The organism is Nocardia sp. NPDC060259 (assembly GCF_042728775.1).
Lineage (GTDB): Bacteria > Actinomycetota > Actinomycetes > Mycobacteriales > Mycobacteriaceae > Nocardia.
In genome coordinates, this window is sequence record NZ_JBHXAY010000015.1 from 1 (window position 1) to 57343 (window position 57343).

55 protein-coding genes (1 of these 55 cut by a window edge) are annotated in these 57343 nt (G+C 70.3%); 29 read left to right on the forward strand and 26 right to left on the reverse strand.

Going from position 1 to position 57343, the window contains the following annotated elements; all coding sequences use genetic code 11:
• Positions 1-45: 45 nt before the first annotated feature.
• Together hemQ and ACFWF2_RS08940 are read right to left on the reverse strand one after the other, a co-directional pair.
• Positions 46-741: a hydrogen peroxide-dependent heme synthase gene (hemQ, locus tag ACFWF2_RS08935; RefSeq protein ID WP_379083343.1), complete on the reverse strand. Its 696-nt coding sequence runs from the start codon at positions 739-741 to the stop codon at positions 46-48.
• A 60-nt stretch (positions 742-801) separates the two neighbouring features.
• Positions 802-963, reverse strand: coding sequence for a hypothetical protein (locus ACFWF2_RS08940; protein WP_189023941.1), 162 nt, complete (start codon positions 961-963; stop codon positions 802-804).
• On the opposite strand from ACFWF2_RS08940, the gene ACFWF2_RS08945 reads away from it, so the two are divergent.
• Positions 956-1144 carry a hypothetical protein gene (locus tag ACFWF2_RS08945; protein WP_379306149.1) on the forward strand — a complete coding sequence of 63 codons (189 nt, stop codon included), beginning with the start codon at positions 956-958 and terminating at the stop codon, positions 1142-1144. The genes ACFWF2_RS08940 and ACFWF2_RS08945 overlap by 8 nt on opposite strands.
• Positions 1145-1328: 184 nt before the next feature.
• Here the strand turns inward: ACFWF2_RS08945 and ACFWF2_RS08950 are convergent, their stop codons facing one another.
• Both ACFWF2_RS08950 and hemE read right to left on the reverse strand, forming a co-directional pair.
• Positions 1329-2687, reverse strand: coding sequence for a protoporphyrinogen oxidase (locus ACFWF2_RS08950; RefSeq protein WP_379306151.1), 1359 nt, complete (start codon positions 2685-2687; stop codon positions 1329-1331).
• 32 nt (positions 2688-2719) lie between these two features.
• Positions 2720-3775: a uroporphyrinogen decarboxylase gene (gene hemE / locus ACFWF2_RS08955; RefSeq protein ID WP_379306153.1), complete on the reverse strand. Its 1056-nt coding sequence runs from the start codon at positions 3773-3775 to the stop codon at positions 2720-2722.
• 362 nt (positions 3776-4137) lie between these two features.
• Between hemE and ACFWF2_RS08960 the strand changes: the two genes are divergently transcribed.
• The 4 genes from ACFWF2_RS08960 to ACFWF2_RS08975 all read left to right on the forward strand — a co-directional run bounded on the left by ACFWF2_RS08960 (position 4138) and on the right by ACFWF2_RS08975 (position 7498).
• On the forward strand, positions 4138-4689 hold the full coding sequence (locus ACFWF2_RS08960; protein ID WP_374104913.1) for a DUF3000 domain-containing protein: 552 nt from the start codon (positions 4138-4140) through the stop codon (positions 4687-4689).
• A gap of 22 nt (positions 4690-4711) precedes the next feature.
• Entirely contained in the window at positions 4712-5962 is a 1251-nt protein-coding gene (locus ACFWF2_RS08965; RefSeq protein ID WP_379306155.1) for an HRDC domain-containing protein, read from the forward strand.
• Between the two features lie 102 nt (positions 5963-6064).
• Positions 6065-6583: a hypothetical protein gene (locus tag ACFWF2_RS08970; RefSeq protein ID WP_379306157.1), complete on the forward strand. Its 519-nt coding sequence runs from the start codon at positions 6065-6067 to the stop codon at positions 6581-6583.
• 78 nt (positions 6584-6661) lie between these two features.
• Positions 6662-7498, forward strand: coding sequence for a class I SAM-dependent methyltransferase (locus ACFWF2_RS08975; protein ID WP_379306158.1), 837 nt, complete (start codon positions 6662-6664; stop codon positions 7496-7498).
• 55 nt (positions 7499-7553) lie between these two features.
• Here the strand turns inward: ACFWF2_RS08975 and dxs are convergent, their stop codons facing one another.
• The gene (gene dxs, locus ACFWF2_RS08980) at positions 7554-9452 is read right to left on the reverse strand and encodes a 1-deoxy-D-xylulose-5-phosphate synthase (protein WP_379306159.1); all 1899 of its coding nucleotides are present in this window, start codon (positions 9450-9452) and stop codon (positions 7554-7556) included.
• Positions 9453-9758: 306 nt separating this feature from the next.
• Here dxs and glsA point away from each other — a divergent pair, with 306 nt between their 5' ends.
• Both glsA and ACFWF2_RS08990 read left to right on the forward strand, forming a co-directional pair.
• Positions 9759-11567, forward strand: a complete 1809-nt coding sequence (gene glsA, locus ACFWF2_RS08985; RefSeq protein WP_379306279.1) for a glutaminase A — start codon at positions 9759-9761, stop codon at positions 11565-11567.
• Positions 11568-11644: 77 nt separating this feature from the next.
• Complete coding sequence (locus ACFWF2_RS08990; RefSeq protein WP_379306161.1) at positions 11645-12313, forward strand: SIMPL domain-containing protein; 669 nt, start codon at positions 11645-11647, stop codon at positions 12311-12313.
• A gap of 149 nt (positions 12314-12462) precedes the next feature.
• Here the strand turns inward: ACFWF2_RS08990 and ACFWF2_RS08995 are convergent, their stop codons facing one another.
• Both ACFWF2_RS08995 and ACFWF2_RS09000 read right to left on the reverse strand, forming a co-directional pair.
• Positions 12463-13833: a class I SAM-dependent RNA methyltransferase gene (locus ACFWF2_RS08995; protein ID WP_379306163.1), complete on the reverse strand. Its 1371-nt coding sequence runs from the start codon at positions 13831-13833 to the stop codon at positions 12463-12465.
• Entirely contained in the window at positions 13830-15827 is a 1998-nt protein-coding gene (locus ACFWF2_RS09000) for an APC family permease (RefSeq protein WP_379306165.1), read from the reverse strand. Before ACFWF2_RS09000 ends, ACFWF2_RS08995 begins: the two co-directional genes overlap by 4 nt.
• Before the next feature lie 173 nt (positions 15828-16000).
• Between ACFWF2_RS09000 and ACFWF2_RS09005 the strand changes: the two genes are divergently transcribed.
• Positions 16001-16666 carry a potassium channel family protein gene (locus ACFWF2_RS09005; RefSeq protein WP_379306167.1) on the forward strand — a complete coding sequence of 222 codons (666 nt, stop codon included), beginning with the start codon at positions 16001-16003 and terminating at the stop codon, positions 16664-16666.
• Positions 16667-16671: 5 nt separating this feature from the next.
• The gene (locus ACFWF2_RS09010; protein ID WP_189023973.1) at positions 16672-17343 is read left to right on the forward strand and encodes a TrkA family potassium uptake protein; all 672 of its coding nucleotides are present in this window, start codon (positions 16672-16674) and stop codon (positions 17341-17343) included.
• 6 nt (positions 17344-17349) lie between these two features.
• Here the strand turns inward: ACFWF2_RS09010 and ACFWF2_RS09015 are convergent, their stop codons facing one another.
• The 3 genes from ACFWF2_RS09015 to ACFWF2_RS09025 form a co-directional block, all read right to left on the reverse strand.
• The gene (locus ACFWF2_RS09015) at positions 17350-17970 is read right to left on the reverse strand and encodes a sigma-70 family RNA polymerase sigma factor (RefSeq protein ID WP_379306281.1); all 621 of its coding nucleotides are present in this window, start codon (positions 17968-17970) and stop codon (positions 17350-17352) included.
• A 128-nt stretch (positions 17971-18098) separates the two neighbouring features.
• Positions 18099-18842 carry a DUF3159 domain-containing protein gene (locus ACFWF2_RS09020; RefSeq protein ID WP_379306169.1) on the reverse strand — a complete coding sequence of 248 codons (744 nt, stop codon included), beginning with the start codon at positions 18840-18842 and terminating at the stop codon, positions 18099-18101.
• A 3-nt stretch (positions 18843-18845) separates the two neighbouring features.
• On the reverse strand, positions 18846-19253 hold the full coding sequence (locus ACFWF2_RS09025; protein ID WP_189023975.1) for an OB-fold nucleic acid binding domain-containing protein: 408 nt from the start codon (positions 19251-19253) through the stop codon (positions 18846-18848).
• 74 nt (positions 19254-19327) lie between these two features.
• Between ACFWF2_RS09025 and ACFWF2_RS09030 the strand changes: the two genes are divergently transcribed.
• Positions 19328-20065 carry an alpha/beta fold hydrolase gene (locus ACFWF2_RS09030; protein ID WP_379306171.1) on the forward strand — a complete coding sequence of 246 codons (738 nt, stop codon included), beginning with the start codon at positions 19328-19330 and terminating at the stop codon, positions 20063-20065.
• Positions 20066-20199: 134 nt separating this feature from the next.
• On the opposite strand, the gene ACFWF2_RS09035 is transcribed toward ACFWF2_RS09030, so the two are convergent.
• Both ACFWF2_RS09035 and dut read right to left on the reverse strand, forming a co-directional pair.
• Positions 20200-21099: a DUF3710 domain-containing protein gene (locus ACFWF2_RS09035; RefSeq protein WP_379306173.1), complete on the reverse strand. Its 900-nt coding sequence runs from the start codon at positions 21097-21099 to the stop codon at positions 20200-20202.
• A complete protein-coding gene (gene dut / locus ACFWF2_RS09040; protein WP_379306175.1) occupies positions 21099-21569 on the reverse strand; it encodes a dUTP diphosphatase in 471 nt (156 codons plus the stop codon). Before dut ends, ACFWF2_RS09035 begins: the two co-directional genes overlap by 1 nt.
• Positions 21570-21641: 72 nt before the next feature.
• Between dut and ACFWF2_RS09045 the strand changes: the two genes are divergently transcribed.
• On the forward strand, positions 21642-22178 hold the full coding sequence (locus tag ACFWF2_RS09045) for a DUF3093 domain-containing protein (protein WP_373291664.1): 537 nt from the start codon (positions 21642-21644) through the stop codon (positions 22176-22178).
• Between the two features lie 14 nt (positions 22179-22192).
• On the opposite strand, the gene ACFWF2_RS09050 is transcribed toward ACFWF2_RS09045, so the two are convergent.
• Positions 22193-22495: a DUF4193 domain-containing protein gene (locus ACFWF2_RS09050; protein ID WP_218716942.1), complete on the reverse strand. Its 303-nt coding sequence runs from the start codon at positions 22493-22495 to the stop codon at positions 22193-22195.
• Between the two features lie 374 nt (positions 22496-22869).
• On the opposite strand from ACFWF2_RS09050, the gene cei reads away from it, so the two are divergent.
• Positions 22870-23553, forward strand: coding sequence for an envelope integrity protein Cei (gene cei, locus ACFWF2_RS09055; RefSeq protein ID WP_379306177.1), 684 nt, complete (start codon positions 22870-22872; stop codon positions 23551-23553).
• 41 nt (positions 23554-23594) lie between these two features.
• Here the strand turns inward: cei and ACFWF2_RS09060 are convergent, their stop codons facing one another.
• Complete coding sequence (locus tag ACFWF2_RS09060; RefSeq protein ID WP_379306179.1) at positions 23595-24491, reverse strand: inositol monophosphatase family protein; 897 nt, start codon at positions 24489-24491, stop codon at positions 23595-23597.
• Between the two features lie 96 nt (positions 24492-24587).
• Between ACFWF2_RS09060 and ppgK the strand changes: the two genes are divergently transcribed.
• The 3 genes from ppgK to ACFWF2_RS09075 all read left to right on the forward strand — a co-directional run bounded on the left by ppgK (position 24588) and on the right by ACFWF2_RS09075 (position 28119).
• Positions 24588-25346: a polyphosphate--glucose phosphotransferase gene (ppgK, locus tag ACFWF2_RS09065; protein WP_379306181.1), complete on the forward strand. Its 759-nt coding sequence runs from the start codon at positions 24588-24590 to the stop codon at positions 25344-25346.
• Positions 25347-25590: 244 nt separating this feature from the next.
• Positions 25591-26964 carry an RNA polymerase sigma factor gene (locus tag ACFWF2_RS09070; protein ID WP_379306182.1) on the forward strand — a complete coding sequence of 458 codons (1374 nt, stop codon included), beginning with the start codon at positions 25591-25593 and terminating at the stop codon, positions 26962-26964.
• 249 nt (positions 26965-27213) lie between these two features.
• Positions 27214-28119 (forward strand): MHYT domain-containing protein, encoded by a 906-nt coding sequence (locus tag ACFWF2_RS09075; RefSeq protein WP_379306184.1) that lies wholly within the window; start codon positions 27214-27216, stop codon positions 28117-28119.
• Here the strand turns inward: ACFWF2_RS09075 and ACFWF2_RS09080 are convergent, their stop codons facing one another.
• Genes ACFWF2_RS09080 through ACFWF2_RS09090 form a run of 3 tightly spaced genes read right to left on the reverse strand, consistent with a single transcriptional unit; the run spans position 28120 to position 30196 of the window.
• Positions 28120-29298, reverse strand: a complete 1179-nt coding sequence (locus ACFWF2_RS09080; protein WP_379306186.1) for a cation:proton antiporter — start codon at positions 29296-29298, stop codon at positions 28120-28122.
• 5 nt (positions 29299-29303) lie between these two features.
• Positions 29304-29786: a cation:proton antiporter regulatory subunit gene (locus tag ACFWF2_RS09085; RefSeq protein ID WP_189023997.1), complete on the reverse strand. Its 483-nt coding sequence runs from the start codon at positions 29784-29786 to the stop codon at positions 29304-29306.
• 38 nt (positions 29787-29824) lie between these two features.
• Positions 29825-30196, reverse strand: a complete 372-nt coding sequence (locus ACFWF2_RS09090) for a DUF952 domain-containing protein (RefSeq protein WP_379306188.1) — start codon at positions 30194-30196, stop codon at positions 29825-29827.
• A gap of 402 nt (positions 30197-30598) precedes the next feature.
• Between ACFWF2_RS09090 and ACFWF2_RS09095 the strand changes: the two genes are divergently transcribed.
• The gene (locus tag ACFWF2_RS09095) at positions 30599-30793 is read left to right on the forward strand and encodes a hypothetical protein (protein WP_029903635.1); all 195 of its coding nucleotides are present in this window, start codon (positions 30599-30601) and stop codon (positions 30791-30793) included.
• 93 nt (positions 30794-30886) lie between these two features.
• On the opposite strand, the gene ACFWF2_RS09100 is transcribed toward ACFWF2_RS09095, so the two are convergent.
• A complete protein-coding gene (locus ACFWF2_RS09100) occupies positions 30887-31648 on the reverse strand; it encodes a TetR/AcrR family transcriptional regulator (RefSeq protein ID WP_379306190.1) in 762 nt (253 codons plus the stop codon).
• Positions 31649-31773: 125 nt separating this feature from the next.
• Between ACFWF2_RS09100 and ACFWF2_RS09105 the strand changes: the two genes are divergently transcribed.
• Together ACFWF2_RS09105 and ACFWF2_RS09110 are read left to right on the forward strand one after the other, a co-directional pair.
• The gene (locus tag ACFWF2_RS09105) at positions 31774-33588 is read left to right on the forward strand and encodes a DEAD/DEAH box helicase (RefSeq protein ID WP_379306283.1); all 1815 of its coding nucleotides are present in this window, start codon (positions 31774-31776) and stop codon (positions 33586-33588) included.
• Entirely contained in the window at positions 33588-34136 is a 549-nt protein-coding gene (locus ACFWF2_RS09110) for a hypothetical protein (RefSeq protein WP_379306192.1), read from the forward strand. Before ACFWF2_RS09105 ends, ACFWF2_RS09110 begins: the two co-directional genes overlap by 1 nt.
• Positions 34137-34236: 100 nt before the next feature.
• Here ACFWF2_RS09110 and ACFWF2_RS09115 read toward each other — a convergent pair whose 3' ends face one another.
• Positions 34237-34974 carry an SDR family NAD(P)-dependent oxidoreductase gene (locus ACFWF2_RS09115; RefSeq protein ID WP_379306194.1) on the reverse strand — a complete coding sequence of 246 codons (738 nt, stop codon included), beginning with the start codon at positions 34972-34974 and terminating at the stop codon, positions 34237-34239.
• Positions 34975-35122: 148 nt separating this feature from the next.
• Between ACFWF2_RS09115 and ACFWF2_RS09120 the strand changes: the two genes are divergently transcribed.
• A complete protein-coding gene (locus ACFWF2_RS09120) occupies positions 35123-35725 on the forward strand; it encodes a TetR/AcrR family transcriptional regulator (RefSeq protein WP_379306196.1) in 603 nt (200 codons plus the stop codon).
• A 111-nt stretch (positions 35726-35836) separates the two neighbouring features.
• Here the strand turns inward: ACFWF2_RS09120 and ACFWF2_RS09125 are convergent, their stop codons facing one another.
• Positions 35837-37516 (reverse strand): DEAD/DEAH box helicase, encoded by a 1680-nt coding sequence (locus ACFWF2_RS09125; RefSeq protein ID WP_379306285.1) that lies wholly within the window; start codon positions 37514-37516, stop codon positions 35837-35839.
• Positions 37517-37766: 250 nt separating this feature from the next.
• Here ACFWF2_RS09125 and ACFWF2_RS09130 point away from each other — a divergent pair, with 250 nt between their 5' ends.
• Positions 37767-38894 (forward strand): YihY/virulence factor BrkB family protein, encoded by a 1128-nt coding sequence (locus ACFWF2_RS09130; protein ID WP_379306198.1) that lies wholly within the window; start codon positions 37767-37769, stop codon positions 38892-38894.
• Here the strand turns inward: ACFWF2_RS09130 and ACFWF2_RS09135 are convergent.
• A complete protein-coding gene (locus tag ACFWF2_RS09135) occupies positions 38864-39103 on the reverse strand; it encodes a DUF3039 domain-containing protein (protein ID WP_189024012.1) in 240 nt (79 codons plus the stop codon). The two genes, ACFWF2_RS09130 and ACFWF2_RS09135, sit on opposite strands and share 31 nt — an antisense overlap.
• A gap of 83 nt (positions 39104-39186) precedes the next feature.
• On the opposite strand from ACFWF2_RS09135, the gene ACFWF2_RS09140 reads away from it, so the two are divergent.
• The gene (locus ACFWF2_RS09140) at positions 39187-39600 is read left to right on the forward strand and encodes a DUF3099 domain-containing protein (protein ID WP_379306200.1); all 414 of its coding nucleotides are present in this window, start codon (positions 39187-39189) and stop codon (positions 39598-39600) included.
• Between the two features lie 4 nt (positions 39601-39604).
• On the opposite strand, the gene ACFWF2_RS09145 is transcribed toward ACFWF2_RS09140, so the two are convergent.
• Positions 39605-40870 (reverse strand): MFS transporter, encoded by a 1266-nt coding sequence (locus ACFWF2_RS09145; RefSeq protein WP_379306287.1) that lies wholly within the window; start codon positions 40868-40870, stop codon positions 39605-39607.
• Positions 40871-41216: 346 nt separating this feature from the next.
• Between ACFWF2_RS09145 and ACFWF2_RS09150 the strand changes: the two genes are divergently transcribed.
• From ACFWF2_RS09150 to ACFWF2_RS09160, 3 genes are all read left to right on the forward strand, one after another.
• Positions 41217-42140, forward strand: coding sequence for a VOC family protein (locus tag ACFWF2_RS09150; protein ID WP_379306202.1), 924 nt, complete (start codon positions 41217-41219; stop codon positions 42138-42140).
• 94 nt (positions 42141-42234) lie between these two features.
• A complete protein-coding gene (locus tag ACFWF2_RS09155; RefSeq protein ID WP_379306204.1) occupies positions 42235-43755 on the forward strand; it encodes a methyltransferase in 1521 nt (506 codons plus the stop codon).
• A gap of 170 nt (positions 43756-43925) precedes the next feature.
• A complete protein-coding gene (locus ACFWF2_RS09160; protein ID WP_189024020.1) occupies positions 43926-44894 on the forward strand; it encodes a sigma-70 family RNA polymerase sigma factor in 969 nt (322 codons plus the stop codon).
• Positions 44895-44993: 99 nt separating this feature from the next.
• On the opposite strand, the gene ACFWF2_RS09165 is transcribed toward ACFWF2_RS09160, so the two are convergent.
• Positions 44994-47741 carry a GNAT family N-acetyltransferase gene (locus ACFWF2_RS09165; protein WP_379306206.1) on the reverse strand — a complete coding sequence of 916 codons (2748 nt, stop codon included), beginning with the start codon at positions 47739-47741 and terminating at the stop codon, positions 44994-44996.
• Positions 47734-48975: an acetoin utilization protein AcuC gene (locus tag ACFWF2_RS09170; protein WP_379306208.1), complete on the reverse strand. Its 1242-nt coding sequence runs from the start codon at positions 48973-48975 to the stop codon at positions 47734-47736. Before ACFWF2_RS09170 ends, ACFWF2_RS09165 begins: the two co-directional genes overlap by 8 nt.
• Before the next feature lie 129 nt (positions 48976-49104).
• On the opposite strand from ACFWF2_RS09170, the gene ACFWF2_RS09175 reads away from it, so the two are divergent.
• Complete coding sequence (locus ACFWF2_RS09175) at positions 49105-49791, forward strand: iron dependent repressor, metal binding and dimerization domain protein (protein WP_379086096.1); 687 nt, start codon at positions 49105-49107, stop codon at positions 49789-49791.
• Between the two features lie 3 nt (positions 49792-49794).
• Positions 49795-50775, forward strand: coding sequence for a UDP-glucose 4-epimerase GalE (gene galE / locus ACFWF2_RS09180; RefSeq protein WP_379306210.1), 981 nt, complete (start codon positions 49795-49797; stop codon positions 50773-50775).
• Between the two features lie 22 nt (positions 50776-50797).
• On the opposite strand, the gene ACFWF2_RS09185 is transcribed toward galE, so the two are convergent.
• Positions 50798-51964 carry a DUF4192 domain-containing protein gene (locus ACFWF2_RS09185; RefSeq protein WP_379306212.1) on the reverse strand — a complete coding sequence of 389 codons (1167 nt, stop codon included), beginning with the start codon at positions 51962-51964 and terminating at the stop codon, positions 50798-50800.
• A 147-nt stretch (positions 51965-52111) separates the two neighbouring features.
• The gene (locus ACFWF2_RS09190; protein ID WP_379306214.1) at positions 52112-52843 is read right to left on the reverse strand and encodes a sensor domain-containing protein; all 732 of its coding nucleotides are present in this window, start codon (positions 52841-52843) and stop codon (positions 52112-52114) included.
• A 195-nt stretch (positions 52844-53038) separates the two neighbouring features.
• Here ACFWF2_RS09190 and ACFWF2_RS09195 point away from each other — a divergent pair, with 195 nt between their 5' ends.
• From ACFWF2_RS09195 to ACFWF2_RS09205, 3 genes are all read left to right on the forward strand, one after another.
• Entirely contained in the window at positions 53039-53983 is a 945-nt protein-coding gene (locus ACFWF2_RS09195) for a proteasome assembly chaperone family protein (RefSeq protein WP_189024034.1), read from the forward strand.
• A 53-nt stretch (positions 53984-54036) separates the two neighbouring features.
• A complete protein-coding gene (locus tag ACFWF2_RS09200; protein ID WP_379306216.1) occupies positions 54037-56535 on the forward strand; it encodes a DEAD/DEAH box helicase in 2499 nt (832 codons plus the stop codon).
• A 104-nt stretch (positions 56536-56639) separates the two neighbouring features.
• Positions 56640-57343: the 5' portion of a type III PLP-dependent enzyme gene (locus ACFWF2_RS09205; protein WP_379306218.1), read on the forward strand. 412 nt of this gene lie beyond the right edge of the window; 704 of the gene's 1116 nt are visible here — the first part of the coding sequence; its start codon is at positions 56640-56642; its stop codon lies off the right edge, out of view.

Here is a 57343-nt window from a genome sequence, read left to right on the forward strand (position 1 = left end):
GCGGGACACAAGGGGCCGCGAACTCGAGCGCGCCAGCGCTCAAAATTACGGCAGCGCGGTGACCAGTTGCTCGACCTCGACGCGCGGGCCGGTGAAGAACGGGATCTCCTCGCGGACGTGCAGGCGGGCCTCGGTGGCGCGCAGGTCACGCATGAGGTCGACGATGCGGTGCAGTTCCGGCGCCTCGAAGGCGAGGATCCACTCGTAGTCGCCGAGCGCCATCGAGCTGACCGTGTTGGCCCGCACGTCCGGGTAGCCGCGGGCGGCCTTGCCGTGGTCGGCGAGCATCTTGCGCCGCTCCTCGTCGGGCAGCAGGTACCACTCGTAGGACCGCACGAACGGGTACACGCAGATGTAGTTGCCCGCGTCCTCGCCTGCCAGGAACGCCGGGATGTGGCTCTTGTTGAACTCGGCGGGCCGGTGCACCGCGACATTGCTCCACACCGGCGCGCTGGCCCTGCCCAGCTCGGTGGTGCGGCGGAAGTCGGCGTAGGCGGCCTGCAGGTCCTCGACGCGCTCGGCGTGGGTCCACAGCATGAAGTCGGCGTCGGCGCGCAGGCCTGCCACGTCGTAGATGCCGCGCAGCACGACGCCCTTGTCGGCGAGGCCGTCGAAAAAGGCCTGCGCTTCCTTGATCGCCTCGGCGCGGTCCTCGCCGAGCACGCCCGGCTGCACCTGGAACACCGAGAACATCAGGTAGCGAATGGTGGAGTTGAGGGCCTGGTAGTCGAGTCGCGCCATGGATCTATGGTGCCACTGCGGCGTTTTCGCCCGCCGGGTGGGCGGGCGCTGCGGCTGCGGTCAGTCGGCGACCGGCCGGGTCGCCCGCCACGGCGAGGATTCCTCGCTGCCGAAGACCGAGGTCACCGTCGTCACTTCGCCCGCGTGCAGTTCCACGGGGCCGAGCTCCGGATCGAGGAAGAGGGTGCGGGCGCTGGTCGTCTGCTCACCGGTGATGGTCACAGCGCGCGATCATGCAGCATCACTATCGCGCGAGGTCGTCGACACGCCGCGGTCTACCCGGTGGTGTGCTGGGAATCTGTCCGACTCGGCCGACGAGGTGGCGGAGACGCTGGGAGTCAGCCACGGCAAGGTCGTCGACTTTCGCCGCCATATCGAGGACGGCACCGCGGCGGGCGCCTGATCTCTATGCCGTCGAAGATCCGCGAGTCGACGCTGTCCGAGGACGGCGAAGCGCTCCGGCAGGACACCGCCGCGGATCGGCCCCGTGCGGCGGGCCGTCGGTGTCCGCGGCTATTCGACGCGCGACGCCAGCGCTGTGCGACGCACTCAGCGACCACGTGCGGCGGGCCGGTCGGTATCGGTCGCTATTCGACGCGCGACGCCAGCGCGGTAGCGACGCGCTCGGCGGCCGTGGTGCCGGAAGCGATGCAGGCGGGGACTCCGACGCCGTGCAAGTAGGCGCCTGCCACCGCGAGGCCGTCGAGGGGGGCGACGGCGGATTCGATGGTGGCGATGCGGTCGGTGTGGCCGGGGGCGTATTGGGGCAGGCCGCCGGGCCAGCGCTGGACGACGGACTGGATCGGGGTGATCTCGATGCCGGTGACCGTGGTCAGGTCGGTGACGGCGGCCGCGACGAGGTCGTCGTCGGACCAGGACAGGGGGGATTCGTCGCCGAAGCGGCCGAAGGAGGCGCGGACCAGCGCGACATCCCGCGCGCCCAGATGCGGCCACTTCCGGCTGGACAGCGTGAAGGCCTTGGCGCGCAAGGGTTCTCCGGTGGCGACGAGGATGCCGGAGTTGTCCGGCAGCCCGGTCTCGCGCGGCAGCGCCATGGCGACCAGGGCCGACGAGGACAGTTCGATGCCCCCGGCGGCCTCGGCGGCGACGGGGGCGACGTGGTGCAACAGGCGGGCGGTGACGGGCGCCGGGGTGGCCAGGACGACGCCGTCGACCAGGCCGAGCGGGTCGACCACCCAGCCGCCGGACGCGGCGGCCACCCTGGTCGCCGCCAGGGTGGTGACCAACCGGGCGCCGGCCGCCTCGACGAGTGCCCTGAGCAGGGCGCCGTAGCCGTCGCGCAGGCCGCCGAAGACCGGCGCGGTACTCGGCGGGGGCAGGGCGTCCCGCACGGCGTCGGTGAGGCTGCGCGCGCCGCGATCGAGCGCGGCGGCGAGGGTGGGCAGGGCGGCCCGGACGCCGATCGAGGCGCTGGTGCCCGCGTAGACGCCGCCGAGCAGCGGGTCGACACTGCGCTCGACGACCTGGCGCCCGAACCGGTCGGCGACGAGGCTGTGGACGTCGGTGTCGCTGCCGGGTTCCCAGTGCAGCGGCCGCTGCGGCTCGGCGGCGACCTGCGCGAGCGTCGCCTCGTCGACGAGGCCGCGCAGCGACTCCGCGTCGGACGGAATCCCCATCAGTGTGCGCCCCGGCAGCGCGTGCGCGGTCCCCTGCGCCCACACCAGCGGCCGCTTCCCCGCGGGCCGCACCAGCTGATCGTCGAGGCCGAGCTCGCCCATCAGCTCGATGACCTCGGGTCTGCGCCCGACGAAGGCCTCGGCACCGAGATCCAGTGGCTCCCCGGCCAATTCACCGGTGTGCAGCACCCCGCCGAGCCGCGCGGCCTGCTCGACGACGACGATGTCGGCGTGGTCCCCGAGCCGCTGCCGCAACCGATATGCCGCGACGAGCCCGCTGATTCCGCCACCGATGACCGCGATCCGCATACCTCGACCGTAGCCGCGCCGGCCCACAGCGACTACAGCGAGTGCACCAGTTCGACCAGCGCGGTCAGCACGCCCGGATCGGTATCCGGCAGCACCCCGTGGCCAAGGTTGAAGATGTGCCCGCTCGCGCCGAGCGTGATCGCCTCGTCGGCTTCCCGCACGATCCGCCGGGTCTCCTTCTCGACCGCGTCGAACCCGGCGAACAGGATCGCGGGATCCAGGTTGCCCTGCAAGCCCTTTCCGGGCCCGACCCGGCGCACGGCGTCGGTGAGCGGAACCCGCCAGTCCACGCCGACCACATCGGCGCCCGCCTCGCCCATCGCGCCGAGCAGCTCGCCGGTGCCGACGCCGAAGTGGATGCGCGGCACACCCGCCGCGGCGACCTCGGCGAAGACCCGCTCCGAATGCGGCAGCACGTACTCGCGGTAGTCGGCCAGCGACAGCGCGCCTGCCCACGAATCGAACAGCTGCACCGCGTCGACGCCCGCGGCCAGCTGGGCCTGCAGGAACGCGATGGTGATGTCGGTGAGCGTGCCGAGCAGCGCGTGCCAGGTCTGCGGGTCGGCGTGCATCATCGCCTTGGTGCGCTCGTGATGCTTGCTCGGCCCGCCTTCCACCAGATAGGAGGCCAGGGTGAACGGTGCGCCCGCGAAGCCGATGAGCGGGGTGTCGCCGAGCGCGTCGGTGAGCAGGCGCACGCCTTCGGCGACCGCGCCGACCTCTTCGGGCCGCAGCCGCGGCAGCGCGCGCACGTCGTCGACGGTGCGCACCGGCGAGGCGACCACGGGGCCGACGCCGGGCACGATGTCGAGGTCGATGCCGGCGGCCTTGAGCGGAACGACGATGTCGGAGAACAGGATTGCCGCGTCGACGCCGTGCCTGCGGATCGGCTGCATGGTGATCTCACACACCAGCTCCGGGTCGAAGCAGGACTCGAGCATCCCGATGCCCTTGCGCAGTTCCCGGTATTCCGGCAGCGACCGGCCTGCCTGGCGCATGAACCAGACGGGCCGCCTGCTCGGCGTCGCGCCGGTGGCGGCGGCCAGGAACGGGGCATCGGTCAACCGGCGGCGGGTGTAAGTGCTCATCGCTGTTCATCCTAAGCGGACCCGCCACCGATTCCGGTCCGAGGTCACCGCCGAACGCGCTGCCCGCCGGACGTGACATCCGCACCGCACCGACCGGCGGGAATCGGACGAACCGGCCATGCGCCGGTCTACGGAGGCGATCGGGGACCGAGCATCGCGCATCGCGCACCACGAGAGTGCCGAGAATGCGCTCTGCGCAACGCAGCCCGTACCCGGCCGCGTGTGGCGGCGCGCCTCCGACGGCGCCGGGCACACACCGTCTACCGTCTCTCCTCGTGACACCGCTCGACATCCGCGACGGCGCCGCACCGACCGGGGGAACGCCCCGCGAGCCTGCTTCTTTCCGGGCGGCGGTCGATGCGATGGGCACCGCAACAGTGCACCCCCGAATCGAGCTGGCGCCTATCCGCCCCCCGCAACGGTTGGCGCCGTTCTCCTACGCGCTCGGAGCGGAGGTCACCCACCCCGACAGCGCCATCGTGCCGATCGATTCCGAGGGGGACGCGTTCGGCAGGCTGATCCTGCTGCACGACCCCGAGGGCGACGAGGCCTGGCACGGCGTGTTCCGGCTGGTCGCCTACATCCAGGCCGACATCGATGCCGCGCTGGCCGCCGACCCGCTGCTCCCCGAGGTGGCGTGGAGCTGGCTGGTCGACTCCCTCGAGTCACGGGGCGAGCCGTTCACCGCCCTCGGTGGCACGGTCACGGCCACCAGTTCGGTCCGCTACGGCGACATCGCAGGCCCACCGAGGGCCCACCAGCTGGAGCTGCGCGCCTCCTGGACGGCGATGAACACCGAGATGCGCCGTCACGTGGAGGCGTTCTGCGAGGTACTGGCCTTCGCCGCCGGGCTGCCGCCCGCCGGGATCACCCATTTGCGACCGGAGTCGTATACCCGCACCGATCGCCCTTGAACGCCACGTAGAGTTCACGTTTATGCCGGTCGCCGAGGAACCAACCGCAGCAGAGCCCCTGCTCGCCCCCGCCGAGGGGGTTCCCCCTGTGCTGGCGACCGCCGACGACGTCGCCCAGGCCGCCAAGAAGCTCGCCGCGGGCAATGGTCCCCTGGCCGTCGACGCCGAACGCGCGTCCGGTTTCCGCTACTCGGCACGGGCGTATCTGATCCAGCTGCGGCGCGCGGGCGCCGGTACCTTCCTCATCGACCCGATCCCGATCACCGATGCGCTGACCCCGCTGGCCGAGGCGATCAACGACCTCGAATGGGTCCTGCACTCCGCCGACCAGGACCTGCCCGGTCTCGCCGAACTCGGCCTTCGCCCGGCCCGCCTGTTCGACACCGAACTGGGCGGCCGCATCGCCGGCTACGAACGCGTCGGCCTGGCCGCGATGGTGGAGAACCTGCTCGGCCGGTCGCTGCGCAAGGGGCACGGGGCCGCCGACTGGTCGACCCGCCCGCTGCCCGACGAATGGCTCAACTACGCCGCCCTCGATGTCGAGCTGCTCCTGGAACTGCGCGACACCGTCGCCGCCGACCTGGCCGAACAGGGCAAGATCGACTGGGCTGCCGAGGAATTCGAGCACATCCGCACCATGGCGCCGCCCACGCCGAAGGCCGACCGGTGGCGGCGCACCTCCGGCATCCACACCTTGCGCCGCACCCGTCAGCTGGCGATCGTGCGCGAACTGTGGACCACCCGCGACGCGCTCGCCCGTGCCCGCGACGTCGCGCCCGCCCGGATCCTGCCCGATTCCGCGATCGTTGCCGCCGCGACCGCCGAGCCACGCAGCATCGCCCAGCTGCGCACCCTGGCCGTCTTCGGCGGCCCGCGCCAGCGCCGCTATTCCCGGGACTGGCTCGGCGCGGTCGAACGCGGCCGCACCCTGCCCGACAAAGAGCTCCCGCCGCTGACCCTCCCCTTCGACGGGCCGCCCCCGGTCAACCGGTGGGAACGCCGCGACCCCGCCGCCGCCGCCCGTCTGGCCACCGCCCGCAGCGCCATGGGCGAGCTCTCCACCGAAAACGCCATCCCGGTGGAGAACCTCCTGTCCCCCGATCTCGTGCGACGGCTGTGCTGGGACGGGCTCCCCGACTACAAGAACGTCGGCGAACCGGATCAACTGTCGGCGACGATCGAGGAATTCCTGCGCGCGGGCGGTGCGCGGCCCTGGCAGCGCAGTCTCGCCGTGCCCGCCCTCACCAAAGCGCTGACGCCCTCCGCCAGGTAGCCGAAAGACACCGGAGCACGCCCTGAGCGGAGCGGAAAAGTGTAGGCCGGACGTCGGCGGGTATTGAACGGGGTTACGCCCCACACGGTTTGGAGTACGGCCTTGACCGATCCCCGCTTCCCGCAGCCCTATCAGCCACCCCGATTTCCGGTGGGCCCGCCCGAACCGAACGCCGTCACCGCGATCTTCGCCGCCATCCTCGCCATTCTCGGCGGATTGCGCGGCGTGTTCGGTGCCGTCGCCATCCCGTTCCTGAACACCGACTCCGACTTCGACCCGAGCGGGTTCTGGAGCAAGATCCAAGTGTTGCTGGGTGTTTCGGCGCTGTGCTCGCTGATCCTGCTCGTCGGCGGCATCCTGATGCTGGCACGCAAGAAGGTCTCCCGCCTCCTGATCGGGGTGGGCAGCACCGGCACGCTGGCACTGTCGGTCATCACCACGATCGCGCTGTACAACCATCTGGACACGCAGACCGACGACACGACGTCGATCACCGTGTCCTTCGATTCCGATCTGAGCGTGTTCAACGCGATCGGGTTCCTGTTCAACATCGTGCTGCTTGTCCTGACATTCCTGCCGAGCACGGGTCGCTGGCTGGCCCACCGCAGGCCCGCGTACTGACCGAAATTCCCTCGACCCGGCGACCTCTCGGCGCTAGCGTGGGCCCTCGCCCGCCTGCCACCGTCGAGAGGATCCGCCGTGTCCGAAGCCGAGGCGATCGCCGCCAACCGCGCAAACTGGGACGATCGGGCCGACGTTCACGCGCGTTCGCGGATGTATGACGTCGACGCCTTCCTGGCCGACCCGAGCACCGTCTCCTCGGTGGTGCGCAACGATCTCGCGGTGCTGGCGCCGCATCTGCCGGAGACGGGGATCGCGGGCCGGTCGCTGCTGCATCTGCAGTGCCATATCGGGACCGACACCGTGTCCTGGGCCCGGCTCGGCGCGGTGCAGGTGCACGGGCTCGACCTGTCACCGAACTCGCTGCGGCACGCCGCGCGGATCGCCGCGGCGGACGGGCGCGACATCACCTGGGTGGAAGGCGATGCCCGGTTCGCCTCCGCCGTCGTCGACCGGCAGTTCGACACCGTCGTGACCAGCGCGGGCACCATCGTCTGGCTGCCGGAGCTGACCGCGTGGGCACGCTCGATCCACGATCTCCTGACCCCGGGCGGTGTGTTCGTCATTCGCGACGACCACCCGATCCTGGGGGCGATGGAGTTCGAGCCGTGGGAGATCGACGACGACTATCTCGCCGGTGGCGGCGCCCGCTCGTACTCGGATTCGGGCACCTACACCGAGGATTCGGACGGGTCGATCACGCACACCACCAATCACGAGTGGCGGCACGACCTGGGTGAGGTGGTCGGCGCGCTGCTGGCGGCGGGGCTTGTCATCGAGGCGCTGGCCGAACTGCCCTACATGGACTGGCGGCCGTTTCCCGACCTCGTCCCCTGCGCGGAGGGCTGGACGCTACCACCGGGGAAGCCGCGGATCCCGTTGAATTTCGCCGTCGTCACCCGGCGTCCCCACTGAACGAGCTGCGCGCCCGGTGTAGTCACCGGGCGCGCAGGATCGATGCGGTGTGCTGTCAGCGCGACTGCAGCCAGCCGCCGATGCGCTGAGCGATCGCGTCCGCGGTGAGACCGAGTTCCTCGAGGATCTCGCCACGCGAGGCGTGGTCAAGGAACTGCTGGGGCACACCGAGATCGCGGGTCGGCACGTCGAGACCGGCATCGCGCAGGCGCGCCGACACCGTCGAACCGATGCCGCCGTGCAGGCCACCGTCCTCGACGGTGACGACGAGGCGATAGTTCTCGGCCATCTTGACCAGGGTGTCCGACACCGGGATGACCCAGCGCGGATCGACCACGGTGACCGAAATACCCTGCGGAGCAAGCAGTTCGGCGACCTGCATCGCCGTCTCGGCGAACGGGCCGACGGCCACGATCAGGACGTCACCGTGCTGGGACTGCGCCGAGCCCGCGCCCGGAACGGCCAGCCGCAGCACATCGATGCTGTCGACCCGCTCCACCGCGGTGATGTCCTCGGCGACACTGCCTTTCGGGAAACGCAGCACGGTCGGCCCGTCGGTGACGGCCAGCGCCTCGGCGAGTTCCTCGCGCAGAGTGGCGCCGTCGCGCGGGGCGGCGACGCGGATGCCGGGGATGATGCCGAGCAGCGAGAAGTCCCACATGCCGTTGTGGCTGGCGCCGTCGGGGCCGGTGATGCCCGCGCGGTCCAGGACCACGGTGACCGGCTGCTTGAGCAGCGCCACATCCATCAGCAGCTGGTCGAACGCGCGGTTGAGGAAGGTGGAGTAGATCGCGACGACCGGATGCATGCCGCCGAGTGCCAGGCCCGCGGCCGAGGCCATCGCGTGCTGTTCGGCGATGCCGACGTCGAACATACGGTTCGGGAAGCGCTCGCCGAACGGGGCCAGCCCGGTCGGGCCGGGCATGGCCGCGGTGATGGCGACGATGTCCTCGCGCCGCGACGCGTGGTCGATGAGCTCCTCGGAGAACACCGCCGTCCAGCCCTTGGCCTTCTTGCCCGCGAGCGGGCGGCCGGTGAGCGGGTCGATCGGGTCGCAGGCGTGCATCTGGTCGGCGACGTGGTTCTCGGCGTGCTCGTAGCCGTTGCCCTTGCGGGTGACCACATGCACGACGACCGGCCCGCCGAAGTCCTTGGCGCGCCGCATCGCCGCCTCGAGCGCGACGAGGTCGTGGCCGTCGACCGGGCCGACGTACTTCATGCCCAGATCGGAAAACAGTTCCTGCGGGCTCACCGCGTCCTTGATCCCGGCCTTGAGCGCGTGGACCATCGAGTACGCCGAATCCCCCACGGCGGGAATGCTTTTGAGGATGCGTTTCCCGGCGTCGAGAGCGTGCTCGTAGGCGGGCTGGGTGCGCAGCGCGGTCAACCGGTCGGCTAGGCCGCCGATGGTCGGCGCGTAGGAGCGGCCGTTGTCGTTGACCACGACCACCACCGGGCGGTCGGGCGCGCCCGCGATGTTGTTGAGCGCCTCCCAGCACATGCCGCCGGTGAGCGCGCCGTCACCGACGACGGCGACGACGGTGCGGTTCTGCTCGGACAGCGCGAACGCCTTGGCCAGGCCGTCGGCATAGGACAGCGCGGCCGAAGCGTGCGAGGACTCCACCCAGTCGTGTTCGCTCTCGGCGCGGCTCGGGTAGCCCGACAGGCCGTCGCGCGTGCGCAGCGAGTCGAACCGGTCCTTGCGGCCGGTGAGGATCTTGTGCACGTAGGCCTGGTGACCGGTGTCGAAGATCAGCGGGTCCGCCGGGGAATCGAAGATCCGGTGCAGGGCGATGGTCAGCTCGACCACCCCTAGGTTGGGGCCGAGATGGCCTCCGGTGGCGGCGACCTTCTGCACCAGGAACTCGCGGATCTCCTCCGCCAGCTCCCGCAGTTGCGGCACGCTCAGCCGGCGCAGATCTTCGGGTGAATCCACCCGCGACAGCACTCCCACCTGAACTCGCTTTCTCCGGACTATTGTGTGATCCGCCCAGTGTATTTGGCCGTGCGGGCGGCCCCGGCTCGCGGGCCCTTCCCGGTCCGTCGCGCCGACCATAGTCGCACCGGGCCGAGCTGCCCACCCCCGCCCGCTGAGCTGGGCTCCCGGCGGCGAACCGCCCTCCCAGCGGCCATTGATCGGCTGTGAGGACTATCTCCCCCGCGCGTCCCCACCGGGGAGGCGACGACGCGACCTACAGTGACCGCTGTGGCCGAACCGGACGGTGTTGCGCGCACGATCGACCCCGGCGTGGTGGCGGGCATGCTCGACGAGGTGTACGCGGACTGCCGCGACGACACCTCCGGCACGCCCGCCGACTACATCCCCGAACTGGCCGCGGTGGCGCCCGACTCGTTCGGGCTGTGCCTGGCGACCGCGGACGGCCTGGTCTACGCGGTGGGCGATACCGGCATCGGGTTCACCATCCAGTCCATCTCCAAGCCGTTCACCTATGCGCTCGCGCTGGCCGATCGCGGTCTGGCCGGGGTCGCCGAGCACATCGACGTCGAGCCGTCGGGTGAGCCGTTCAACGAGATCAGCCTGGAACCGGAGACCCAGCGGCCGAGCAACCCGATGATCAACTCCGGGGCGATCACGGCGGCCTCGCTGATCCACGGCCGCGACGCCGCCGACAAGTTCGAGCGGGTCCGGCGCTGCTATTCACGCTTCGCCGGGCGGGAGTTGCGGATGGACCAGGCGGTCTACGAGTCGGAGGCGCGCACCGGCTACCGCAATCGCGCGATCGGCTACATGCTGCGCTCGGTCGGCATCATCGACGTCGACCCCGACGACGCCGTCGACCGCTACTTCCGGCAGTGCTCGATCGAGATCACGTGCGCCGACCTGGCCCTGATGGCGGCGACGCTGGCCGACAACGGGGTGAACCCGAAGACGGGCGAACGGGCGCTGTCGACCGCGCTGACCGAGCGGGTGCTCAGCGTGATGACGACCTGCGGCATGTACAACGCGGCGGGCGACTGGGTGACCACGGTCGGCCTGCCCGCCAAGAGCGGGGTCGGCGGCGGGATCATCGCGGTGCTGCCCGGCCAGATCGGGATCTCGGTGTACTCGCCGCGGCTGGACGGTCAGGGCAACAGCGTGCGCGGGGTCGCCGCGTGCCGGGAACTGTCGCGGCGGCTCGAACTGCACTTCTGTCACGTGACCCGCTCGGCGCGCACCGCCATCCGCGCCGACTACTCGGTGGCGCAGGTGCCGTCGCGGTTGCGGCGCTCCCCCGAGGACGCCGAGGTGCTGGCGGCGCACGGCGACCGCGCCCGGGTCTACGAACTGCACGGCGACCTGCTTTTCGCCGGCGCCGAACGCGCGGTGCGGGCCATCGAGAGCAAGGTCGGCGCGCTCGACGCGCTGGTGATCGACCTGCGCCGGGTCGGCGAGGTGAGCGCGGTGGCGCGCGGGATGCTCGACGCTCTGCAGACCGAACTCGTCCGGGGCGGCAGCCGGGTCGCGCTGGTCGATCCCGACGCGCGGCTGGGTCGCGAGGCGTCGAGCCTCGACCCCGCCGATCCGTGCGGGCGGGTGTTCATCGACCGGGACACCGCGACCGAATGGTGCGAGGACATCGTCTTGGACCTGCACCGTCCGCCCGGGCAGCGCGCCCGCACCTCGATCGGCCTCGACGAGCATCCACTGCTCGCCGGGCTCGACGACGGCGATCGCACCCGGTTGGCCGCCGATTTCGAGCAGCGGACCTTCGCGCGCGGTGAACTGATCGCCGACCGTGGCGCCCCGCGCTCGGGCCTGTATCTGATCCTGGAAGGGCGGGTGCGGGGGACCTTCGCCGGCACCGACGGGCGGGTCCACCGGCTGGTGACGCTGTCGGCGGGGATGTCGTTCGGGGAGATCCCGATGCTGATCGGGAAACCGTTCGTCAACGAGATCATCGCCGAGACGCCGGTGCGGGTGGCGGTGATGCGGCCCGATGTCTTCGATCAGCTCACCGAGGGACACCCGCGGCTGAAACTGGCACTGCTGCAGCGCCTCGCCGCGGGCGCCTACGCCCAGATGGACGCGGCGGTGCGGACCATCGCCGGCAACGCGGGCGACTACTGACCCGTCGGCCCGCGGAACTCGGGCCCGTCGCGAGACGTTGGGCAGCACAGCATCCTTCGACCGACAGGAGTAGCGCGGTGGGCAAGAAGTCCTGGCAGGCGAGCACCACGACATTCGGGCGCGGCACGGTGCGCGCCGTCCCCGATCTGATCCGGGTCACGCTGTCGGTGGAGTCGCGCGCCGACACGGTGGCCGCCGCCTACGGGCGCGCGGGTGACCGGGTGAACGCCGTCGTCGCCGCCCTGCGCGCGGCCGGGGTGAGCGACGCCGACATGGCGACCAGCGGGCTGAGCGTGCGCACCGAGACCGTCTACACCGACAACGGGCGCAGCGAGATCGCCGGCTACCTGGCGTCGACGAGCCTGAGCGTGTCACTGCGTGAAGGCACCGGCACCGAACCCGCCGACACCGTGGCCGCCGCGGTCACCGCGGGCGGCGACGATGTCCGCCTCGGCGGCCTGACCCGCGGCATCGCCGACCCGGAGCCGCTGCTCGCGCAGGCGCGCGACGCCGCCTTCGACGACGCCAAGACCAAGGCCGAGCAGTACGCGGCCCGCGCGGGTGTGCGGCTCGGCGAGGTCATGCAGATCACCGAGGACATCGCCACACCGATGCCACGCGCCTACGAGATCGCCGAAATGGACAGCGCACCGATGCTGATGGCCAGGGCGAGCTCCCCGGTACCGGTGGTGCCGGGCGAGACCGAGATCGGCGCCACCGTCCGGGTCACCTGGGCCCTGGACTGATCTTCAGGAGAGACTGATCGGCCCAGTCCGCGATCGGAGCGCTCCACCGGACCCGATGGCTGCCAGGCACGTCGGCGATCATGCCTCTGCGGCGATCGCCTCAGGCGCGCCGACGAAGGCACCAGCCTCGAGCACCGTCGAGGTGCGACTCAGCGGTCGAGCAGCGCGACGCATTCGACGTGGTGGGTGGCGGGGAAGGCGTCGAAGGCGCGGAGGTCGGCCAGGTGGTAGCCGGCGTCGAGGTAGAGACCGAGGTCGCGGGCGAACGACGCGGGGTCGCAGCCGATGTGGACGATCCGGCGGGGGTCGGCGTCGGTGACGGCGGCGACGATCTCCTTGCCCGCGCCCGCGCGCGGCGGGTCGAGGACGACGACGTCCGGTCTGCCCGCGGCGCTGTGGGTGCGCACCCAGCGTTCGACCCGGTCGGCGCGCAGGTCGAGCCAGGGCAGATCGCGCAGGGCGGCGGTGCCGTCGGCGACGGCCGAACGCGCCGATTCGACGGCCGCGACGGCGCCGGTCTGGCCGGTCTGCTCGGCCAGGCGCGCGGCGAAGACGCCGACGCCGCTGTACAGGTCCCAGCCGGACCCACCGGGCGACAGACCTGACCAGTCCGCGACCAGGTCCGAATAGCATTGCGCGGCACGGTGATGCGCCTGCCAGAAGCCGGTGGCCGAGAGTTCCCAGCGACGCCCCGCGACGTACTCCACGGCGCGACCGGTCCCGGCCATCACCCATTCCTCGCGCGGCGCGTTGGTAGCCGACTTGCGCGCGGCCGCGCGGTCGCGGACCGCCCCACGGTCATCATCGCCGGGGCCGCCGGATTCCCGGCGCCGGGTGGGATGCTGGCGACCACGGCCACGACCCGCGCCACGCCGCGTCTCCGGACGGCCACCGGCCTGGACGGTGTCGGGCACCGCGGCCAGCTCCACGATGTGGCGCACCCCGTCGCCGTCGACCGCGACCACCAGGTCGGCGCCCGGCGTCCACAGCCGGTCCGCGACACCGTCGAGCGCGCCGGCGACGGGCTGCGGGCACCGCAGATCCGGGATCACCGCGGTGCTGCGGAAGCGGTGCACCCCGGCACGGCCGGCGCCGTCGACGACCAGCCGCAGACGGGTCCGCCAGCCGCCGGTGACCTCACCGGAATCACCGGCGATCGGCTCGACCGTCACGTCCCGCTCCACCCCGGCCAGCCTGCGCAGCTGCTCGGCCACCACCGTCGCCTTCAGCGCGCGTTGCGCGGCGGGTGTGGCGAAGGAGAAATCACAGCAGCCCGCGCCGCCGGGACCGGACACCGGGCAGGTCGCGGGCACTCGATCCGGGGACGCCTCGATGATCTCGACGGCATCGGCGCGGCAGAACGACCCGCCCCGATCCTCGGTGACCTCGGCACGCACCAGCTCACCGGGCAGGCCGTGGCGCACGAACACCACGCGGCCCTCGTGCCTGCCGACACAGAATCCACCGTGTCCCGGCGGCCCGAGCCGGATCTCGAATTCCTCGCCGCGCCAGTCGCTCATCCGCGGCGGCCCGGCTGCTCGAAACCACGGCGCACCGAACCCGGCGCGTTCACGTCGGCGGGCTGCTTGGCCCGCGCCGAGGAACTGAGCTGCCACGGCACGCTCGTCACCATCACGCCAGGTTCGAACAGCAGCCTGCCCTTCAACCGCAGCGCGGACTGGTTGTGCAGCACCTGCTCCCACCAGTGGCCGACCACGTATTCGGGGATGAACACGGTGACGACATCGCGCGGGGCGTCCTTGCGCACCCGCTTCACGTAATCCAGCACCGGCTTGGTGACCTCGCGGTAGGGCGATTCGATCACCTTGAGCGGCACGTTGATCTCGCTGTTCTCCCACTCGCGCACGAGCTTGCGGGTGTCGGCGTCGTCGACGTTCACCGTCACCGCTTCGAGGGTGTCGGGCCGGGTCGCGCGGGCGTAGGCCAGGGCGCGCTTGGTCGGCAGGTGCAGCTTGGAGACCAGCACGATGGAATGGGTGCGGCTGGGCAGCACACCGTCCCAATCGGATTCGTCGAGCTCACGCGAGACCGAGTCGTAGTGCTTGCGGATGAGCTTCATCACGATGAAGATCGCCACCATCGTGATGATCGCGATGTAGGCGCCCGCGAAGAACTTGGTGACGAGCACGATCACCAGCACGGTGCCGGTCAACGTGAGGCCGATCGCATTGATCACTCTCGACCGCTTCATCTTCGACCGCTGCGCCGGATCGGTCTCGGTGCGCAGCAGTCGCGTCCAATGCCGCAGCATGCCGGTCTGGCTGAGCACGAACGAGACGAACACACCGACGATGTAGAGCTGGATGAGCTTGGTCACCTCGGCGTCGAACAGCACCACGAACGCGATCGCCGCACCCGCGAGGAACAGGATGCCGTTGGAGAAGGCCAGCCGATCGCCGCGGGTGTGCAGCTGACGGGGCAGGTAGCGATCCTGCGCCAGGATCGAACCGAGCACCGGGAAACCGTTGAACGCGGTGTTCGCGGCCAGCACGAGGATGAGCGCGGTGACGATGGTGATGAAGAAGAAGCCGATCGGGAAGCCGTGGAAGACGCTCTCCGCGATCTGGGCGATCAGTGTCTTCTGGTGGTAGTCGGCGGGCGCGCCGACAAGGTTCGACGTGTCGTGGGCGTACACGACCCCGATCCTCTGGGCCAGGATGATGATGCCCATCAGCAGGACAATCGCGATGGAACCCAGCAGGAGCAGGGTGGTCGCGGCATTGCGCGACTTGGGTTTACGGAACGCGGGCACACCGTTGCTGATGGCTTCCACACCTGTCAGCGCGGCACAGCCGGAGGAGAAGGCGCGCGCGATCAGGAAGGCGAAAGCCAGACCGTAGAGGTGCTCGTTCTCGGCATTGAGCCCGAACCCCGCCGACACGGCCTGGATATCGTCACCGAGGACGTAGAGCCGGAACAGTCCCCAGCCGAGCATCACAGCCATGCCGAAGATGAAGGCGTAGGTCGGAATCGCGAACGCGGTGCCCGACTCACGCACACCACGCAGGTTGATGGCAGTGAGCACCGCGATGGCGACCACGGCGAACAACACCTTGTGCGTCGCGACGAACGGGATCGCCGACCCGATGTTCGACGCGGCCGAGGAGATCGACACCGCCACCGTGAGCACGTAGTCGACCAGCAGCGCGCTGCCGACCGTCAGACCGGCGGTCGGCCCCAGGTTCTTGGTCGCGACCTCGTAGTCACCGCCACCGGACGGGTAGGCGTGCACGTTCTGCCGATAGCTGGCGACGACCACGGCCATCACGAACGCGACGGCCAGCCCGACCCACGGCGCGTACATGTAGGCCGAGATGCCCGCCGCCGACAGCACCAGGAAGATTTCCTCCGGCGCGTAGGCCACCGAGGACATCGCGTCGGAGGCGAACACCGGAAGAGCGATACGCTTGGGCAACAACGTGTGGCCGAGCGAATCGCTACGGAACGGCCTGCCCAGCAGCACACGCTTGGCTGCCGTCGTCAACTTGGACACCGGGCTGAGCATAGAGGAGTTCACCGGTACCTTCGCGCGCACGTTCGCCCCGCCCTGCGGCGGTGTCGTGATTGTTTGCGCCGCCTCGCCCAGGGGAAAATGGGCGATGGGGGCATCCGGCGGGTACGGTCCATGCCGGACGCCACGGGTTCGGCAAGGAACGAGGGTGCACGGTGTACGTAGTGATCATGGGGTGCGGACGGGTCGGCTCGTCGCTGGCGCGCGCCCTGGTCCGGGTGGGACACGAGGTCACGGTGATCGACCGCGATCCCAGCGCCTTCCGCCGCCTGGGTGAAGGGTTCACCGGGCAGGAAGTGGTGGGTGTCGGTTTCGACCGGGATGTGCTGACCCGCGCGGGAATCGAGCGCGCCGACGCCTTCGCGGCGGTGTCCTCCGGTGACAACTCCAACATCATCTCGGCCAGGGTGGCCAGGGAGATGTTCGGCGTCGAGCGCGTCGTCGCCCGGATCTACGACGCCAAGCGCGCCGAGGTCTACGAGCGGCTCGGTATCCCCACCATCGCGACCGTGCCGTGGACCACCGACCGATTCCTGCGCACGCTCATCGGTGACAACTCGACCACCACCTGGCGCGATCCGACGGGCGCGGTGGCTGTCACGCAACTCACCCTGCACGAGGACTGGTCCGGGCGCACCGTGCGCGATCTGGAACGCGAACTCGGGGTGCGGGTGGCGTTCATCCTGCGCTTCGGCCAGGGTCTGCTGCCCGAATCCAAGACCATCGTCCAGGCCGACGACGTGGTCTACGTCGCGGCGACGTCCGGCAGTGTCGGTGAGACGATCGCCTTGGCCGCCAAGGCCCCCCTGAGCGAGGACTGAACAACATGAAGGTGGCCATCGCCGGAGCGGGCGCCGTCGGGCGCTCGATCGCCAGGGAACTGCTACGCGGCGGGCATCGGGTGATGCTGCTCGAACGGCAGCTCGACCACATCGACCCCGCCGCCATCCCCGACGCGGTGTGGGTGCACGCCGACGCCTGCGAGCTGTCGCTGCTCGAGAACGCACAGCTCGAGACCTATGAGGTGGTGATCGCGGCCACCGGCGACGACAAGACGAACCTGGTGCACAGCCTGCTCGCCAAGACCGAGTTCGGGGTGCGCCGGGTGGTCGCGCGGGTCAACGATCCGCGCAACGAATGGCTCTTCGACGAGTCGTGGGGTGTCGACGTGGCGGTATCGACGCCGCGGCTGCTCGCCTCGCTCGTCGAGGAAGCGGTGTCGGTGGGCGATCTGGTCCGGCTGATGACGCTGCGGCAGGGGCAGGCCAACCTGGTCGAGATCACCCTGCCCGCCGACACCCAGCTGGCGGGCAAGCCGGTCCGGACCCTGGTCATGCCACGCGACACCGCCCTGGTGACGATCCTGCGCGGCGGCCGGGTGATCGTGCCGCAGGCCGACGACCCGTTCGAAGGCGAGGACGAACTGCTGTTCGTCACCTCGGTGGAAGCCGAGGAGGACCTGCGCCTGACGCTGGCCACCCACGGCATCAAACCGTAACCGCGCTCAGGCGACCTGCAGCTCCGCGCGCAGCTTGTTCAGCGCGCGGTGCTGCATCACCCGCACCACACCCGGACTCGTGCCGATGGCCTCGGCGGTCTGCGCCGCGCTCCAGCCGAGCACGATCCGCATGACCAGCACCTCGCGGTGGTTCGGCGCCAGCACCTGCATCAGTTCGCGGGTGGCCGCGCCGCGTTCGTGGGCCAGCGCCCACTCCTCCGGGCCCGCCGCGATACTGGCGGCGTCGGGCAGCTCGGCCATCGGGTAGGCGGTGTGCTTGGCGCGGCGGAACGCGTCCGACACCTTGTTGGCGGCGATGCCGTAGACGAACGCCAGAAACGATTTGCCCTGGTCACGGTAGCGCGGGATGGCGGTGACGGTCGCCATCAGCACTTCCTGGGTGACATCGTCGCTGGTGACGGTGAGATGACCGGTGGCGCCCATCCTGGCCGAGCAGTAGCGCCGGACCAGCGGATGCACCAGGCGCACGATCTCGGCGACGGCGTCGCGGTCACCGGCCGCTGCGGGTGCGATCAGTGCGTCCAGCTCGGCTCCGATGCGCTTGCTCTCCGACAGCACGGAGGCGGAGTTCTTCGATGCGCCGGAGAGACGGTGCTCGGGAGCCATCATGGTCGCCGGTCCTTTCACGATCACTGCGTTTTCAGTTACGCATTGATCGTGCGACGAACTCGACGGCCGGACCAGGCACCCCAGGGTGGGTAGATCCCCACCTCCCGCGGCGCTTCGGCCACGGCTCAGGCGGGCGCGGAATCCGTTCCGGCGCGGGCGGAATCGGATTTCCCGACCGGCAGATGACCCGCGCGGCGCACCGCCCACACGGTGACCACCAGGGCAACCGCCGTCAGCGGCCAGCCCATGCCGATTCTGGCCACCGCCAGCCAGGTGGTGTGGTCGGTGTCGTAGAGCTGCGACTGGACCAGGTAGCGGGCGCCGAACACGACCACCCACACGACCGTGGCGAGGTCGTAGAGCCTGCGGATGCGGCGATCGCCGCGCCAGTCGGTGCCGTGCCCGTTGAGGGCGCCCCAGATGACGCCGACCAGCGGCCACCGGAACAGGATCGACACCGCGAACACGCCCGCGTACACCAGGCTGGTGTAGATCCCGAACAGGAAGTAGCCCTTGGCTTCCCCCGTCCGGGACGCGATGAACGCGCACACGCCGACACCGAGGAAACCGGAGATCGCCGGCTGCACCGGGCTGCGGCGGAACAATCGCCACCCGAGCACGCCCGCGGCCACACCGAGGGCGGCCCAGATGGCCGCGGTGAGGCCGGCGACGGTGTTCACCGGGACGAACACGAGCACGGGCAGGGTGGAGTAGATCAGGCCGCTGATCCCGCCCAGCTGCTCGAGCAGGGTCTGCTTCTGCTCGAGCTCGGCGTCGATCTCGGGGTCGACCGGGTTATCGGTCGCCACCGGCAGCGCCACGGTGGGTTCGGGGTCCGCGGCAATGCGGTACTCGTCGCTGGAGGGCATACGTCAGCTGTTCCCGCGCAATTCGTAGTAGGGGTTGAAGATCACCTTGCGGCCGTCGCGGTCACCCACGCGACCACGGACCAGGATGCGCCTGCCCGGTTCGATACCGGGAATGCGCCTGCGGCCGATCCAGACGAGGGTGATCGCGTCGGTGCCGTCGAAGAACTCGGCCTGCACGGTCGCGCCCGCGGCCTTGGGACACGCCTCGACACTGCGCAGCCTGCCCAGAATCGTGGCTTCCTCACCGCGACAACAGTCCGCCGCGCGCCGGGCACCGGAGGCGTCGGCCGTCTCCGCCAGCTCCTCGGCGTCGAGCTGATCGATATCGGCGGTCAAGCGGCGCCCGAGTCGACGAAAATATCCCGAGTCCGGACCCGATCCCGACTTGTGTCCGCCCGTGGATGACGACATGGCACGCTTCTCCCGCTAGTTGGCCGTACACCGCCACTGTAGATGGGCAAACGGGCGGCCGCTACGCTCGGTCCGTGTTGCGCACCCCACCCCAGGTCACCGTGGTCGCCCTGCCCGGAACCGGTTCCGACGCCGATTTCGCCGCCCGTGCGTTCGGACCGGCCGCAGCCGCGCACGGACTGGCGTTCCAGGCCGTCGAACCGGACCCGAAGGCCGTGATCGCGAGCTGTACCGCGGCTTTGGACGCCGCCGCAGCGCGCGGCCCCGTCCTGGCCGCAGGCATCTCCCTCGGCGCCGCGATCGCGCTCGACTGGGCAGCCGGGCACCGCACCGCGGTGGTCGGTGTCATCACAGCATTACCCGCCTGGACGGGCGCCGAAACCGCCTCCTGCCCCGCCGCCTTGAGCGCCTCGGTTACCGCCGGGCAACTGCGCGCCGACGGGCTGGACGCGGTGATCGAGCGGATGCGGGCGTCGAGTCCCGCCTGGCTGGCCGACGCGCTCACCCAGTCCTGGCGCGGACAGTGGCCGCACCTGCCGCAGGCGCTCGACGAGGCCGCCGCCTACGCCTGGCCGACGGTCGAGCAGCTGGCCGACAGCGCGGTACCGGTGGCCGTGGTCGGCGCGAGCGACGACCCGGTGCACCCGATCGCCGTCGCCGAACAGTGGGCCGCGACGCTGCCACAGGCGCGACTGCATCGGGTGACCCTGGCCGAGCTGGGTGCCGATCCAGCGGTACTCGGGCATGCCGGGTTCGCCGAATTGGACGCACTGCTCCCCCGCCTCTCCGCGACTTTTGCCGGTCGCGACTAGGAGGCCCGCCTACCGACTGGGCGGACGATCTGGGATAGGTGGCGCGCTGGGCGTGCCCGGCGAGTTACCCACATGCTCGCGAAATCAGTTGTCCCGCAGGATTGCCCGCTGCTTGTCTCACAGCGGGCACCCGCCTAGTTCAAGCCGAGCTGCTGCATGGCCGACCCATCCGCACCACGACGCGGCTCGTCGGGCAGCTTCGGGGGCAGCGCCGAGGTCGGCGGGGCCTGCGCGGCGGCGGCCTGCGCGGCCAGTGCCTGCTGCTGGGCCAGCACCTGCTGCTGATGGGCGGCGGCCAGCTGTTCGGCCAGTTCCTGCGGCAGTACCACCGGCAGCGGATCACGCACGGGCAGCGGCTCGTCACCGCGACGCACCACGGCATCGGCCAGGACCGCGCGCGCGGCCGTGATCAGCGGGCTGCGCTCGTCCACCGCGCCCGACGGGCCTGCGGCGACCAGGCGGATCATCCAGCGCGGTCCGTCGACACCGATGAAGCGCAGGTCGGCGCCCTCGGTGATCGCCTTGACCTCGCGACCCCACGGGCCCTTCTCCACGGCGACGCTCGCACCGTCACCACGCAGTGATTCGGCCAGATCCGCGGCGACCGTGCGCCACTGGCCTGCGGACTTCGGCGCGGCGTAGGCGGCGACGGTGAGTCTGCCGTGCTCGGTGGCCAGATGCACCGCCTGCGGGGTGCCGTCCGGGCTCATCTCCACCTGCAGCTGCCCGCCGGCGGGCACGGGGATGACCACCGACCCCAGATCGAGGCGGCGCTCGATCATCTCGTCGGAGACCTCGCTGATGTCGTACGGGCCTGCGGCGGCGTCCGGCTCGTGGTCGAAATTGCCGTAGATGCGCTCGTCGGTCGGCGCGTCGTCGAAGTCCAGGTGCGCGAAGTCGGGACGCTGGAACTCGTCGGTGTCGTACTCGTCGGAATCGGCGTACTCGCCGGATTCGTCGTAGTCGATCTCGTCGTCGTAGGCCGCGTACTCGTCCTCGCGCGGTGCGCGCTTCTTCTTGCCGAACAGCCCCATTACGCCTCCTCGCCGGCCAGGCTGGCATGCCCGCCGCTCGACCCGTATCCGCCGGTGCCACGGGCGGTGTCGTCGAGATCGTCGACCTCGGCGAAATCGACCAGCTCGACCCGCTGCACCAGCAACTGCGCGATGCGGTCACCGCGGCGCAGCTCGATCGCCGTGCGCGGGTCGTGGTTGATCAGGCACACCTTGATCTCGCCGCGATAGCCCGCGTCGACCGTGCCGGGGGTGTTGACCACCGACAGGCCCGCCTTCGCGGCCAAGCCGGACCGGGGATGGATCAACCCGACCGTGCCGAGGGGCAGCGCGATCGCGATCCCGGTCCCGACCAGCACCCGCTCGCCCGGTTCGATGATCACGTCCTCGGTGGTACAGAGGTCGACGCCCGCATCACCCGGATGGGCACGCGTCGGCACAGGGATGCCGGGATCGAGCCGCCGCAGCGGAATCGGTGCAAGTGCGTTCACATCGGTCGAGCCTACGCGGTCGGCGCCGGACCTTCTCGTCGCCGCCCCAGCGTGGTGACCTAGTGTTGAGGGGTGCCCGACCAGCCCCATTCGCCGACCGCCGACACCGCGGACACCGACCGCCCCGCGCCCTCGGCGCACGGTGCCTCGCCCTACCGGGAACGCCTGTGGGTGCCGCTGTGGTGGTGGCCGATCGGCTTCGCCATCGCGGGGCTGCTGGCCGCCGAGATCCACATGGGAGCGCCCGGCCTGCGCGCGTGGCTGCCCTACGTGCTCCTCGCGCCGGTGCCGGTCTGGATTCTGTTGTGGATGAGCAGGCATCGCCTGGAAGTGACCGTCGCGCCCGACGGCGCCGCGGAACTGCGCGTCGACCGCGCCCACCTGCCGGTGAGTTTCGTCGCGCGCGCCGCGGCCGTCGCTCCGACGGCCAAGAGTGCGGCGCTGGGCCGACAGCTCGACCCCGCCGCGTATGTGCAGCACCGGGCCTGGATCGGCCCCATGGCGCTGCTGGTTCTCGACGACCCGGACGACCCGACGCCGTACTGGTTGATCAGTACGCGCAGGCCGGACCGGGTCTTGGCCGCGCTCGGACTCCCGAGCGCGGGCTGACCCGTCGCGTCGCCTTAAGCGGCGCAGTCCATGCAGATCAGCTGGCCGCCCTTCTCGCTGGCCAGTCGGCTGCGGTGGTGCACGAGGAAGCAGCTCGAACAGGTGAACTCGTCGGCCTGCTTCGGGACCACCCGAACGCTGAGTACTTCGTCGGACAGGTCCGCGCCGGGAAGCTCGAACGATTCCGCTGTATCGGATTCGTCGATGTCCACGACGGCGGACTGCGCCTCGTTGCGGCGGGCCTTCAGCTCCTCGAGCGAATCCTCCGACACTTCGTCGGATTCGGTGCGCCGCGGTGCGTCATAGTCGGTTGCCATGTCGTCTTCCCCTCAGTCCTTACTCCGTATATCCCGGATCGGTTCGATTGCCGTACCCCGCAGGGGTCCGGCGTTCGTACCGCCCCGCCGGTGGTGCACCTCACACGTACACCGGTCGCCTATCAGGGTCGATCGGCGATCGATCACTCCGACAGCGTTCGGTTAACGCAGGACATGCCCTTGTTGTTCCCGCGACCGACCACCGTTTCACCGGTGATTATTCGATCTGGGCGGGCAGACAATAGCGGACCTACGGACAAATGTCGCAATCAAAACCCGGCCGAGTCGAAACCGACGACGAATCTTCACCTGGCGGGAAACTCGCCGAGACATCCCGCACTCACACCCGGCCGCCGGACTCGTAGAGTGAGCGCGTGGTTTCACTGATCACCGAAGGCAGCGCGACCGATCGCGACGGCACACCCTTCCCGCGACGGCGGCCCGAGCTCTGGCTCGCGCTGGTCCTCGTGCTGGCTCTGGTGAGCCTGCTCGTCTGGATCACGGCGTTTCGCACCCATGACGACAGCAACGAGCCGATGGCCTGCAACGCACCGAGCACGCCGACGGCCACCAACGCACCCCAACCCGCACCGCTCGGCACGCGGGTCGGCCCCTCCCGCCTCGACGAGGTCGATCCCGCCGCGCTGGCGGAGTCGAAGGTCAGGGTCTTCAACGCCAACGGCAAGAGCGGCCAGGCGGGCAACATCGCCTCCGCACTGGGCGACCTCGGATTCGCCGGCGCGCCGGGGACACAGGTCGGTAACGATCCGGTCTATGTCGGCGGTGACCTCAATTGCACCGGGCAGATCCGCTTCGGCGTCAACGGCAGACCCGCGGCCGCGTCGGTCCAGCTGGTCGCGCCGTGCGCCGAACTGATCGAGGACCCGCGCACCGACGACTCGGTCGACCTGGTCCTCGGCCTGGCCTTCGGCGAATCGCTGCGGCCCGGCGCCGACGCCGAGGCTGTCCTGCGGGCACTGAAGAACCTGGCGCCCGGCGCCAGCTCGTCGTCGATCGATCCCGCGCTGATCGAGGCCGCCCGCGACGTCAAGTGCTGAGCCTGCGGTCCCGGCCCTGACGCCGGGACCGCCCTCGCGGTTCAGTCCGGCAGCGACTCGGTGGCGCCGACGCGCTCGAGCAACGCGGTCAGCTCCCCGGCCACTCCGGGAGCGGCCACGATCGTGATCTTCCCCGCGGCGCCGCCGACGGTGACCTCGGGGACACGCACGACGGCCCCGGCCTCGGCGGCGATCAGCGCGCCCGCCGCCCAGTCCCACGCGTTGAGGCCGTGCTCGTAGTAGGCGTCGAGTTCGCCCGCCGCGACATGGCACAGGTCCATGGCGGCGGCGCCGAGCCTGCGGATGTCGCGGATCTCCGGGAGGATCTCGGTCAGCAGTCGCGCCTGCCGTGCCCGGCGCTGCCTCCCGTAGGCGAAGCCGGTGGCCACCAGGGCCACCGCCAGCGAGTCCTCGCGGGCACAGGTCAGGATCGTCGTTGTGCCGTCGGCGCGCACCGCCGTGGCGCCACCGCCACGCGCGGCGCTGTAGGTGGTCGCTGTCGCCACGTCGACCACCGCGCCCGCGACCGGACTGCCGTCGCGCACCGCGGCCACCGAGACGGCGTAGCCGGGCAGCCCGTACAGAAAGTTCACGGTGCCGTCGATCGGGTCGACGACCCAGGTGACGGTGCCCGGCGCACTCGCCCCGACATCGCCGCCGCCCTCCTCGCCGAGGATCGCGTCGGCGGGCCTGCGCTCGGCGAGCAGCCCGCGGATCAGCTGCTCGGACTCCGTGTCGACGACGGTGACGGGATCGGTGACGTGCCCCTTGGTGGCCACGGCGCCCTCGGCGGGACCGCCGTCGGTGAACACCTCGGGTCTGCGGGCACGCACGTGCGCGGCGGCCGCTTCGGCGAGTTCCACGGCGAGCGAACGCAACTCGTCGTCATCGGCGGCGACAGTGGGGGTGGTGGTCTCGAAGGCTGTGGGTTCGGGCACCACTCCATGGCATCACATGCCGAGTCGACTCGCCCGGGACGTGACTACCGCTACTCTTTGTCAGGCACATCGACCGCACGAGCGAGGGGTTGAACCATGTCTGCTCGAGGGCACGCCTTCGGCATCGATATCGGCGGCAGCGGCGTCAAGGGCGCGGTGGTCGATCTGGCCACCGGCTTGCTGGCCCACGACCGGATCAAGATCGCCACGCCACAGCCGTCCACCCCGGACGCGGTCGCCGGTGCGGTGGCCGAGCTCGTCGCGCAGGCGGAGTGGGACGGACCGGTCGGCCTGACCCTGCCGTGCGTGGTGCTCGACGGGCACGCCAGGACCGCCGCCAATGTCGACCACGGGTGGATCGGCACCGACGCGCGCTCGCTGTTCAGCAAGGCGCTGGGCGGGCGTGAGGTGACGGTCCTCAACGACGCCGACGCCGCGGGCCTGGCCGAGGACAGCTACGGCGCCGCCGGTGCCCTCACCGGGCTGACGCTGCTGCTCACCTTCGGCACCGGCATCGGCTCGGCGCTGATGTACAACGGCACCCTCGTGCCCAACTCCGAACTCGGCCACCTGGTGATCACCGGCGCCGAGGCCGAGCACCTGGCGGCCGCCTCGGTGAAGGACCGCGAGAACCTGACCTACCCGCAGTGGGCCGAGCGGGTCAGCACCGTGCTGCGCCACATCGAGGACCTGTTCTGGCCGAACGTGATCGTGGCAGGCGGCGGCATCAGCCGCGATTACGACCAGTGGATCCCCTTGCTCACCAACCGAACTCCGGTGATTCCGGCCGTTCTGAAGAACACCGCGGGTATCGTCGGCGCCGCCATGGCCATCGAGATGGGCATCGCGCCGTAGTGCGGCGCGCAGGGCGGCGCAACGCCTCGATGGCATCGTGCCATGAGTACCCTGGTTGGATCGTTACAATGGAACACGTCCGGCGGTGAGCCGGTGAAACCTTCCGGCCGCGGCCGGTCGCGAGAAGGCCGGTGAACATACCGGCGTCACCCGACCGACGCACCGCCGGTGCAACCCGACCGACCGCTCCGCCGGAAAACCACTCTGGCGTGACGCCGCACGAGACCGTCACGAAAGGGCGTACGTGGTAGCCACGAATACCCGTCAGACCGCCGACTCGGCCGACGCCGACGCCGACGCCGACGCCACCACCACGGCCAAGAAGGCTCCGGCCAAGAAGGCCGCTGCCAAGAAGGCTCCGGCGAAGAAGGCCGCTGCCAAGAAGGCTCCGGCGAAGAAGGCTGCCGCCAAGAAGGCACCGGCCAAGAAGACCGCCGCGAAGAAGGCGACCTCGGCCGAGGGTGGCGAGGAACAGCTCGAGGACGAGTCGATCGAACTCGACGATCTCGGTGATCTCGAGGTCTCCGAGGACGAGCTCACCGACGGCGACGCCCTGGTCGAAGAAGTGGCCGAGGACACCACCGAGGAAGCCGAGACCGAGGAGCCCTCCGAGAAGGACAAGGCCTCCGGCGATTTCGTCTGGGACGAGGAGGAGTCCGAGGCGCTGCGCCAGGCACGCAAGGATGCCGAGCTCACCGCCTCCGCCGACTCGGTGCGCGCCTACCTCAAGCAGATCGGCAAGGTCGCGCTGCTCAACGCGGAGGAGGAGGTCGAACTCGCCAAGCGGATCGAGGCCGGCCTGTTCGCCGCGGAGAAGATGCGCGAGTTCGCCGAGGCCGGCGAGAAGCTCTCGGTGACCACCCGCCGCGATTTCAACTGGATCGTGCGCGACGGCAACCGCGCCAAGAACCACCTGCTCGAGGCCAACCTGCGCCTGGTCGTCTCGCTGGCCAAGCGCTACACCGGTCGCGGCATGGCGTTCCTGGATCTGATCCAGGAGGGCAACCTCGGCCTGATCCGCGCGGTCGAGAAGTTCGACTACACCAAGGGTTACAAGTTCTCGACCTACGCGACGTGGTGGATCCGTCAGGCCATCACCCGCGCCATGGCCGACCAGGCCCGCACCATCCGTATCCCGGTGCACATGGTGGAGGTCATCAACAAGCTCGGCCGCATCCAGCGCGAGCTGCTCCAGGACCTGGGCCGTGAGCCCACCCCGGAGGAGCTGGCCAAGGAAATGGACATCACGCCGGAGAAGGTCCTCGAGATCCAGCAGTACGCGCGTGAGCCGATCTCGCTGGACCAGACCATCGGCGACGAGGGCGACAGCCAGCTCGGTGACTTCATCGAGGACTCCGAGGCCGTCGTCGCGGTCGACGCGGTGAGCTTCACCCTGCTGCAGGATCAGCTGCAGTCGGTGCTGGAGACGCTGTCCGAGCGCGAGGCGGGCGTGGTCCGGCTGCGCTTCGGCCTGACCGACGGTCAGCCGCGCACCCTCGACGAGATCGGCCAGGTCTACGGCGTGACGCGCGAGCGCATCCGCCAGATCGAGTCGAAGACCATGAGCAAGCTGCGCCACCCGAGCCGGTCGCAGGTGCTGCGCGACTACCTCGACTGACCGAGCTTTACCGCGAGGCCCGTATCCATTCGTCCCGGATGGATACGGGCCTCGTTTCATTTCCGAATAAAAATGCCGATCGGTCCGTATTGCCAATAAACCGGACTCGGTAACCTTTTCGTGATCAAACCCACAGTGCTGGATTGCGCTGTGAACGCCGCGAATTCGCGATCTTCACCGTATTGTCACAGACAGTTTTTCGTTCTACCGCCGCCGCTCTGCGGTACGGCATTGAGGGTTTTTCGCGGCGTGCTCGACATCTATCACTTCAGCTACGGCTGGTTCACCCCCGTTCTCGCCTATTTCATGTCCGTCACCGGCTGTCTGCTCGGCCTGCAGTGCGCGGCCCGCGGCCGCAACGCGGTGGAGGGACGGGTCGGCTGGCTGATCGGCGCGGCGATCGCCATCGGCGGAACCGGCATCTGGGTCATGCATTTCATCGCCATGCTCGGTTTCACCATCCGCGGCGCGGAGATCCGCTACGACATCCCGCTGACGCTGTTCAGCGCGATCACCGCGATGGTGGTGGTCGGAATCGGGCTGTTCATGGTCAACAAGCCCCAGCCGACGCTGCGCTCGCTGCTGGCGGGCGGCACGATCACCGGCCTCGGCGTCGGCACCATGCACTACACCGGTATGTACGCGATGAGGTCGACGGCGACGGTGACCTACGACCCGAAGATCGTCACGCTGTCGATGGTGATCGCGGTGGTGGCCTCGATCGTGGCGCTCTGGTTCACGTTGCGCGTCAAGGGTTTTCTCGCGACGGTGGGCGCGGCGATCATCATGGGCGTTGCCGTCACCGGGATGCACTACACCGGCATGGCCGCCATGCACGCGCACTCCAACCATCACGCCGCGCCGCCGACGGGTTCGGGCGCGATGGATCTGCTGGCGCCGCTGATCGGAGTGAGCAGCATCGTCACCATGCTGGTGCTGATCAGCGTGAGCCTCACCGAGATCGAGAACGAGGAGGCGCTGCCACGGATGTGGCTGACCTCCCGGCATCAACCGAAATCCCGTCGGCAGCAACCGATTCCGCCCGCTCCCCTGCCCCCCGCCCCCGGCGCGCCGACCCGCGAGCACATCGATTACCGCACCGAGGAACTGGTCTACGACGGCGCGGGCAGCTGGCCGCGCCGGGTCGTCGACTGATCAGCTCGCCGCCACCTCGGTGCGGCGCCGGGTGAATTCGACGACCGGCTCGACGACCCTGGCCGCGATCGGTCCGAGAATCGCCATCAGCAGCACATAGGCCGAGGCGAGGGCGGCCAGCCGCGCGTCGGCCTTGCCGTAGGCGACGGCCAGACCCGCGATGACGATGGAGAACTCGCCGCGCGCCACCAGCGCGGCGCCCGCCCTGGCGCGGCCCATCCGGCGGATCCCCTGCCTGCTCGCCGCCCACCAGCCCACGGCCACCTTGGTGCCGGTGGTGACCACAGCCAGCGCGACCGCCCAGCCGAACACCGGCGGCACCGCGGCCGGGTCGATCGAGAGCCCGAAGGCGACGAAGAAGATCGCGGCGAACAGATCACGCAGGGGCTCCAGCAGTTTCGCCGCCTCGTGCGCGGTGGAACCGGAGATCGCGATGCCGAGCAGGAACGCACCGACCGCGGCCGAGACGTTCAGCGCCGAGGCGGCACCGGCCACCAGCAGCGCGGCGCCGAGCAGCTGTAGCAGGAACACCTCGCGGTCGGCGCTGTCGAGCACCGCCGAGACCAGCCTGCCGAAGCGCAGCGCCACCACCAGCACCACCGAGATGGTGGCCAGCGCGATCGCCAGCGACACCAGCCCGCTGAGCAGGCTCAGCCCGGCCAGCATCATCGTCAGGATCGGCAGGTACACCGCCATCGCCAGGTCCTCGAGGACCAGGATCGACAGCACGACCGGCGTCTCGCGGTTACCGAGGCGGCCCAGGTCGTCGAGCACCTTGGCCACGATCCCCGACGACGAGATGTAGGTGACGCCGCCGAGGACGACGGCGCCGGTCACGCCCCAGCCCAGGATCAGCGCCACCGCGGCGCCGGGTAGCGCGTTGGCCACCAGATCGAGCACGCCTGCCGCCCAGGAGCGCTTCAGGCCCGTCATCAGCTCGGGGGCGGTGTACTCCAACCCGAGCAGCAACAGCAGCAGCACGACGCCGATCTCGCCGGCCAGGTGCCCGAACTCGGTGGCCACCTCCAGCTCGAAGAATCCCCCGCGCCCGAACGCCAGCCCACCCAGCAGGTACAGCGGGATCGGCGACATCCCGAACCGGCCCGCGACTCGCCCGCAGATGCCTAGCGCGAACAAGATCACGCCGAGCTCGAGCAGAGCCAGGGCCTGCGAGGTCACGGCCGTCAGCCGTGCGCGAGGATCTTCGCGGCCGCGTCCAGGCCGTCCGGGGTGCCGACGACGACGAGCAGATCACCCTCGGTGAAGGTGAAATCCGGGCCGGGCGACGGGTGCAGCTGACCGGCGCGCATCACCGCGACGATCGAGGTCTTGGTGCGGGTGCGCATCCCGGTCTCGCCCAACGTGCGACCCGCGTACGGTGATTCGTCGCCGATCGCGAGCTGCCGGGTGGTGATCCCGGGTAGGTCGCGATGGTCGTCGTTGAGTTTGGCGACCAGCTGCGGCGCGCCGAGCAGGTTCGCCAGCACCGACGCCTCGTCAGTCGACAGCGGCACCTGGGCCGCGATCGCGTCCGGGTCGTCGGGTTTGGACACGATCAGGTCGATGTCACCGTCGCGGTGGGCGATCACCCCGACGCGGCGGCCCGACTTGACCTCGAAATCCTTGCGCACTCCGATCCCCGGTAGCGCTGTGACGTCGACGTTCACACCGTCCACAGTAGTCGCGCGGTGACCAAGGATGTGGTCTACGCCACTTCGCCGCGCTGGGGCGTGCCGAACAATCCGTCCGTGCCGGGCAGGTACGGCTCGGCCGCGAGCACCGCGGCCACCGGCAGCGGGGCGTACAGATGCGGGAACAGCATCGAGGCCGGATCGGTCGGCACACCCGGCTCCCATCTCACCTCGCCGGTGAACCGGGCCGGGTCCAGCCACAGCACCATCATGTCGGTGCGCCCGGCGAAGAGCCGGTTGGCGGGCAGGTGGACCTGGGCGGGGGTGGACAGGTGGACGAAGCCGCTCTCGGTCAGCGACGGCGGCCTGCGTTCCCCGGTTCGCTGGGATTGTTCCCATTCTTGGGAAGAACACAGGTGAACAAGCGTGTGGGTGTCGGATGTCACGGGTAATCTCCGGGTAGACAACAGGTTCGGACGGGAAAGACCCTGACACAGGATCGACGAGGTGGCTCGGTTCGGTGGCGCGGCCCGCGGGTAACGGGCAACACCGCAGCGAGCGACAGATTGATGAGTGACTGGTTCGAGTGGGAGGTGGCAGCGACGGCGCCGTGGGTGATCGGCGGGTGCTCGAGACGGTGACCAGTGGTGTTCGCTTTCAGCGAAACCGCAGGTCGTGTTATCGAAAACACAAAGATTCACTTCCGGGAACAAAGCCTGAACCCCGAACGTCTGACAGAGTAGTCGTACCCCTGCTGGGAAGTAGCGGATGCGAGCCTCGTGGAGTGACCACGGGGCCCACACCTAGGCGAACGGCCACGCAGCGCCGGGAGCCGGGACGGAGGAGTCATGCCAGGAACCCTGACCAGCACCCCACTGACCGCGGTCGATCGTTGCGATCGTTGCGGGGCGGCTGCCCGAGTGCGTGCCGTTCTTCCCGCGGGTGGCGAGTTGCTCTTCTGCCAGCACCACGCGAATGAACACATGGACCGCTTGCGCGAGCTCGAAGCCGTGATCGACACGGAATCCGCTCCCGCTCTCTGACCACTCCTCGCGTCCGAAACAATCACATCTGACAACAGAACATCCCGACAGCGGGCGACCCGGACAGGGCGCCCGCTGTTGTTGTATCCGGGGTCAGTCGCCCGCGTCGGCGAGGATGCCGTCGACCAGCGTCGCGACCCCGTAGGCGAAGGCGCCGTCGGGGTCGGCCGGTGCCTGATAATGCTCGCCGACGGCGGTGCCGACCCGACTCGCGAGGGGGAAGTCGGCGGCGGGCATCACCTCGGCCAGCAGCGGGCCGTGCACCTGCCACCAGTCCGCGTCGCTGAGCTGGGCCGTCGCGCCCGCGGCCGCGACGGCGAGGCGGGCATTGCCGGTGGCGAAGTCGGTGAGCACCGCGATCGCGCGGTCCATGGCGAGGTCGGTCAGACCGGTGCCGGAGATCGCGCGGAGCTGATTCTCGTAGCGGCGCATCCTGGCCGGGCCGAGCACCTGACGCCACGGGGAGACCTCGAGCAGCCACGGGTGCGCGATCAGCTCGGTCCTGATCCGCGTGGCGATCGCGATCATCCGATCCCGGATCGGCAGGTCGGCGGGTATCTCCGGGTCGTCGGCGGCGACGGCGTCGACCATCAGCACCAGCAGCGCGTCCTTGCTCGGCACGTAGGTGTAGAGGCTCATCGCGCGCAGGCCGAGTTCGGCGGCCACCGCGCGGATCGTCAGCTTCTCGATGCCCTCGCGATCGGCAAGGGCGATGCCCGCAGCGACCACGGCGTCGACCGTGAGACCGGGTTTGGGTCCGCGCGCTCCCGGCTTGGCGGGCAAGGCGTGCCGCCACAAGAGCTCGAGGATCTGGGTGGCCTGCGCGGTGGCTTTCTCGGCGCCGTCGGTGGGCACGAGCCGTCCTTTCTGGCACTCGGGAACAAACTCAGTACAGTGTACGTTGTTCGGTTGTTCGTGTTGCCCGATCAGAGGAGACCGCTCTGCCCGCCACCCAGGCCACCTATCTCCCCGACCGTCATCTGTTCGCGCTGTGGACCTGGGCCGGTCATGGTGCCGGTGCCGCGCCCGCCGGTATCGGCGACCCCGAAGCACTGACGCTCGCGCTGCCCGTCGGCGAGCGCGGCGCGATCGAACCGGTCGAGATCCCGGCCGCCGTGGTGACACCCGCCGAGCTGGCCGGTGTCACCATCGCAGACCTCGCGCCGTCGGCCCTGGCGTGGCGCGAGCTGCTGGCCGCCGCACGACGCACAGCCACGGCGGGCGAGGCCACCGCACCGCCGAGCCGCGACACCGGCGCGATGGAACCACCCGGCGACGGGTCGGCGATCCCCGTGGAGCTACCCGCCGCGGCGCACGCTGTCCCCGATGCGGTCGGCACGTCAATCGTCTCGGCCCAGCGAGCGGTGCGCGTGCTGCGCGAGACCGCGGCGGCCGACGCCGAACTGGCAGCGGTCCTGGATGCCACCTTGCGGCCGTATCAGGTGCGCGGGGTGAGCTGGCTGCGCGAGACCGTCGACGCGTTCGGCGGTGCGGTGCTGGCCGACGAGATGGGACTGGGCAAGACCGTGCAGACCATCGGGTTCCTGCAGGGGCGCGCCGACGGACCGCAACTCGTGGTGTGCCCGACCTCGCTGGTGGGCAACTGGGTGCACGAGATCACCCGGTTCGCGCCGGGGCTGAAGGCGGTGTCCTGGCGTGGCGGTGATGTGCCCGTCGGCGCGGGGACCGTGGTCGTCACCGGATATCCGACCCTTCGGCTGCACGGGGCGGCACTGACCGGACAGCAGTGGGCCACCGTGGTATTCGACGAGGCGCAGGCGCTGAAGAATCCGCGTACCCAGGTCTCGAAGGCCGCGCGCGCCTTGCCCGCGGACGCCAAGGTGGCGCTCACCGGCACGCCGGTGGAGAACCATCTCGACGAACTGTTCGCGCTGCTCAATCTCACGGTGCCGCGACTGTTCGCCCATCGCACGCAGTTCCGGCGCCGGTTCGTCCGGCCGATCGAGGAGGGTTCGGCCGCGGCGGCGGCCCGGTTGCGCGATGCCGTCGAGCCGGTGGTGCTCGGCCGCAAGAAGATTCACGTCGCGGCCTCGCTGCCCGCGAAGATCCACAGCGATCTGCTGTGCGACCTGACCGCCGAGCAGGAACGGGTCTACGACGCGGTCCTGGCCGAGGCGCTCGACGAGGGCTTCGGTTCCGGCCTGCAACGTCAGGGGCGGGTGCTCGCCGCGCTCACCCACCTCAAACAGGTGTGCAATCACCCCGGGCTGATCTCCGGCGACCTGGGCGAGATCGCCGGTCGCTCCGGCAAGCTCGACCTGTGCACCGACATCGTCGCCACCAATCTCGACACCGGTGACCCGACGCTGATCTTCACCCAGTACCGACAGACCGGCGAGCTGCTGGTGCGCCATCTCGCCGAACAGTTCGGGGTCGACGCGCCGTTCTTCCACGGCGGGCTCGACGCCGACCAGCGCTCAGGGATCGTCACCGCGTTCCAATCACCGGACGGCCCACCGGTGCTGGTGCTGAGCTTGCGCGCCGCGGGCACCGGTCTCACCCTGACCCGCGCCGCCGATGTGATCCATTTCGATCGCTGGTGGAATCCCGCCGTCGAGGCGCAGGCCTCGGACCGGGCGCACCGGATCGGGCAGACCCGCACGGTCACCGTCACCACGCTGACCAGCGCGACCACGGTCGAGGAGCACATCGCGGCGATGCACACCCGCAAGTCGGCGCTCACCGATCTCTCGGACGCGGCGGGCATAGCCGAGCTGGCCCGGCTCGACGACGACGCCCTCGTCGACATCCTGCGACGGAAGCGAGAGAACTGATGCCCGACAACGAATTCGGTTACACGGCGTGGGGCAGGGACTGGGTGCGGCTGGCCGAGCCGCTGCGCCAGACCCGGCCCGAACCGCTGCTGCCCCGCGCCCGCAGCATCGCCCGCAACGACGGGGTACGTACCGAGACCGAGGGGCGGACGGTACGCGCGCACCTGCATCGCGGCGGACAGGCTTCGATCGCGCATGTCGAGGTGGCGCCGCTGACCAGGGCGGCGATCACCGCGATCGCGCGAGTGATTCCCGATCCGACCGTGGTCACCGACGAGATGCACCGGGCGCTGCTCGACGCGGGGCACTCCCCGGCGCCGACGCTGGTGAGCACCGATTGCTCCTGCTCGGCCCGGACCGCGCGGTGTCTGCACGTGCTCGCGGTGCTGTACGCGATTGCCCGGCAGGTGGACGAGAATCCGCGGGTGGCGCTGGAACTCCAGGGGTATTTCGACGCCACCGAGGAGGCCGGGGCTCCGGTCCAGGAACCGCGCTGGACCAGCATCAACGCGCTCGACCCGACCCAGTTCTTCGAGCGGGTGCACTGAGAGCTTCGCCGGTGGGCCGTGACGTCGCCGCGACCTGCCGAGGCGGGCCGCGACGACGACCGCGGCGCGGCCGATGGCGCGTTCACCGGCAGTGCCGCACTCAGGCGTTGGTGCCGCCGTCGATCGTGATGATCTCCCCGGTGATCGTCCGGGCCGACGGGCCTGCCAGGAACGCGACCAGATCGGCGACGTCTTCGGCGGCGCCGAACCGGCCGAGCGCGTTGAATTCGCGCTGCGCGGGTGCGTGGTCGCTGCCCGCCGGGTTCATGTCGGTGTCGGTCGGGCCCGGCTGGACCAGGTTGACGGTGATGCCGCGCGGGCCGAGTTCCCTGGCCAGCGCCTTGGTGTAGCCGTTGAGCGCCGACTTGCTCAGGTTGTACAGCGCCAGTCCGCCGAAGAGCGCGCGGTCGGTCAGGTTCGAGCCGATGGAGATGATCCGGCCGCCCTCGCCCAGGTGCGCCAGCGCGGCCTGGCCCGCGACGAACGGCGCGCGGGCGTGGATGGCGAGCGCACGGTCGATCTCGTCGACGCCGAATTCCTCGTACGGCTTGGCCGGGAAGATCCCGGCGTTGTTCACCAGCACGTCCAAGCCGCCCAGCTCACGCGCGGTCCGGTCGACAGCGGCGACGACCTGCGCGGCATCGGCGCTGTCGGCCCGGATCGGCAGCGCCCGCCTGCCCTGCGCCTCGATGTCGGCGGCGACCGACTTCGCCGCGACCTCGTCGCGCTGGTAGGTGAACGCCACGTCGGTGCCGGCTGCGGCCAGCCTGCGGGCGATGGCGGCGCCGATCCCCCGGCTGCCGCCGGTCACCAGGGCCACGGTGGTGCTGCTCGTCATCAGGCGTGCTCCAATTCTGTAGTAGGCGATACATAAATAGACAAGCGCATGCCGGCGCCGGCGTCAAGAGTTTCTTATCGATCGATACAGAATGCTCCGGCTCACTGTCCGCGCGGTATATTTGCCGATCGGCACAGAAAGGTTTGGCATGGCAGAACGCGGCCGCCCGCGCGGCTTCGATCGCGACGTGGCCCTGCGGCGTGCCATGGAGGTGTTCTGGGAACGCGGCTACGACGGCGCCTCCCTGGCCGATCTCACGACCGCCATGGGCATCAACTCCCCGAGCCTCTATGCCGCCTTCGGTGACAAGGAAGCCCTGTTCCGCGCCGCGATCGAGCTCTACGGCCGCACCGAAGGGTCACGCACCGCGCGGGCGTTGCGCGAGGAACCGACCGCCTACGCCGCGATCGAGGCGATGCTGCGCGACAACATCACCACCTACACCGACCCCGGTCTGCCGCACGGCTGCATGGTGGTTCTCGCCGGCGCTACCTACACCACCCGGACGGCCTCGGTCCGCGAGTTTCTCGTCGAGGCCCGCCGCCACACCACCGCCGACATCCGCGCCCGCCTCGACCGTGGTGTCGCCGACGGCGACCTCGAACCCGGCACAGACACCGCCGCGCTGGCCGCGCTCTACAGCACCGTCCTCTACGGGCTGTCGATCCAGGCCAGGGACGGCGTCGACTTCAGTGAGCTCAGCGCCGCCGTCGACAGCGCACTGCGGGTTCTCGCAGCAGCGGCGAAGTAGACCGTGGCCTCGATCACGAACGCCATCCGCGACGATCGGCCGACGAGGCGGATCAGTCGACGAACACCGACAGGCACGTGTCCTGCCGCGCAGCCCGCACGCGGTTGACCACTACCGGCGACGCAGTGCCGCGATCCGCTCCCCCAACTGGTCGACCGACGCCAACGCCGTGGGGGGACCGCCACATTCGCGACGGAGCTCACCGTGGATCACGCCGTGCGGCTTACCGGTGCGGTGATGGTGCATCGCGACCAGGCTGTTGAGTTCGCGACGCAGTTCGCCCAGCTTGTCGGAGGTGGCGATCCGTTCGGCGACCGCGGCGGGCGCGGGCGCGGACTCCTGGGCGGCGCTGCGGTCGGCGAGCTGACGGGTCTGCCGGTCGCGCAGCAGCGCCCGCATCTGGTCGGCGTCGAGCAGGCCCGGGATGCCCAGGTAGTCGGCTTCCTCGTCACTGCCCGCGATGGTGGCGGTGCCGAAGGAGGAGCCGTCGTAGATCACCTGGTCGAGTTCGGCGTCGGCGGCCAGCGCGACGAAGGACTTCTCCTCCTCGCCGGGCTCGTCCTTGGTCTTGTTGGCGTCGATCAGCAGTTCGTCGTCGAGGGCGTTCTTCTCGCGGTGCGGCTTGCCGATGACGTGATCGCGTTGCAACTCCAGCTGGGCGGCCAGGTCGAGCAGCACCGGCACCGACGGCAGGAACACACTCGCCGTCTCCCCCGGCCTGCGGGCACGCACGAACCGGCCGATGGCCTGCGCGAAGTACAGCGGGGTCGACGCACTCGTCGCGTACACACCGACGGCCAGCCGCGGCACGTCGACGCCCTCGGACACCATGCGCACCGCCACCATCCACGGCTGCGTGCCCTCGGCGAACTCGCCGATGCGCTGCGAGGACTGCGGGTCGTCGGAGAGCACCACGGTCGGGCGCTCACCCGAGATGTGTTCGAGCAGTTCGGCGTAGTCGCGGGCCCGTTCCTGGTCGGTGGCGATCACCAGGCCACCGGCATCGGGGATGCCGGAGGCGCGCAGCTGGCGCAAGCGGACGTCGGCGGCGCGCAGCACCGCCGAGATCCAGTCACCGGCCGGGTCGAGCGCGGTGCGCCAGGCGCGCGCGGTCTGTTCGGCGCTGAGCGGTTCGCCGAGGCGGGCGGTGTGTTCCTCGCCCGCGCTGTCGCGCCAGTGCGCGTCACCGGAGTAGGCCAGGAACACGACAGGGCGCACGACGCCGTCGGCGAGCGCGTCGGCGTAGCCGTAGGAGTGGTCGGCGCGCGAGCGGGGGAAACCGGCTTCGTCGGGCTCGTAGGTGACGAACGGGATCTTGGAATCGTCGCTGCGGAACGGGGTTCCGGTCAGCGCGAGGCGCCGGGTCGCGTCGCCGAAGGCCTCCTCGGTGGCCTCACCCCAGGTCTTGGCGTCGCCCGCGTGGTGGATCTCGTCGAGGATCACCAGCGTGCGACGGTTCTCGGTGCGCACCCGATGCCGGGTGGGATGGGCCGCGACCTGCGCATAGGTCACCACGACGCCGTGATAGTCACCCGAGGTGCCGCCGGTGGAGTTGGAGAACCGGGAGTCGAGCTGGATGCCCGAGCGGGCGGCCGAGGCCGCCCACTGGTGTTTGAGGTGCTCGGTGGGCGCGACGACGGTGATCTGATCCACCGTACGGTCGGCCAGCAACTCCGCGGCAACCCGCAGCGCGAAGGTGGTCTTACCCGCGCCCGGCGTGGCGACCGCGAGGAAATCGCGCGGCTTGGTGGCCAGGTACTTCGTCAGGGCGCGCCGCTGCCACGCGCGCAGGGAACCCCCCGACGCACCCCCGGCAGCCGAATCGCCCGGTGTACCCGCATCCCTCGCCGCAGCGGCGTCACCCGACCCAGTCACGCAGATGACCCTAGCCGCCCGGTGCGGCGTGTCGCCAAACCGACGCGGGGTGCGCGACAGGCATCACAACACCGTCCGAGGTCACCGGCCATTTACCTGTTACCCGCCGACACGATGCCCGGCCCGTACCCCACGCGCCCGGTTCGTGCGGGATGCTTGACCGGAGATGAACAACGACCAGGTCCGGGCAGCCGACGCGGCGCACCCACCGCGGGCGCACCAGCCGAGCGGTTCCCCCGCGCTGCCCGCGACCGCGGGCAAGCCCGTCCCGCAACGTCCCCGCGAACACGCGTGGTGGGTGCGGTGGCCCGCCACGGCGTGGCGGTTGATCGTCCGGGTGGCGATCAAGAGCTGGAACAACTCGATCTTCGCCAAGTCCGCCGCTGCCGCGTTCTGGCAGACGCTCTCACTCGCGCCGCTGCTGCTCGGGCTGCTCGGCAGCCTCGGCTATGTGGGCGGGCTGTTCGGGCCGGACACGGTGCAGATCGTGGAAGCCAAGATCATCGCGTTCAGCCGGGAGTTCTTCAGCCCCTCGGTCGTCGCCGACCTGATCGAGCCGACCGTCGACGACGTGCTCGGCCGCGGTCGCGGCGCGGTGGTGTCGGTGGGTTTCGTGCTGTCGCTGTGGGCGGGTTCCTCGGCGATGGCGACCTTCGTCGACGCGATCGTGGAAGCCCATGATCAGCAGGATGCCCGCCATCCCGTCTGGCAGCGGATCTTCGCGCTGCTGCTGTATGTGCAGTTCCTGGTGGCGGCGGTGCTGATCCTGCCGGTGATCGCGCTGGGACCCACCCGGATCGGCCGCGTCCTGCCCGACACCTGGCGTGAACCCGGACTGCGGCTGATCGACACGTTCTACTACCCGATCGTCGGCCTGCTGCTGATCGTCGGGCTCACCACGCTCTACAAGCTGGCCCTGCACAAATCGCTGCCGTGGCATCGGCTGTTCGGCGGCGCGCTGGTGGCCGGGGTGTTCTTCATGGGGGCCAGCGATCTGCTGCGGCGATATCTGTCCTGGATCACCGCGACCGGCGTGAGCTACGGCGCGCTGGCCACCCCGATCGCGTTCCTGCTGTTCACCTATTTTCTCGGCTTCGCGGTGATTCTGGGCGCGGAGTTCAACGCCGCGGTGCAGGAATTCTGGCCCGCGCGGGCGACCAGGATGGAGCAGGTCAAGGAGTGGCTGACGAACCAGGTGCGCGGCGACGACGAACCGGCCGACGCCTCACCGGAGGCGCCGGCCTTACCGGCCGCGGAACCCGCTCAGTCGCCGCCCTTGCGCAAACCGTCGTAGACCTTCTTGCAGTCCGGGCACACGGGCGATCCGGGCTTGGGCGAGCGCGTCACCGGGAAGACCTCACCGCACAGCGCCACGACCATCGTGCCCATCACGGCACTCTCGGCGATCCGGTCCTTCTTCACGTAGTGGAAGAACTTGGGGACGTCGTCGCCGGTCGTCTCGTCTGTCGTGGTTTCCGGGCGTACCAGAGTGTCTGTACTCACGCCTTCCATGATGCCGCATCCCGGCCGTGTACCGCTGACCAGCCGCGTGTGCGTTCGCACGAGCCGAGTGGGAGACTCGGGGTATGCAGTCCTACGGCGAGCCCTCCGGCGCCGACGAGCCGACCCCGGACCCGGAGGTGACCAGGCCCGCCGCGCCCAGCTCGCGCGGCTATTTCCCCGGCGCCGATGCCAAGCACCCCGTGCTCATCACCGAGGCCGCGCCGTCGCTCGACGATCAGCATCGCGCCAGGGTGCGCCGCTACACGATCATCATGGCCTTCCGCATCCCCTGCCTGATCCTGGCCGCGATCGCCTACAGCGCGTTCGAGAACCCGCTGCTGTCGATCCTGATCATCGTCGCCTCGGTGCCGCTGCCGTGGATCGCCGTGCTGATCGCCAACGACCGGCCGCCGCGCACCAAGAACGAACCGAGCCGCTGGGACGGCCGCAACAACCAGATCGCCCTGGAATCCCGATCGCACAAGGCGATCGAATAGCGGTCTACGCGGTTGTCGCCGGTCGGCGCACCAGCATCGACATCAGCGCCGCGAGCCCGCACAGGGCGCCCGCGAGATACCAGGCCAGATCGTAGGAACCCTGCAGGTCGCGGATGAGCCCAGCGCCAGTGGCCGCGACGGCGGCGCCCACCTGGTGGGCGGCGAATACCCAGCCGAACGCGATCGGGCCGTCGGCGCCGAACAGTTCCCGGCACAGCAGCACCGTCGGCGGAACGGTCGCGATCCAGTCCAGACCGTAGAAGACGATGAACACCCACATGCTCGGCTGGGTGTGCGGGCCGAGCAGCGAGGGCAGAATAAGCAGCGACAACCCACGCAGCGAGTAGTAGCCGAGCAGCAGATAGCGCGGATCGACCCGATCCGAGAGCCAGCCCGAGGCGATCGTGCCCGCCACGTCGAAGATCCCGACCAGCGCCAGCAGTCCGGCCGCGGTGGTCGGCGGCATCCCGTGATCGTGGGCCGCGGTGACGAAATGCGTACCGACCAAACCGTTCGTCGACGCACCGCACACCGCGAAACCGCCTGCCAGCAGCCAGAATCCGGGCCTGCGCGCGGCCGCGGCCAATACCTGTAGGGCCCGGCCCGCACCCCCGGTACCCGGGACCCGCGCACCGGCGTCCGAGCCGGGCGGCGCGCCGTAGGCCCGCACCCCGGCGTCGCTGGGGTAGTCGCGCACGAACAACCACACCAGGGGCACCACGGCCAGCGCGACCGCGGCCACGATCACCGACGGCAACCGCCAGCCGTGCTCGTGCGCCAGCATCGACACCAGCGGCAGGAACACCAGCTGCCCGGTCGCGCCCGCCGCGGTGAGCACGCCGGTGACCAGCCCGCGGCTGCGCACGAACCAGCGCCCGGTGATGGTGGCGACGAACGGCATCGACATCGACCCGACGCCGATCCCGACCAGCAGTCCCCACGTCGCCACCAGCTGCCAGGCCTGGGTCATGAACACCGTCAGCCCGCTGCCCGCCGCGATCAGCACCAGCGCCGAGCACACCACCCGGCGGATGCCGAAGCGATCCATCAGCGCGGCAGCGAACGGCGAGATCAGGCCGTAGAGCAGCATATTCAGCGAGACGGCGGTGGAGATCGTGGCGTGCGACCAGCCGAACTCGGTGTGCAGCGGGTCGATCAGGACGCTGGGCACCGAGCGGAACGCCGCGGCGCCGAGCAGGGCGACGAAGCCGACGCCCGCCACGATCCACGCGGGATGGAGAGTTCTTCGACCGGGTGGGGCCGCATCGATCTCACCGTCGACGGCGTCCGTGGGCCGATCAGGACGCGGGGTCTTGGTGTCGGTGGCGGAGCGTGGCGCGGGGATTGCCCGTTCGGCCGAGTCGTCGTCGCCGGTGGGCGACAGGGGCGCGCGGAGATCGGTCACCCGAAACAGGGTGCCGGATCGTCGCGACACGAACGAGTGGCCGGTATGCCATCTTTCATCGATATCCTGCCAATGGATATCCGGGCCCATCGAGTTCGCTCGTTTCTCGGGGAGCTCGCGGGGAACCCAGTCGACAGCGCGTGGCAGGACGCCTACCGTTCGTATCGGGCGGACTGTGGTTCTCTCGACTTCGACTCGCAGACGAGCGATCGTGCTGGGGCCTTACAGGATTCAGCCATCGACGACCGCGTCGCTGCGGACCGCAGTCACGACGGAGCGTCGTCGCACCCGGCCCAGGGCGCAGGCGCCGATTCCCGTTCCGGCTGTCTTCGCCGACGAGCCGTACACACCTGGCTTCATCGGTGACGATGTGGCGGACTGGCAGGGAGACAACATGATTCGCTGGATGTGGGCGTTCCTGGATCGGCCTGCCGACGGATTCGACGACTGTGTCCGCTTCTGGGCGACCGTCACCGGCTCGACGGTGTCGGCGCCACGCGGCGCGCACGACGAGTTCGTGACGCTGCTGCCTGCCACCGGACCGGCCTGGGTCAAGATGCAGGCGGTCGGTGACGGCGGGGGCATCCACCTTGACCTCGATGTCGACGACATCCCCGCCGCGGTGGCGACCGCGACCGGGCTCGGCGCACACATCGTCCTGGTCGCGCCCGACTACACCGTGCTCGAATCCCCTGCCGGACAGACGTTCTGCTTCACCCCGGTCAAGAACGACGCGCCGCCTCCGGTCACCGTGTCGACCGCACCGGACGGCACCGTGACCCGCCTCGACCAGATCGGCCTCGACCTGGCCCCCGCCGACATCGCGACCGATACCGCGTTCTGGCGATCGCTGACCGGCTGGACCCACCAGCCGTCACGCCTCCCCGAATTCTCCCGGTTACGCGGCGACGACGAGCCACTGCAGCTGTTGCTCCAGCGCCTCGACGACCCCCGCCCGGCCGCCGCCCACGTGGACCTGGCCTCCACCGACATCGCCGCCACCGCCACCTGGCACGAATCCCTCGGTGCGGACCGCGTCGCCGACGGCGAGCGCTGGATCGTCATGCGCGATCCCGGCGGCGCGCTCTACTGCGTCACCGGCCGCGACCCGTACACCGGCCTGCTCCCCAGCTGACCCGCCCGCATCCCTCCCGGCACGCACACCACGCCGCGACACGCGGCTCCGAGCGGGTCGTTCGCCCGGTGCGCGGCCCTGGCAGAGTAATCGGGTGCCTACGAACCCCACCGCCACCTCCGGTTCCCTGCTCACCGCACTGTGCCCCGCCCTGCGCACGGCGCTGATCCGGGTCGGCTACGACGCCGACACGCTGGTCGAGGCGCTCGGCCCCGATGTGCATGCGGCACTGGGCCGGTCGGAGCCGGTGCCGGTGCGCCGGGCGGCGCGGGCAGCCGGTGAGCTGGGCACGCTGATCCGGCTGCTGCTGCTCGGCGACGCGCTGCCGGAGAGCGAGGTGGCCGCGGCGCTGGCACCGGTGCGGATCGACGACGCCGTCGCGGCGGGTCTGCTGGCCCGCGACGGCGACGAGCTCAGGGCAGCACTGGATCTGCGGCCGCTCGACACCGGTTCGGGCACCCGCTGGATCCTGTCCGACCTCGACGATTCGATGCGCAGGCGCACCCTGACCGAGGACCACGTGCTCGGCGTCGGGCACGCGTCGCTGTCGCTGCTGCGCGCGACGCCGACCGTCCCGGTGGGCACGGTGCTGGATCTGGGGACCGGCTGCGGTGTGCAGGCCGTGCACGCAGCGGGGTACGCGGGCCGGGTCACCGCCACCGATGTCAACGCGCGGGCGCTGTGGCTGGCGCAGGCCACGGCCGCGCTGAACGAACTCGACATCGAACTGCTCGAAGGGTCCTGGTTCGAGCCGGTGGCAGGACGCCGTTTCGATCAGATCGTGGCCAATCCCCCGTTCGTCGTAGGCCCGGCGCGCATCGAGCACACCTATCGCGATTCCGGGCTCGCGCTCGACGGCGCCAGCGAGCTGGTCATCGGGCAGGCGCCCGAGCTGCTCGCACCCGGCGGCCTCGCGGCCATGCTGGCCGCCTGGGTGCATGTCGAGGGCCAGGACTGGCGGCAGCGGGTGTCGTCGTGGCTGCCCGCGCACGGCATCGACGCCTGGGTCGTCCAGCGCGATGTCGCCGACCCGGCGCTCTACGTCGGCACCTGGCTGCGCGACGCGGGTCTGGACCCCCGCGACCCGGCCGCGCAGGCGCGCGCCGAGCAGTGGCTGGCGGCGTTCGACGCCGCCGACGTGGAAGGTATCGGCTTCGGGTTCGTCTACCTGCACGCCATCGACGGCCCGACCGAACTGATGGCCGAGGACCTCGTGCACGGTTTCGATGATCCGCTCGGCAACGAGGCGGCGGCCTATTTCGCCCGGTCGGCGTGGCTGCGCGCCGTCGCCGCCGACGAAAATCTCGCGTGGACATCCCGTTTCGCGCCGAGCCCGGCGACCGCGCTGGAACGGGTGTATCTGCCCGGTGAACACGGCTGGACCGAGGAGGTGGCCCGGCTGCATCGCGGCGACGGCCCCCGCTGGCAGCACGAGGTCGACGAGTCGACGGTGGCTCTGGTCGCGGGAATGCGACCCGACGGTCTGCCGTTGTACGAACTGCTCGAACTGCTCGCTCTGGCCGACGGCGCCGAACAGGTGACCCCTGAATTCGCCGCCCAGGCGCTCGGCGTCGTGGCCGGATTGGTACGTCATGGACTGGTGCGGCCCATCTGAGCCGTACGGCGGTGGGGGCCGAGTTCCGCACCCGGAGCTCTTCTCAGGAACTTCTCAGCCGTAAGGGTAGGAACCCGCAGCTCAGAGCGGTTTATCACCGACAGGATCGGGAACTTTCTCTAAGTCGGGTCCGTTGATCGGAGTGAGACACCACCGACAGGAGGCAAGTCATGACAAGCCCCGCCACTACTCGTGTGCGCCCCAGCGAGTCCGATATCGACGCCCAGAGCCCCGCAGCCGACCTGGTACGCGTGTACCTGAACGGAATCGGCCGCACGGCACTGCTCACGGCGGCCGACGAGGTCGAACTGGCCAAGCGTATCGAGGCGGGCCTGTATGCCCAGCACCTGCTCGAGACCGGTAAGCGGTTATCGGCGACCCGCAAGCGTGATCTGGCGATTCTGGTCCGTGAGGGGCAGTCCGCCCGCTCGCATCTGCTCGAGGCCAACCTGCGCCTTGTCGTTTCGCTGGCCAAGCGCTACACCGGCCGCGGCATGCCGTTGCTCGACCTGATCCAGGAAGGCAACCTCGGACTCATCCGCGCGATGGAGAAGTTCGATTACGCCAAGGGCTTCAAGTTCTCCACCTACGCCACCTGGTGGATCCGCCAGGCCATCACCCGCGGTATGGCCGATCAGAGCCGCACCATCCGCCTGCCTGTGCACCTGGTCGAACAGGTCAACAAGCTCGCCAGGATCAAGCGTGAACTGCATCAGCAGCTCGGTCGCGAGGCCACCGACGCCGAACTCGCCAACGAGTCGGGCATCCCGGTGGAGAAGATCGCCGACCTGCTCGACCACAGCCGCGACCCGGTAAGCCTGGACATGCCTGTCGGCAACGACGAGGAGGCCCCGCTCGGCGACTTCATCGAGGACTCCGAGGCCACCTCCGCCGAGAGCGCGGTCATCGCGGGCCTGCTGCACCACGACGTGCGCAGCGTCCTGGCCACCCTCGACGAGCGCGAACAGCAGGTCATCCGCCTGCGCTTCGGCCTCGACGACGGCCAGCCGCGCACCCTCGATCAGATCGGCAAGCTGTTCGGCCTGTCCCGCGAGCGGGTCCGCCAGATCGAACGTGAGGTCATGTCCAAGCTGCGCAAAGGTGAGCGCGCCGACCGTCTGCGCGCCTACGCCAGCTGATCCCCTGCTCGGCGGCCCCCTAGGGGTCGTCTGCCGAAACGCCGACCGGTGTCCGCGACCACTCCCCTCCGTGGCCGCGAGCCGGTCGGCGTTGTTCGTTCAGGCCAAACGCCGCGGACCGGTGTCGAAGCGGCTCGGTTCCGGGCCGATCCTGGCGCGGGCGTAGATGATCTCCGCCGACGCCGGCGCGGCGAGGACCGGGTCACACGACAGCTCACGCATCTGCGGGATGTCGTCGAACAGGGCCGAGATGCGTTGCGCCAGTTCGGCCAGTGCCGCCTTGTCGACCGCGGGCCCCGCCGGACCACCGGACAGCAGCGGCGCGGCGCGCGGCGCGTCGATCAGCGCGGCGGATTCCTCGGCGGTCAGTGGGAGTGCCCGGTAGGCGCGGTCGCCGAGCAGGTCGATGATCATGCCCGAGAGGCCGAACTGGATCACCGACCCGAACGAGGGATCGTCGGTGACCCGCAGGACGCAGCCGACGCCCTTGGTCGCCATCTTCTGCACATGCAGCAGCGGATCGCCGCAGATCGCCACCAGGTCGGTGTAGGCCTGGCGAACGGCATCGGGCCCCCACAGGTCAAGGCGCACCCCGAGCAGATCGGGCCTGCGCCGCCACAGCTCGCCCGTCGCCTTCGCCGCGACCGGGTACCCGAGTTCCTCGGCCGCCGCGACGGCCTGCTCGGCGTCACGCACGGCCCGGAACTCGACCACGTCGATGCCGTAGCACTCGAGCAGCCGCGCCGCTTCCTCGTCGGTGAGCCAGCGCCCGCCCGATTCGGCCAGCCAGCCCGCCACCAGCGCCGCCGCGGCCGCGGTGTCGATACCGGGTGGCCGGACCACCGGTGAGACGGGCCGGTCGCGCCAGCGCGCGTACCGCTCGACCCTGGCCAGCGCCCTGGCGGCACGTTCCGGATCGGGGTAGGACGGGATCGAGCCGCGCGCGGGCGCGCCGCCGGTGGTGCGGACCGCGAGGAGCCGCGGAATGCCCGACTCGGCGACGAAGGTCGTCAGCACCGGCTTGGCCCTGTCCGGTGCGGCCGCCGCTGCCGCGCGCAGCGCGTCGGCGAAGCCGCCCATGGACGTCGGCACCGGCGGGACGACGACGACGATCACGGCGTCGACCTGGTCGCTGCGCAGCGCGGCCAGGACCGCCTCCCGGTAGTCGGCCGGAGTCGCCTCCGGCCCCAGATCCACCGGCCCGTCGACCGGCGCGTTGCCGAGGCTGCGCTCGGTCGGCCGCGCGCCCGGCCCACGGTCGACGGCGGTCACCGGCCGATGCACGCCGAGGCCCTCGCTGTTGGCGGCATCGATGGCCAGCCAGTTCAGCGCGGCGCTGTTGCCGACCACGGCGACCCGAGGGCCCCGTGGCAGTGGCTGACAGGCCAGCAGCGCGGCGCAGTCGAACAGTTCGGAGATGGAGTCCACCTGGATGATCCCGGCCTGGGTGAACAGGTCACGCACCACCGTGCGGTCCATGTCGGCGCCGGCGGCGAGCCTGCCGCTGCTCACCGCGACGATCGGCTTGGCCCGCGCCACCCGCCGGGCCAGCCGGGAGAACTTGCGCGGGTTACCGAAGCTCTCCAGGTACAGCAGGATCACCTCGGTGTCGGCGGCGGTGTCCCAGAACTGCAGCAGATCGTTGCCGGAGACATCGGCGCGGTTGCCCGCCGAGACGAAGGTCGACAGGCCGAGATTGCGGGCCGCGGCCTCGCCGAGAATCGCCGCGCCGAGCGGCCCTGACTGGCAGAAGAAGCCGATCCGCCCTCGCTCGGGCAGCACCGGCGCGAGGGTGGCGTTGAGGCCGACCGCGGGGTCGGTGTTGGCGATGCCGAGGGCGCTGGGGCCGACGACCCGCATCCCGTGGCCGCGGGCCGCGGCGACCAGGTCGTCTTCGGCGGCCAGACCGGCCGCACCGGTCTCACCGAAGCCCGCGGTCAGTACCACCAGGCCCTTCACACCCTTGGCCATGCAGTCGTCGAGGACCGACCCGATCGCGGCGGGCGGCACCGCCACCACCGCCAGATCGACCTCGTCGGGAATCTCGCGGACGGTGGCGTAGGCGCGCACGCCCCGCACCGACCGCCGGTTCGGGTTCACCGGGAAGATCGGCCCGCTGAAACCGCCGGCGAGCAGGTTCGCCAGCACCGCGCCGCCGACCCTGCTCCGCTCCGGCGACGCGCCGATCACCGCCACCGAACCGGGCGCGAGCAGATTGCCGACACTGCGCGCCTCCGAGGCGGCCTCGCGCGCGTCCCGGACCGTGCGCAGCGCTTCGGTGGGGTCGATGGCGAATTCCAGGTGCACCTCGGCGCCGTCGCGACTGCGCTGCAACTGGTAGCCGGCATCACGGAACACCGTGATCATCGCCTCGTTCTCGGCGAGCACCTCCGCGACGAACGCGACTACCTCGTTCTCGGCCGCCGCGCCGGCGAGGTGTTCGAGCAGCACCGATCCCAGGCCGCGGCCCTGGTGCTCGTCGGCGACGACGAAGGCCACCTCGGCCGCGCGCGGGCCGGGCCGGTCGAGCAGCTCGTAGCGGGCGACGCCGATGATCGCGTCGCCGAGCAGCGCGACCAGGCCAACGCGGTCGTGATAGTCCACGTGGGTGGTGCGGTACATGTCCTTCGGCGAGATCTGCGGGTAAGGACCGAAATAGCGCAGATAGCGCGTGCGATCCGACAGCCCGGTGTGGAACGCGGCCAGCGACCCGGCGTCGGCGGGCACGATCGGGCGCACCCGGACCACACCGCCGTCGGCCGCGAGCACATCGCCGTACCACTGTTGTGGTGGCGCAGGCGGATTCGCCGGCGTATCGGGGGTGTCGGGTAGCAAGGGTTCAGTCACGGGGATCCTCCGGGTCGAGGCCGAGCAGGCCGAAACTCGCCCGCCGGGTGGCTGTGATGGCGGTGTCGACCGCCCGCTGGGCACGGATCTGCCCGGCGTCGCCGATCTCGGGGGTGCCGCCGGGACCGTCCCACGGCCGGTAGGCGGTATCGCCCCCGTCGCCCATGCTCGTCGGCGGCTGCACGCGCGGGGACGCGGCGCGCACCTGGTCGATCCAGTCGTCCGGGATCGGTGTCTCCGGTGGCAGCGGCCGGTCCAGGGCCGCGGCCAGCAGATGGGTCCAGGCACGTGGCACCACCCGCACCACGCCGTAGCCACCGCCGCCGATGGCCAGCCACCGCCCTTCGGCATGGCGGTCGGCCAGATCGCGCATGGCCAGGAAGGCCGCGCGCTGGCCGTCCACGGTGAGTTCGAGATCGGCCAGCGGGTCTTCCCGATGGGTGTCCACCCCGCATTGGCTGACGATGATCTGCGGCCGGAACGCCGCGACCGCGCCGGGCACCACCGCGTGGAACCCGCGCAGCCACTGGGCATCCCGGGTGCCGGGCAGGAGCGGCAGGTTGATCGAGGTGCCCTCGGCCGCGCCGAGTCCGGTCTCCGTCGGCCAGCCGGTATTGGGCCACAGCGTCGCCGGGTGCTGGTGCAGCGAGATCGTGAGTACCCGTGGATCGGCGTAGAACGCGCGTTGCACGCCGTCACCGTGGTGGACGTCGACATCGAGGTAGGCGATGCGGTCGTACCCGTGATCGAGCAGCCACGAGATCGCGATCGCGGCATCGTTGTAGATGCAGAAGCCCGACGCCGAATCCGGCATGGCGTGGTGCATTCCACCGGCGATGCTCACCGCCCGCCGGGTCCGTCCCGCCGCGATCTCCCTGGCCGCGGCGAGAGTGCCGCCCACGATGACCGAGGCCGCCTCGTGCATGTGCGGGAAGAGCGGATTGTCGGCGGTTCCCAGGCCGTAGACGGTGTCCTCGGGCGTCGGCGGCCCGTCACCGGCCCGGCGCACCACGTCGATATAGGAGTTGCTGTGCACCCGCAGGAGGTCTGTCCGGGTCGCCGCGCCGGGCGCCAGCGGCTCGACACCGTCGAGGACGCCCAGACTTTCGGCCAGCGACATGGTGAACTGCAATCGCGCCGGTTTCATCGGATGCTCGGGACTCCAGGTATAGCCGAGGAATCGCTCGGTCCACACGACGGTCCCGGACTCTGCGCTGTGCGACGGCGTGACCATGCTCGCCACGCTAGCCGGAAGCAGCAGACCCCGTGTGGCGTTGACATGCAGTAGAAATAGGGCCGCCGGTCCGGCGGGCGGACGGGCGTTCGCGCGTGGGTAGAATTCGTGCCGACGAAGGGGTAACAGGTGAAGGATCTGGTCGACACCACGGAGATGTATCTCCGTACCATCTACGACCTCGAGGAAGAGGGCGTGGTGCCGCTGCGGGCGCGCATCGCCGAGCGGCTCGAGCAGAGTGGTCCGACGGTCAGCCAGACGGTCGCGCGGATGGAACGCGACGGCCTGCTGCTCGTCGCGGGCGACCGCCATCTCGAGCTGACCGACAAGGGCCGCGCCATGGCGGTCGCGGTGATGCGCAAGCACCGGCTCGCCGAGCGGTTGCTGGTCGACATCATCGGCCTCGACTGGGAGAACGTGCACGCCGAGGCGTGCCGCTGGGAGCACGTGATGAGCGAGGAGGTGGAGCGGCGCCTGATCGAGGTGCTCAACCACCCGACCACCTCGCCCTACGGCAATCCCATCCCCGGCCTGGACGAGCTCGGCCTCGGCGATTCCCCCGCTGCCGAGGAGACGCTCGTTCGCCTGTCCGATCTGCCCCACGGCACGCTGCACGCCGTGGTGGTGCGCAGGCTGGCCGAGCACATCCAGACCGACCCGGAGGTCATCGGCAGGCTGCGCGAGGCGGGTGTGGTGCCCGACGCGCGTGTCACCGTGGAGACCAAGCCGGGTGCGGTGCTGATCACGGTGCCGGGTCACACCGGTTTCGAACTGTCCGAAGAGATGGCGCACGCCGTCCAGGTGAGGCTGGTCTGATTCGTGAAACTTCTGGTCACCGGCGGCGCCGGCTATGTGGGTGGCGTGTGCGCCGCCGTCCTGCTCGAGCAAGGCCACGAGGTGGTCGTCGTCGACGACCTCTCGACCGGTAACGCCGACGGTGTGCCCGCGGGCGCCCGGTTCGTCGACGGTGACATCGCGGTCGCGGCGCCGGAGCTGCTGCGTGCCGAATCCTTCGACGGTGTCCTGCATTTCGCGGCGCAGTCGCTGGTCGGCGAGTCGGTGGAGCGGCCGGAGAAGTACTGGCACGGCAATGTGGTGAAGACCCTCACGCTGCTCGAGGCGATCCGCGAGACCGCGACGCCGCGACTGGTGTTCTCCTCCACCGCCGCGGTGTACGGCGAGCCCGAGCAGGTGCCGATCACCGAGGATTCGCCCACTCGCCCCACCAATCCCTACGGCGCGAGCAAGCTGGCCATCGATCACGCCATCACCTCCTACGCGGTGGCGCACGGCCTGGCCGCGACGAGCCTGCGCTACTTCAACGTGGCCGGCGCCTACGGCGGTCTCGGCGAGAACCGGGTCGTGGAAACACATCTGATCCCCCTCGTGTTGCAGGTGGCGCTGGGCCACCGCAAGGCCATCTCCGTGTACGGCACCGACTGGCCGACGCCGGACGGTACGTGTGTGCGTGACTACATCCACATCCGTGATCTGGCGCAGGCGCATCTGCTCGCGCTGTCCTCGGCGCAGCCGGGCAGCCACCGGATCCTCAATCTCGGTTCGGGAACGGGTTTCTCGGTGCGCGAGGTGATCTCGGCGTGCGAGCGGGTGACCGGCCTGCCGATCGAGGCGATCGACGCGCCGCGCCGGGCAGGCGATCCGGCGGTGCTCATCGCCTCGAGCGACCGCGCGATCGCCGAGCTGGGCTGGCAGCCCGAGCACAACGATCTCGACGAGATCGTCACCGACGCCTGGGATTTCCTGCGTTCGCTCGGCGACAAGGCACACAGCGCCCGCTGATCCGGCGGCGAAATCGACGGCGTCACAGGTCGATCGGGCCGATGTCGACCCCGAGGTCCGCGGCGATCTGCCGACCGCAGTGGGCGAGTTTGCGCAGCCGTTCCGGGCGCAGACCGCTCTGCAGCGAGGTCTCCAGCAGCACCGCCATCGGATGGCCGGCATCGGCTTCCACCGCGGCGGTGAGGGCGACGCCGGCGAACGGCCCGTCGCCGCGCACGTAGGCGCTGAATCCCAGCAGCGCCGCGGCTTCGGCGCGGTCGGTGCCGGGTGTCGCCCTGGCGAGCTGGGCCCACAGCTGCTCGGCCGCCTCGGCGTGATCGCCCAGCGCCAGGCCGTACATCGCGTCGCGGATCGGCCGGTCGCGCAGCGTGGCGGCAAGTCGCGCGAGTTCGCGGTCGGCCCGCGGCGCACCGGAGGCGGTGTCGGCGATCTGCCACAGCACCCATTCCAGGCGGCGGCGCTGGAACGCCACGCCGTTCCCGGCGCGCATCGCGGCCGACAACTCGCCGCGATATCGCGCCACCTCGGGGCCGAGCCGGGTCGAAACCTGCGCGCACAGCTGCCGGTCCGGCACGACCAGAGCCGTCAGTTCACTGCGTGAGCGGCGGATCTGCCTGCCGTCGAGCACGTGCGACAGCGCGACCAGCGAGGCCGCCGGGTCACCGACGACACCTCCGGCGGCCCGGTCGAACAGGCTGCGAAACCGCGCGCCCGCCACGATCGACGGCACCGACCACGCCCCGCGTACGGCGATTCCCGCCGCGCCGAGCGCATCGAGCAGTGCCACATCGCGCAGCGCCCCTGGCACGCCGGATTCCGTACGGTCGTCGACGAAGATCGCCAGCACCCCGGTCGCCTGTTCGCGCACACAGATCGACCCCACGCACGCGGTGAACTGGTCGATGCGCCGCGGATCGCAGACCCCGTCCAGATCGAACCGCACGACCGCTTCGATCGCGGCGGTGCCGCCACGTCCCGGCCCGTGCAGGACGGCGACGACGAGCGAGCGTTCGGGAACGAAGCCGAGCATCGCGGGCAGCGCGGCGATCAGCTCGCCGGGGTCGTGCACCCGCAGCGGCGGCTGTGGCAGGTCGGCGGGGTAGGCGGGGGTCGATTCGGCGCAGGTGAGCGCTCGGGGGAAGGGCCCGGTGCGCTTGGCGCGGCGGGTGGAGTTCGTCGACGGTGTCATGGCTCCACCGTGCCCGCCGCCTACTCCGGCGCCCGACCCGCGACCTGGGCTTTCTCCTGCCCTGTTGGCAATGCCGCGGCTGTGGAACGATCCCGGTCCGAGCGCTGCCGCCGAACCGAATCTGTCACCGCCGCGTGGTAGAAGCCCTCAGCTGCCGCGCACGCCGCGGACGGCGGTCGCGAACATCTCCTCGACGGCCACGCCGTCGGGGCGGCCGGTGCCGAAGACCATCGACGTCACCGTGATCCGCACGTCGCCGATCTGCCCGATCGAGGTCTGCATCGTCTGTGTCAGGCCGGTCCCGCCGACATCGGGAATCACGGTGCGCCGCAACGACACCGCGTCGTCGGCGCCGCCCTGGACGGTCTCGTCGAGCACGGTCGTGACGGTCGACTCCGCACCGGCCCTGCCGACGCGGATCTGCTCGCACCCACCGAGCCGGTCCCGAAGCCGCGCGAGCTGTTCGGCGGTCCTGGACAGCTCGACGGTCAGCGTCGCGCGGCTCGCGTCGTCGGAACCGACCATGACGGCTGCCGGTTCGGCGCCCGCCTCGGGCTCCGGCGGAGTGCAGGTGACCGGGCTGACGGTGGCGCCCGCCCCCACCCCGTCGAGATCACCGGCGGCAGCGGCCGCCGCCTGCGGTGGCAGCACCACCGCGGGATACCGGGCCGGGAACTGCTGCGGCGCGGGCAGCAGTTCGGGCAGCGGTCCGTCGACGTGCCGCACCGCCGACGCGCTCTCGGCGACCGGCGTCCCGCTGACGCTCTGCCCGCACCCGGCCAGCGCCACGACCGAGACCGCCGCCGCGCAGGCGAGCACCCGGCACCGCGTCCGGGAGCGCGGGCCCGTACCGGTCGGTGTCGTTTCCGCCACGTTCACCCCACCCACTGTGCCCCACCGGGCCGATCCGGGGGCCGCCGCCACGCCGCCCGGGAATGCCGAGGCGCCGGCGGCTGTTGTGCAGCAGGACGAGCCGTCCTCCGGCCGTGTGCGATGCGTCTGCTCGCATGGGGGACAATGGAGAACGCCTCCCCCGCCGCGAGCGTTGGTGGACCGCGCAGGAAGGAGTACGCGATGGATGATCAGTCGCACATGTACGAGCTGGAGTTCCCGGCACCGCAGCTGTCGTCGGACGACGGTGCGGGCCCCGTGCTGGTGCACGGCCTCGAGGGTTTCACCGACGCCGGTCATGCCGTGCGCCTGGCGACCACCCATCTGCGCGAGAGTCTCGAATCCGAGCTCGTCGCCTCCTTCGACGTGGACGAGCTGCTCGACTACCGCTCGCGCCGTCCGCTGATGACGTTCAAGACCGATCATTTCTCCGACTACGCCGAGCCCGAGCTGAATCTGTGGGCCCTGCGCGACACCGCGGGTACCCCGTTCCTGCTGCTGGCGGGCCTGGAACCGGACCTGCGCTGGGAGAAGTTCACCACCGCGGTGCGGCTGCTGGCCGAACAGCTCGGGGTGCGGCGCACGATCGGCCTGTCCGCGATCCCGATGGCGATCCCGCACACCCGTCCGCTGGGCGTGACCGCGCACTCCTCGGATCGCTCGCTGATCGGCGAGCACCAGCGCTGGCCCGGAGAGCTGCAGGTGCCGGGCAGCGCGTCCTCGCTGCTCGAGTTCCGGATGGCCCAGCACGGGCACGAGTCGCTCGGTTTCTCCGTGCACGTGCCGCACTACCTGGCCCAGACCGACTACCCCGAGGCCGCGCAGACCCTGCTGGAGAACGTCGCCGACAACGCGGGCCTGGAACTGCCGCTGGCGGCGCTGGGCGAGGCCGCGGCGCGCGTGCGCGAGCAGGTCGCCGAGCACATCGCGGGCAACGAGGAGGTCGAGACGGTCGTGACGGCGCTGGAACGCCAGTACGACAGCTTCGTCACCGCCCAGGAACGCCAGTCCAGCCTGCTGGCAGGCGACGGCGAACTGCCCAGCGGTGAGGAGCTCGGCGCGGAGTTCGAGCGCTTCCTGGCCGAACAGGGCGGTTACGACGACACCTCCGGCGACGACAAGGCCTGAACCGCACAGGTCTGACGAGGGCGACGCCCGCTGCGCCCACTAGGGTGGTCGGAGTGGATCTGACCGACCTGCTCGAAATTCCCGGGACCGACGCCGACGCGCTCTACGAGTCGTTCGCGGCGTGGGCCGCCGAGCAGGGCACCCCCCTGTATCCGGCGCAGGACGAGGCGCTGATGGAGCTGGCCTCGGGGTCCAATGTCATCCTGGCCACCCCGACCGGCTCCGGGAAGTCCCTCGTCGCGGTCGGCGCGCACCTGTTCGCGATGGCCAACGGGCAGCGCAGCTACTACACCGCGCCGATCAAGGCGCTGGTGAGCGAGAAGTTCTTCGCCCTGTGCGAGGTGTTCGGCGCCGAGAACGTCGGCATGGTCACCGGCGACGCCGCGGTCAACGCCGACGCCCCGATCATCTGCGCGACCGCGGAGATCCTGGCGAATCTGGCGCTGCGCGAGGGCGCGGCCGCCGAGGTCGGCCAGGTCGTGATGGACGAGTTCCACTTCTACGCCGACCCCGATCGCGGCTGGGCCTGGCAGGTGCCGATCATCGAGCTGCCGCGCGCGCAGTTCCTGCTGATGTCGGCGACGCTGGGCGAGGTCGACTTCTTCGCGACCGATCTCGAGCGCCGCACCGGCCGGTCGACCGCGGTGGTCGCGGGCACCGAACGCCCTGTCCCGCTGATGTTCTCGTACGTGCGCACCCCCATCACCGAGACCATCGAAGAGCTGGTGACCACCAACCAGGCGCCGGTCTACGTTGTGCACTTCACCCAGGCCGCCGCGCTGGAGCGCGCGCAGGCACTGACCAGCGTGAATTTCGCCACCCGCGCCGAGAAGGACGCGATCGCCGCCGCCCTCGGCGAGTTCCGCTTCGCGGCGGGCTTCGGCAAGACCCTCTCGCGGCTGATCCGGCACGGCATCGGCGTGCACCACGCGGGCATGCTGCCCAAATACCGCAGGCTCGTGGAGAAGCTCGCCCAGGACGGGCTGCTCAAGGTGGTGTGCGGCACAGACACCCTCGGCGTCGGCATCAACGTGCCGATCCGCACGGTGCTGCTGACCGGGCTCACCAAGTTCGACGGTGTGCGCACCCGCAGGCTCAAGGCGCGTGAGTTCCACCAGATCGCCGGCCGCGCAGGCCGCGCAGGCTTCGACACCATGGGCACCGTGGTCGTGCAGGCCCCCGAGCACGAGGTGGAGAACGCGCGCCTGATCGCCAAGGCGGGCGACGACCCGAAGAAGCAGCGAAAGGTGCAGCGCCGCAAACCGCCCGAGGGTTTCGTGTCCTGGAGCGAGGAGACCTTCGACCGTCTGGTCTCCGCCCAGCCCGAGCCGATGGTGTCGCGCTTCACGGTGACCAACGCCATGCTGCTCAACGTGATCGCCCGCCCCGGAAATGTCTTCGCCGCGATGCGGCACCTGCTCGAGGACAACCACGAGCCGCGCGCCGCCCAGCGCAAGCACATCCTGCGCGCGATCCGGCTCTACCGCGCCCTGCGCGATGCCGGTGTGGTGCAACAGCTCTCCGAACCCGACGCCAAGGGCCGGATGGCCCGGCTCACCGTCGACCTGCAACGTGATTTCGCCCTCGACCAGCCGCTGTCGCCGTTCGCGCTGGCCGCCTTCGAGCTACTCGATCGCGAGAACCCCACCTACACACTGGACGTCGTCTCCCTGATCGAGGCGACCCTGGAGGACCCGCGCCAGCTGCTGATGGCTCAGCAGCACAAGGCCCGTGGCGCCGCGGTGGCCGAGATGAAGGCCGACGGCATCGAATACGAGGAGCGGATGGAGCTCCTGGAAGAGGTCACCTGGCCCAAGCCGCTGGCCGAGCTGATCGACCCCGCGTTCGAGACCTACCGGGCCGGGCATCCGTGGGTCTCGGAATTCGCGCCGTCACCGAAATCGGTGGTGCGCGACATGATCGAGCGCGCGATGACCTTCGCCGAACTGATCTCGTTCTACGAACTGGCCCGCTCGGAGGGTGTGGTGCTGCGCTACCTCGCCGACGCCTACCGGGCGCTGCGCCGCACAGTGCCCGACGCGGCGCGGACCGAGGAACTCGACGACCTCACCGAATGGCTCGGCGAACTGATCCGCCAGGTGGATTCGAGCCTGCTCGACGAATGGGAGCAGCTCACCAACCCCGGCGCGGAGAACGACGCCGAGCAGATCGCGTTCGGCGCGGAGTCGGTGCGCCCGATCTCGGCCAACGAACGCGCTTTCCGGGTGATGGTGCGCAACGCCATGTTCCGCCGGGTCGAGCTGGCCGCCCGGCAACGCTGGTACGACCTGGAGGAGCTCAGCCCCGGCCCCGACTGGGCGCAGGACTTCACGCCCTACTTCGAGGAGTACGCCTCGATCGGAACCGGCCCCGACGCACGCGGCCCGCAGCTGTTCCAGGTAGAGCAGCGACCCGGCTTCTGGCATGTGCGCCAGGTGCTCGACGACCCCGCGGGCGACCACGGCTGGGCGCTGGCGGCCATCGTCGATCTGGAGGAGTCCGACGCCGCGGGTGAAGTGGTGTTCGACGAGGTCACGGTAGCGGCGGGCTGAGCCATACCTGTTCGCTATCACGGAAAATGACGAATGTTTGACGGATTCGTTGTTGGGTAGGCGCCGCTGATAGTCTCTCCCGGCCGCCGACCGAAAGTTCAACTATGCCCGAATCCCCGTACCTTGTCATCTACCCCGAACGGGTACGTGCCAATTACCGAGCTCTCGCAGCCGCCGTGTCGGCGCGGCGCACCCGGGGCACCCGGATCAGGTACGCGGTGAAGGCGGCACCGGTCGACGAGTTGCTGACGCTGCTCGACGCCGAGGGCGCGGAGTTCGACGTCGCCAGCATCGGCGAGATCGACCAGGCCATCCGGCTTGGCATCGACCCGGGCACGCTCTGCTACGGCAACCCCATCAAGAAGAGCGCCCACATCGCGCGCGCCTTCGCCCTCGGTGTGCGCCGCTACGCCTTCGACACCGAAGACGACCTGCTGCGCATCGCCGAGCACGCCCCCGGTTCCGAGGTCGAGTGCCGGTTCCTGTCCTCGGCGCCGGAGTCGCGCACCCCCTTCGGCACCAAGTTCGGCTGCGCGCCTGCCGAGGCGCTGCGACTGCTGGTGCGCGCCCGCGATCTGGGCCTGGTGGTGGGCGGCCCGTACTTCCACGTCGGCTCCCAGCAGCTGGACCCCGCCGCCTGGCGGATCGGTATCCGGCAAGCCGGTGAGGTCGTCACGGCGTTGGCGGACAAGGACATTCACGTCACCGCGGTCAATGTGGGCGGCGGTCTGCCGATCTCCTACGCCGACGCGGCTCCCGAACTCGACGCGATCGCCGCCGCCATGACCGGCGCGGCCGCGGAGTTCCT

What these genes read in the sequence shown, in the direction of transcription:
- ACFWF2_RS09020 (WP_379306169.1), bottom strand. Translation starts at nt 18,842, where the DNA reads ATGCCCTCCAGCGACGAGTACCGCATTGCCGCGGACCCCGAACCCACC.
- ACFWF2_RS09110 (WP_379306192.1), top strand. Translation starts at nt 33,588, where the DNA reads ATGCCCGACAACGAATTCGGTTACACGGCGTGGGGCAGGGACTGGGTG.
- ACFWF2_RS08995 (WP_379306163.1), bottom strand. Translation starts at nt 13,833, where the DNA reads ATGAGCGACTGGCGCGGCGAGGAATTCGAGATCCGGCTCGGGCCGCCG.
- ACFWF2_RS08965 (WP_379306155.1), top strand. Translation starts at nt 4,712, where the DNA reads ATGCCGGTCGCCGAGGAACCAACCGCAGCAGAGCCCCTGCTCGCCCCC.
- ACFWF2_RS08950 (WP_379306151.1), bottom strand. Translation starts at nt 2,687, where the DNA reads ATGCGGATCGCGGTCATCGGTGGCGGAATCAGCGGGCTCGTCGCGGCA.
- ACFWF2_RS09010 (WP_189023973.1), top strand. Translation starts at nt 16,672, where the DNA reads ATGAAGGTGGCCATCGCCGGAGCGGGCGCCGTCGGGCGCTCGATCGCC.
- ACFWF2_RS09120 (WP_379306196.1), top strand. Translation starts at nt 35,123, where the DNA reads ATGGCAGAACGCGGCCGCCCGCGCGGCTTCGATCGCGACGTGGCCCTG.
- ppgK (WP_379306181.1), top strand. Translation starts at nt 24,588, where the DNA reads ATGTCTGCTCGAGGGCACGCCTTCGGCATCGATATCGGCGGCAGCGGC.
- ACFWF2_RS09160 (WP_189024020.1), top strand. Translation starts at nt 43,926, where the DNA reads ATGACAAGCCCCGCCACTACTCGTGTGCGCCCCAGCGAGTCCGATATC.
- ACFWF2_RS09140 (WP_379306200.1), top strand. Translation starts at nt 39,187, where the DNA reads ATGCAGTCCTACGGCGAGCCCTCCGGCGCCGACGAGCCGACCCCGGAC.
- ACFWF2_RS09025 (WP_189023975.1), bottom strand. Translation starts at nt 19,253, where the DNA reads ATGTCGTCATCCACGGGCGGACACAAGTCGGGATCGGGTCCGGACTCG.
- ACFWF2_RS09095 (WP_029903635.1), top strand. Translation starts at nt 30,599, where the DNA reads ATGCCAGGAACCCTGACCAGCACCCCACTGACCGCGGTCGATCGTTGC.
- ACFWF2_RS09195 (WP_189024034.1), top strand. Translation starts at nt 53,039, where the DNA reads ATGGATGATCAGTCGCACATGTACGAGCTGGAGTTCCCGGCACCGCAG.
- glsA (WP_379306279.1), top strand. Translation starts at nt 9,759, where the DNA reads ATGCTCGACGAGGTGTACGCGGACTGCCGCGACGACACCTCCGGCACG.
- ACFWF2_RS09035 (WP_379306173.1), bottom strand. Translation starts at nt 21,099, where the DNA reads ATGGGGCTGTTCGGCAAGAAGAAGCGCGCACCGCGCGAGGACGAGTAC.
- ACFWF2_RS08960 (WP_374104913.1), top strand. Translation starts at nt 4,138, where the DNA reads ATGGGCACCGCAACAGTGCACCCCCGAATCGAGCTGGCGCCTATCCGC.
- ACFWF2_RS09170 (WP_379306208.1), bottom strand. Translation starts at nt 48,975, where the DNA reads ATGGTCACGCCGTCGCACAGCGCAGAGTCCGGGACCGTCGTGTGGACC.
- ACFWF2_RS09130 (WP_379306198.1), top strand. Translation starts at nt 37,767, where the DNA reads ATGAACAACGACCAGGTCCGGGCAGCCGACGCGGCGCACCCACCGCGG.
- hemE (WP_379306153.1), bottom strand. Translation starts at nt 3,775, where the DNA reads ATGAGCACTTACACCCGCCGCCGGTTGACCGATGCCCCGTTCCTGGCC.
- ACFWF2_RS09015 (WP_379306281.1), bottom strand. Translation starts at nt 17,970, where the DNA reads ATGGCTCCCGAGCACCGTCTCTCCGGCGCATCGAAGAACTCCGCCTCC.
- ACFWF2_RS09115 (WP_379306194.1), bottom strand. Translation starts at nt 34,974, where the DNA reads ATGACGAGCAGCACCACCGTGGCCCTGGTGACCGGCGGCAGCCGGGGG.
- ACFWF2_RS09185 (WP_379306212.1), bottom strand. Translation starts at nt 51,964, where the DNA reads ATGACACCGTCGACGAACTCCACCCGCCGCGCCAAGCGCACCGGGCCC.
- ACFWF2_RS09050 (WP_218716942.1), bottom strand. Translation starts at nt 22,495, where the DNA reads ATGGCAACCGACTATGACGCACCGCGGCGCACCGAATCCGACGAAGTG.
- hemQ (WP_379083343.1), bottom strand. Translation starts at nt 741, where the DNA reads ATGGCGCGACTCGACTACCAGGCCCTCAACTCCACCATTCGCTACCTG.
- ACFWF2_RS08945 (WP_379306149.1), top strand. Translation starts at nt 956, where the DNA reads ATGGTCACAGCGCGCGATCATGCAGCATCACTATCGCGCGAGGTCGTC.